The following is a 57,671-nucleotide window of genomic DNA, read 5'->3' as shown; positions in this document are numbered from 1 at the left end:
CACCACCGGGTAGCCAGCTATTCAGCAGCCTTTCTACATCACTGCGATAGAGACTATCGCCGGTTTCTTGTGCTAGCAAAACTCCCACACCAGCGGATTTGTTATCCCAGGAGAAGGTGGCATTGACGCCTGTGTAGGCTGCTTTTGCCTTGTTTAGATAGGTTGTGTCAGATTTGCCTGCTGCCTGCTGAGCTTCATGAATCCAGGCAGCTCCCCAGCTTAGTTCATCTTGATAGCCACTCCAGGAGTTGTAGAAGGATTTAGCATCAGTAATGGAGTCAGAGTATTTGCCTCGGTAAGTGTCAGCAAAGGTGTAGAGCTGAATGGCATTATCCAGCAGCTTATCGGCATAGGCGGCATCGGTCTTACGAAAAACGATGGAAGCCGATGCGAGCGCTGCTGCTGCTTCGCCTGCTAAGTCTGAGCCAGGGTTTTGCCGATCAATTTTGAAGGAGGGCCGCGCCATCGTCATTTTTTCTGGAGAGCCCCAGTAGGAGTGGTCTGCATTGCCATCGCCGACCTGCCCCCAAAATTCTTTCGTGCCGTTAGCATCGGTGACGTGGCATTTCAGCAGGTAGTCGGTGCCCCAACGAATGGCGCTGAGAGCGTCATCTAGCTGACCCGCACGGTTGTAGGCTTCGCGATACTCGCGCACCCCCCAGCTCAGCATCGTTAAAGATGAAGCCATCGGGAAATTGAACTTTACGTGGTCGCCTGCATCGTAATAGCCACCGGTCAGATCTCGGCCTACGTCTGATCCATCTTTCATTGCAGAATCGCCGCGCCACTGAATGCGGTTGTTGCCGGGCAGGTCGCCAGAGCGCTGGGCTTCGTAGAACAGGAAGGACTTTTGCAGCGCTTCAGCGTAGTTGAATTTGCCGGTTGAAGGGGCAGTTGGGGTTCCGCTGGTTGAGGGAGCAGTCGGCGCTACATCGTCATCGAGAATGGTGCCCGTTCCCTGAGCAGTGACAATGCTGGCTTGGCTGGCATCAGAAAGCACAACTTTGAAGGTCTCGGTCGGTTCAACCAGGGTGTCATTGAGGATGGAGATGGCAATGTCTTTGCTGGTTTCACCAGGTGCAAAGGTGAGGGTGCCTTGCTTAGCTGTGAAGTCTTGACCTGCGATCGCACTGTCACTCTGCGTTGCATAGCCTACCGTCACCGATTGGCTGCTGGCCTTAGACAGGCTGACTTTGAACAGGGCTGAAGCAGTGCCATTAGCGCTGAGCGCACCTTCTGCCAAAGTGGCATTGCCGATGCTTAAACCAGGCAATACGGTTGCAGGCGTGGGTGTAGGTGCAGGCGTGGGTGCAGGTGCGGGTGCAGGCGTGGGTGTAGGCGCGGGTGCAGCAGTATCGTTATCAAGGATTGTGCCGATGCCTTGAGAGTCGAGAATTTTGGCCTGGCTGGCGTTGGAGAGCAAGACTTTGAAGGTTTGAGTCGGTTCAATCCGGGTGTCGTTGAGGATGGGAATAGCAATGTTTTTGCTGGTTTCACCAGGTGCAAAGGTGAGGGTGCCTTGCTTAGCTGTAAAGTCTTGACCTGCGATCGCACTGCCATTCTGCGTTGCATAGCCCACCGTCACCGATTGGCTGCTGGCCTTAGACAGGCTGACTTTGAACAGAGCCGAAGCAGCCCCGTTAGCGTTGAGCGCACCTTCTGCCAGGGTGGTATCGCTAATGATCAGATCCGGCAAAGCTGGGGCCAGAGTTGGTGTTGGCGTTGCTGTCGGTGCAGCGCCGCTGGTTAAGGAAACACCATTTAGCTGATAGTTGGTGGGTGCGGTAGCCCGAGTTCCGGCAGCTTTGGCACCTCGAAATCCAAAGGTAATGCTGCCACCTGCTGGAATAGCGGTGTTCCAGCTTAAGGGTTTAACGCTGTAGCGGCCATCGGGAAGCTTAGTGAGAACAGACGACCAATGCTGATCAATGCTGTAGGGTGCATTGAAATTTAAGGTCCAACCATTAATGGGGGTGGTGCCAGTATTGCGAATCGTCAGATCGGCGGTAAAACCTGTACCCCAGTCGCCAGTTACTGCAAAGCTAACGTTGGCAGGATTTTGCGTAGTCATGAATTGATGTCTCCAAGAGTGTTTTCGGCTATAAACCGGGTTAAACACAGCCCAAAGGCACAGTGCGTTGATGCGATCGCATTTCAAGATCGCTCGCAGCCTGTTTGCAAGAGTTAAAAACTAGGGCGTGCTAAACCCAGTCGGGGTAATTGCCCCAACCGATGAACAAAATTTGTCTACAAACCGTCTATAAGCTCAGGACACATGGGCCTAATGATTCACTGACGGCCCCAGTGCAAGTGACGGGCATCTATAAGGATCTCAGGAATGCTGTAGTTGACCAGATCTAGTTGACTGTCGGCTCGGCTTTCGTGTGCTCTTACGGGTGGTAGAAGCCCTGCCTGTCAGAATTAGGAGGGTAGATCAAAGGGTCAACTGGAGGTCTGCTAACTGCTCTAATCAGCAGCCAACAAGCCTAGAAAATACTTGGGGGCACAATACAAGAGAACTCGCTCAAATAGCTACTTTAGTCAGCAGCTAATCCATCCACGAACATGGGGGCTTTGGTTTCTCTGTTTAAACCAGTAGTCAGTATGCACATGGATAAAGGAAACTCACGCTTACGTTACGAACATCCTCAAGTCGCTGACTCAAGGGAGGAAAAAGGGGTCGTAAAATTTGGCATGGACTCAATTAAATGAATGCAATGAATCTGTCAGTAACTCCTCATGCATCAAGTATTCATCAAGTGCATGTGAATGGGATGGGTAGAAGCACTGAACTTTGATCGGAAAGTGTAGACCAGATTCGCATCTTGTAGAGCCATTTCACGTGTGCAGTAGCTGTCTGCCTATTGCCAGAAGGAACTCATCGTACTTATGAAACTCGCGGTGCTGACGACGTAGTATGCCTAGAGGCACGCTCAGGAACTCACACTCCTGCTCTATAGATGAAGCCGCAGTGAAGAAAGTTCCCGAAACCAAGAAATTATTTTTGAAGCCGTCTGCTTACGGCTCCAAGACTGCTATCCAGGTGACTGACTGAGCATGAGTTGCGGGGACAGAAAGATGCCGGGATGGGAGACAGGGAACTCTTGAGTTTACTTTCGGGGTCTCCTGAGTTCCGTACTTCTGCTGTGCAGCCTAAAAAGGCTCCCCAAGCAGCAACTACTAGAGTGACTGCTCGGGGAGCGGCTTGTTATATGAACTTGTTATGTACAAATCGTACAAAGTGCGATCGCACTTCTGCTTCCCCCCAAAGACTCTGCACACTCTGTCCCAAAGCAGAGATTATCGTGGCTGCAGATACAGAGCTCGCCTTTTTTGGGCCATTCTTGCTCTTTGGCACCAGATTTCCAGCTATTGGACCAAATAGATCAACGAATGGACAGAGATGCATAGACTTGGCCCATCCTTGGGTTAACTTTAATAAAGTGTCCCTATTTGTCTGGAGCTGCCCATGCTGCGCCTGGAGAATATCAGCAAAATCTATCCCACTGGGGAAGTGCTCAAGGATGTCAACTGGGAGGTTAAGCCAGGCGATCGCATTGGCCTAGTTGGCGTCAACGGTGCAGGCAAATCGACGCAGCTCAAGATTATTTCAGGAGAGATGGAGCCAACCGCTGGGGCCATCATCCGCCCAACCGATCTAAAGATTGCCTACTTATCTCAGGAATTTGAGGTCGATCCCGATCGCACAGTGCGAGAAGAGTTTTGGACGGTCTTCAGCGAAGCCAACGAGGTGCAGCAGAAGCTGCACTACCTTCCTCATCTCATGGAAGCTGCCGACCCCAAAGAGCTAGAGCGTCTCATCACTCAGTTAGACAAGCTTCAGCGTCGCTTTGAAGGCATGGGCGGCTATGGGTTAGAAGCCACCATTGAGAAAATCCTGCCAGAAATGGGATTTGTGTCGGAAGATGGCGATCGCAAAGTTGGCGAATTTAGCGGCGGCTGGCAAATGCGCATGGGTCTAGGCAAAATTTTGCTGCAAAAGCCCGATGTGCTGCTGCTAGACGAGCCAACCAACCACCTGGATCTAGAAACCATCGAGTGGCTAGAAGGCTACTTAAAAGGGCTAAACACGCCGATGGTGATTGTCTCCCACGACCGAGAGTTTCTAGATCGCCTCTGCACTCAGATTGTAGAAACCGAGCGAGGCGTCTCCAGCACCTATCTGGGCAACTACAGCACCTATTTAGAGCAAAAGGCCGAAACCAAAGCAGCTCAGCTCAGCGCCTTTGAACGGCAGCAGAAGGATCTTGCCAAACAACAGGCTTTTGTCGATCGATTTCGGGCCAGCGCCACCCGCAGCACCCAGGCCAAGAGCCGAGAGAAGCAGCTAGAGAAGATTGATCGGATTGAGGCTCCCGATGGCAGCATCAGAACCCTTCACTTTCGCTTTCCACCTGCTCCCCGCAGTGGCCGAGAAATCGTCCATATCGAAGATCTGACCCACACCTACGATGAAAAGATCCTCTTTCTAGGCGCAAATCTGCTGATCGAGCGAGGCGATCGCATTGCCTTCCTTGGTCCCAACGGTTCCGGCAAGTCCACCCTGCTGCGTTTGATTACTGGCCTAGAAGCTCCGACCGAAGGCGCAGTGAAAATGGGTCAGCATAACGTGATCCCCAGCTACTTTGAGCAGAACCAGGCGGAAGCGCTAGACCTCACCAAGACCGTTATAGACACCGTTCATGACGAAGTACCCGAGTGGACCAATGAGGAAGTCCGCACCATCTTGGGCCGCTTTCTCTTTAGTGGCGATACCGTCTTCAAGCAGGTTCAGGCCCTCAGCGGCGGCGAAAAAGCCCGCTTAGCTCTAGCCAAAATGCTGCTGCGTCCGGCCAATCTGCTAATTCTCGATGAGCCTACCAACCACCTCGACATTCCGGCCAAAGAAATGCTGGAAGAAGCATTACAGCACTACGACGGTACAGCTCTGCTGGTCTCTCACGACCGCTATTTTATCTCTCAAGTTGCCAACAAGATTGTCGAAATCCGCGATGGCGAACTAAGACTATTCAATGGAGACTACCACTACTACCTAGACAAGCTGGCTGAGGAACAAGAAGCTGCCCGACTAGCTGCCCTAGAGGCCGAAAAGGCCGCTAAAGCAGCGGCCAAGCGCCAGAAACAGCAGGAGAAGAAAAAAGCCTAAACCACTAACTGTCAATCTAGCTAAGGAGAAAAAAGTGTTATTGCACCTTAATCGCGTCTTATAAGTTTCATAGGCTTTGATAATCAATTCTGTATTTAGAGTTTGCCTGAGCCGAGTCTTCTAGATATAGCGTTTGATTTTAGTACGGCTGTTTGAGGAGAGACTTAAAGTTAGCTGGACCTGACATACTCTGATGAGTCATAGCTGTCAGTAAAAGCAGTTTATAAGGCTTCTGCTAGGGCTACTGAGCATTCAGCAGATCTCCAAAACTGGCTATAATCGCCGTTCTCCGCTGGGTTGGTCCCCTGCTTTCACAACAGAAGCGAGCGAGAGCGATGGCAACGAAATGGCCCCAATGAAAACTCGGGCATCGGCTCCATAAGGCCCCTCATGGTGTGCTATTTTTAGACAACTGCAAGCTTCCTTAAATTCAACTTCTACTTAAAAAGTTCCACTTTTCGTACTTTTTCTACCTTGCGATTGCTGCAACCTATAGCGGCGGGATCGCAGTAGAGGGTTATCTACCTGATAAAGTATTGGCCAACCTCCCGCTCTTACAGCTATTTTTTCTGACTCAACTGCAGATTAAAGCCCAGATAAGGCGTTGAGTATGCCTCTTTACAAGAAGCGCTGACGCTGAATACTGTGGTAACTAACTGCGTGCCTACCGGTCAAAAATGGCTCTGGCCCCTCCATTCGCCTTTCAGGCTGAATGGTATGATTTTTGAACACTAGACGACAATCACAAGGTTTCTTGACTCATGAATCAAGCGTCTGTACCACCGATGGTGCTAGTCATCCTCGACGGATGGGGATATCGGGAAGACGCCGATGGCAATGCTGTCACCGCTGCGAAGACTCCTGTGATGGACAGCCTATGGGCGACGTATCCGCATACATTAATTCGAACTTCGGGCAAAGATGTAGGGCTTCCTGATGGCCAAATGGGCAACTCAGAGGTCGGCCATCTCAATATTGGCGCAGGCCGAATCGTACCCCAAGAACTGGTACGCATCTCTGACGCGGTAGAAGAGGGCACCATTCAGGAAAATCCTGCCCTCCTAGAAGTCTGTCAAGCCGTTCGTTACGAGGGCAGCAAACTCCATCTAGTAGGTCTATGTTCAGAGGGTGGAGTTCACTCTCACCTATCTCATCTAATTGGCCTGCTTGACATGGCCAAAGCCCAAGACATCGAAACAGTTTGTATTCACGCCATTACCGATGGCCGAGATACTAAGCCCACCGAAGCCCACAAGACCCTCCAAAAACTTCAGGATCATCTTGACCAAACTGGCTTTGGCCGCATCGTCACCTTAAGCGGGCGATACTACGCGATGGATCGAGATCACCGATGGGATCGGGTGGAAAAGGTTTACCGCATCATGGTGGAAGACGGCCCTGGCACGGGCCAAACGGCAGCCGAAGCTCTGCTCGCTTCCTATGAAGCCGAGATCACCGACGAATTTTTCCTACCTATACGGCTAGCCTCTGGTGCCATTGAACCTGGCGATGGCGTCATTTTCTTCAACTTCCGGCCTGATCGAGCCCGTCAATTGACCCAGGCCTTTGTCGATGCCAAGTTCGACGGCTTTGAGCGACAGATGATCTCGCCTCTGACCTTTGTCACCATGACCCAATACGACTCGGATTTTCCAGTCAGGGTTGCTTTCGAGCCTCAAAACCTCAACAACATTTTGGGTGAGGTCATTGCCCAGCACAAACTCAAGCAGTTTCGTACAGCTGAAACTGAGAAATACGCTCATGTCACCTACTTCTTCAACGGCGGTTTAGAAGAGGCCCTGCCCGGAGAAGATCGTGAGCTGATCCCCAGCCCCATGGTGGCCACCTACGACCGGGCTCCCGCCATGTCAGCCAAAGCAGTTACAGACACGGCCATTAAAGCTTTTGAGAAAGGCATCTACTCTTTTGTTGTGATCAACTACGCCAATCCCGACATGGTTGGGCATACAGGCAAGATAGACGCCACCGTAACCGCCCTAGAAACAGTGGATACAGAGCTAGGCCGGCTCATAGCAGCTGCTACCAAAGCCGGAGGCACGCTCATCATCATCGCTGACCACGGCAACGCGGAGTATATGCGCGATGAGAACGGCAAGCCCTGGACAGCCCATACAACCAATCCAGTGCCCTTTATTCTGGTTGAGGGCGAAAAGCTAAAAGTTCCGGACTATGGCGGGGAAGTTTTGCTGCGTTCCGACGGTCGTTTGGCGGACATTGCACCCACTGTTCTCCAAATCCTGGGGCTGCCCCAGCCCCCCGAGATGACCGGGCGATCTATGCTCGCGCCCATAGAGCTAGACGTTCGCCCCAACCGCACGCCAATTCGGCTCTCTCTGTAGCTCCTAGGGCAGGCGTACTCTAAGCTATGATAGTGATCTTGAGCCGGGTCTCTTCCGGATCATCCATGTTTTATGAGCTGCTAATTCTTTAACGACTATGGCGCTGACAACAATCTTGCAGGTTATCTGGGTCACTTCGGCAGTCGGATTGACTGTGATGGTGCTTCTCCATAGTCCTAAGGGAGATGGCCTGGGCTCTCTAGGTGGGCAAGCTCAGCTTTTTACCAGTACTAAGAGTGCCGAAACCACCCTTAACCGCGTAACCTGGACTCTCACAGTATTATTTATGGGGTTAACAGTCATTTTGAGTGCAGGTTGGTTAGATGCTCCACCAGCAGGCTAAGCCGTTGTACCAGACTTAAATTAACTAGCTCTGAATTTCTATTCTCGAACGCTACGACAAAGGCCACCTCCGCTAACAGAGGTGGCCTTTGTCGTAGGTGCGATAGGAAGGAGCAACCCAAGTCAGCTTCTCGGGAATTACCAATCTCCCGACAACACCTCTATGGTTTCTCCATTGGTTGTTATCACAACTAAGGGCAGCGCATCAGAACTTTCTTGGCGATCGAACTGAATAAACTGAAGGCCGCTACCGCTAGGCTCAACCGTCAGAAGATAGCGGCCTTCTGACCACTGTAAGTCCACAGCTTGATGGTTGATCAGCCAAACTTCAGCTCGATCCCCATTGTTGATCTGCTCCGGCTGACTGCCGTCATAACAGCTCCAGATGTCGTCTAAAGCCGTCCATACTCCAGACAGGTAGATAGGCTCCGCTCGAGCGCTGAGACCATAGGTAGTAAAGGAGAAGACCTGATGGCTCCAAAAATCCTGCAGCAGGCTCTTTAAGGGTTCGCTGTCGATAGCGCTGCCATACCGAGGCATTTCCTGAAGCTGTTTGAGGTGAGTTGTCTCTGGGGATCGGTGCCAGCCTGGTAGGTCAGCACACACTTCAAACGCAGCATCAGGCTCTACTTGCGCTGCCGGAGACTGAGCCAGGCGAGCAGGTGAACTTGAGGCTTCTGGCGTGGAAAGGGTTGGAGGTTGGTAGGTAACCTCCCCAACTAACAGAGAACGTTGGGGGCAAGCTGTCAAACTGAGGGCGCTGACAGCGGTTAAGAGTCCGGATAAAAGAAGATGATACACAGGCTTACCCATGGGTCTTGCCGGGGAACATGAGGTCAGCAGATTAAATAACGGCACCAGTTGAACGGGCAACCTTTTGCCGAAGACGATTTAACAGGAACAAAATCTAACAGGAACGGAAGGGAAGACGAAGCTACCTAGTCAATTTCCTAGAAGCGCTACCCGCAGGTAGCTGACGGAATTTGAAGGACAGTAGCAACCGCCTCAAAATTGCCAGCGAGATTATTACGATAACGATGGGCAAGGCCCACCCTTTATGACATCTCGTAGCGGCATCTCATTGAGATAGGATCTCAGGTTGCGATCGCAATCAGCTTACCCATAGGCCTTACCTGTAGGCGGTAAGGAGCTATCCTTAACACTCACAGGATTTTGCCAAGGAAAATCTCGTTGAGGATAGCCTTCTCTTTCGAGAAGACAAATCATCCCTAAGAGTTCCTGCCAATCGATACAGCCTGAGACTAAAGCTGCACTTTCTGCAAAGCGAGCAAACCCTAGAAGAAATGAAAGGCTGCTCAGTACTTCTCGCTATAAACGCTACTGGCCATAGCCACTACATTCCGGGAATTACCAAGCGAATATCCAAAAGATACTCAAAATTGGAGAAAACCAAGGCTAGCTGCAGAAGAAGTTATACAGACAGCTAACGCAGGCCGAAATAGCGTTTTTAGGAAGAATTTTTAGACAGTCGATACCGCTCCAAAAGCTTACATATAGCTTAGCGTGTTAGTCCCAAAGAGACTCAGCCATTTTACGAGAATACGTCCCTTTGAATAAAATTTAATACCGTTTTCAACAAAACTAGGGCCTTTATTCGCTAGCTAAGCCCGAGCTGCTCCTGGCAAAATCAGCATCGCATCTCCAAATGAATAGAACCGATAGTCTTGCTCAATCGCCGTCTGATATAGCTTCAACAGTCGCTCTCGACCGATTAGCGCACTGACGAGCATCAAAAGACTTGATCCCGGCAGGTGAAAGTTCGTAATCAGCCCATCTAGGACTTGCCAGCGGTAGCCTGGATAAATGAAAAGGTTGGTTTTCCCCTGTAGGGGCATTAGCTGTCCTGTTTGAGCTGCGCCTTCCAAGGCTCGAGTTACCGTCGTCCCCACGGCAATAACGCGCCCCCCCTTGGCCTTTACCTGCTGAATTTTCTCCACAGTTTCAGGCGGTACATCTATCCACTCGCTGTGCATGGTGTGAGTGGTAATGTCCTGCACCTCCACCGGGCGAAAAGTGCCAACCCCAACATGGAGCGTAATAAAGACGTGGTCGATGCCCTGCGAAGTTAAGCGGGCCAGCAGTTCATCTGTAAAGTGTAGGCCGGCAGTCGGGGCAGCTACAGCTCCAGCCGCTTGAGCATAAACCGTTTGGTATTGATCTGGGGCCGCCTGGCTGTCAGTAATATAGGGCGGTAACGGCACTTGGCCCAGACGGTCAATCACGCTGTCGAGAGGCTCTCCTGAAGGCACCGTGAACTCCAAGATGCGGCCACTGGTTTCGGGATCGGTCTCAATCACTTGGGCAACTAGCTCAGGGGCATCCCAGCTTCCACCAAAGTAAATAGTGGCACCGGGCTTGAGCCGACGGCCAGGTCTCACCAGTGCTGACCACCGTTGAGGGGCTTGTTCCTCCAGCAGCAGAACCTCGACAGCACTGGATCCATTAGCTTTGTGGCCATAGAGCCGAGCCGGGATGACGCGAGTATTGTTGAGCACTAATAGATCTCCCGGGCGCAGCAGATCGGGCAGGTCGCGAAAGATGCGGTGCTGATAGGTAGTTGGAGAGTCTACCACCAGCAGCCGGGAGTGATCCCTGGGGGTTACCGGGTTCTGTGCTATTTTTTCGGGCGGCAGGTCGTATTCATACCCAGTTAGCGAGTAGTTGCTCTCGGGAAAATGCTGAGAAGCACTACCGGAGGGGGCTGGAGGGGAGCTATCCAATCGCTGAATGATAGCCGGGTTAGTATTCTCACGGTCGATTTCAGGATGATTTGATCCGCCCATTGCCACTTTTATCCTTAGAAATAGGGAGATACCCCCAGACCAGAACGGGGACTTCTCCCCTAACCAAATACTGTGTAAGCCAGGACAATAGAAACTGTAGCACCACCAGAAGTTAGATGATGGAATATACCTATTACCTCGCCAATGCCAGCCTGACCCTTCGGGTGGTCGAGCATCTTTTGGGTACGCCACGGCTTCCACTCGACTTCATGACGGTTATTCACCAAATCGATGGGTGGGTTCTGCGCATCAAGCTGCACGATGTTGTTGACTCCTACGACGCTGAAGATTTTAGAGCCTTTCTCAACGAACTAGGCATTTCCCATGATCCCGGCATCCGGGTGCGGATGGCTCTGTGGGGTCTAGAAACAGGTCAATCCCCGGTGGATGTTATGCGCCGCTACCAGGTTGCTATTGTCTCCCACGGTCGGCCCGACCGGGATGAAATCGAAGCCTTTCGCCGCCAGTTTGTCATGGGCTTGGGCTATTGCCCAGAAACCCTGGCTTAGGTAACTTCAGCAGGAGATCTGAGGCAGGGGATCGATCGCTTTGAGCCGACCTGAAGCTCGGGCCACCTGATAGGAAATACACCTAAAAAAGTAGAAAACAAGGACAGGCTTGAGCCTGTCCTTTTCCATTTGAGAACTCCGCCTAAGAAATTCTAGGAATCTGTTGGGTGCGCTTAGATGCTGAGGAGAGCCCAACAGCCTAGACTCCCTCAGCATTAATACCTAGGACAGGTTGCCCGGATAAGAAGGGGTGTCTCCATTGCTAACAATGGCCTTCATTCCTTCAAGAGCTGCTGGAATGCTGCGGGGATCCATGAACATTACTTTGCTGCTGTCGCTGCTGCCGATCTTTAGCCCCATCTCCAGATAGCCCTGGGCAACCAGAAACTGCAGCGCTTGGGCGGCGGTGGGATCGCTATGGAGGGCCTTGCTGATGACCTGCATTGCTTCTGAGGTGGCCTGCGCCCGCAAGACTTGCTCCTGTCGAACTGCCTGAGCCTTCATGACAATCGCCTTTTGTTCGGCTTCGGCATCTAAGATCAGGGATTTCTGCCGGGCTTCGGCAGCTAGAATCTGCGACTCGGCCTGACCACGAGCGGAGTTGACAGTGGCTTCTCGCTCTCCTTCGGAGGTCAAAACTGCTGCCCGCTTGCGCCGTTCAGCCGCCATCTGCAGTTCCATAGACTCCTGGACTGCTTTGGAGGGGACAATGTCACGCAGCTCCACACGGGTGACTTTGACCCCCCAGGGATCGGTGGAAATGTCTAGTTCTCGCAGGAGAAGTTCGTTGATTTCAGAGCGAGCGGTAAAAGTTTCGTCTAGCTCTAGCTTGCCCATTTCAGCGCGAACTTGGGTAAGCACCAGATTGACCATCGCCGACTGCAGATTCTCAACCTTGTAGTAGGCCTTCTCCAAGTCCACAATGCGCCAGTAGACGACCGCATCAACACTGATCGAGACGTTGTCTCGGGTGATGCACTGCTGCGGCGGAATATCTAGCACCCGCTCCCGCACGGTCTGCTTGGAGACCACGCGATCAATAAAGGGAACGGTAAAGTTGAGGCCGGGGGTGAGCTTTTTGCCGTTGTATTTGCCCAAGGTTTCTACCAGGGCCTCGTCACTCTGGTTGACAATTTTGACGGAGTTGGCGGCAACTGAGCCACCGAGCACAAGCACAACCAGCAGACCAAACAAATCTCCCATTGATTTACTCCTGTCTAACGGGGAGGGAAAAGGTAGCGTTGGCACCTAGACACAGCCGGCAACCGATGGACCGCCGTCAGGACTGAATTATGTTTTCGGGCATGATGAACAGGGTGTTGCCGCGCCGCCGGACGACCATGACCATCTGATTGGGCGCGATCGCAACCGTCTCATCTTCACAGCGGGCCTGCCAAGAATTGCCCTCATACAACACTCGCCCCACCTCCCCTGGCGGGATCTCTGTCAGGGTGCGAGCTTCAGTCGCATCTGCCAGAATGTAGGGCGTCCGTTTGGGCACGAAATACCGCAGCGAAAAGATAAAAATCAGGGAAAACACCATCCAGATCCCAACCTGGAGACTAAACTGAGGCACCAGCGGACTCAGCAACGCCACGATAAAGGCACTGATGCCCAGGGTGGATTCTACAAAGGCGGTGGGGATTAGGAGCTCCATCAGGCAGAGCGCGGTGCCCACAATAAGCCAAAACAGGGCGGGGGTGATAGGAAGCATGACGGATGCGATCGCGCATTTAGAGAGGAACTACACAGGCTGGATCGGCAATTCCGTAGGAAGCAGAGGCTCTGTAGGGAGGATGCCCCACGGGGATACCGATATCCACTACGATTAATCTATCTTCAGGGTGAGGGAGACAAGCCCTGATCCTGATTGTCTTAAGGCAACACCAGGGGTTTGAAGGTAACTATGAATCGTCCCGAACGCTTACCCTCCCGGTACAAGCCCTACCTGTGGGTGTTGGGCGAAGGGATCGAGACGCTTCCCGTTAATGAACTGGTTGGCCAGCGCTTCCGGGTCATCGCTCCCCACATCTGGCTAGACACCCAGCCGGAGCTGCGTCCGCCTGCGCCCGACACGCTGCCGCCCCGAGCGATACCCTATCTCAAAGCCCATCCTTACCGGCTACACGTTCCGGGCGTATACGGCATTTTAGAAGGCTCCGGCATTGCGCCTATCGTTCTGCTAGACAACAGCCCCATCCATCCCCAGTCGGGTGAGCTGCTGCCATCTCTAGAGACCGCTTGGGCCGAGGCCAGTCCCGTGCGGCAGATTCACTGGCTCTGGCAAATTTGGGAGCTGTGGCCAGTCTTGTCAGAGTTAGGCGTCGCCAACAGCTTGCTGAAAAGAGACAACGTGCGGATCGAGGGTTGGCGAGTTCGGCTGCAGGAGTTAGTCAGCCATCAGCCGCAGCCGGAGTCGATCGCGGCCTTGGCTGAGGTTTGGCAGCCCCTAGCCCAATCGGCCCATCCTACTATGGTAGAACCGCTAACCGATTTTGTAGGAAGCCTGCACAGCCAAAGCCGCGAGGGCAGCGACAACACTTGGCTAGAGCAGGCTACCGCGCGTTTAAATCAGCTCCTTCTGGCCCAAGCCGCCCAAGTATCGGTACGGGTTTCTCTGGCTGGAGCCACCAGCGCCGGGCCTACCCAACCCCGCAATGAAGACACCTGTTTCCCTGACGGCGTGTACCAGCCCGCTATAGACAGTGGGGCTCCCTGCTTGGGCATTGTCTGCGATGGGGTGGGGGGCCATGCTGGCGGTGAAGTCGCTAGTCAGCTCGCGGTGCAGTCTCTACAGCTACAGCTGCGGGCCTTACTGACCGAAGCTCAGGAAGAATCTCAGGTGCTGCCGCCCACGATAATCAAGCAGCAGATTGAAGCCGTCATTCGCATCGTCAATGACGTGATTAACCATCAAAACGACAACCAGAGTCGGGCTGAGCGACAGCGCATGGGTACGACTCTGGCAATGGCGGTGGTGGTGCCCCAGCGCATTGAAACCGAGCAGGGCTGGATGCGGGTAGATGAACTTTATATTGCCCACGTAGGCGATAGCCGGGCCTACTGGATTACCCCCGACTACTGTCATTTGCTGACAGTCGACCACGATATTGCCGGACGCGAGGTGATTGCCGGACGGCAGCTGTGGTCAATTGCCCAAGAGCGCCCCGATGCCGGTGCCCTAACTCAAGCCGTGGGTACGCGCAGCACAGATTATCTGCATCCATTTGTTCAGCGGTTTATTGTCGATGAAACTGGGGTTTTGCTCCTGTGCTCTGATGGGTTGAGCGACTACCACCGGGTTGAGGATGCCTGGGCCAACTACATTGGCCTAATTGTCAAAGACATTGTTTCGCTAGAGTCTGCCGTGGCCTCTTGGATTGAGCTGGCGAACCAGAAGAATGGGCATGACAATGCCGCTGTGGTGCTGATGCACTTTAAGGCCACGACCAAAACTCCAGTTGCCCTATCAACCGAAGTTATGGATCGGCCTGAGGGGCCTCAAACCGAGCTGACGGCAGCCTCCCGCGCCCTCCTTTATGGCGAAACCCCCGCCGACTCGGACGACGGCGCTGCAGCAGATCGAGCAGGCGCTCTAAAACCTCGCTCTATTGCCTGGTGGGTCTGGTTGCTGGCTGCAGTGATAGTCGTGGGCGGGGCGTTTAGTCTGCTGACCCTGCTGCGTCCCCCGGCAGACCCAAACCCTGGCCCAGTGCCAAGCCAAAACGAGCCTTAGGAAACCTAAACGGGGTTAAGCCGGGCCACAGACCTGATTACGGCCTGCGTGTTTGGCCTGGTAAAGGTGTTCATCAGCAACTCGGATGAGGGCTTGAGGATTGCCCTGCTCAGTTGGCACCAGTGTGGCTACGCCCAGGCTCAGCGTCACCCGCTGATGCACAGAACTGTGGTGAGGAATGCTCAAATCCTGAAGCCGTTGGCGGATTTTTTCAGCGACCTGCAGAGCCCCCTCCAAATCAGTCTCTGGCAGCACTAGGGCAAACTCTTCGCCGCCGTAGCGAGCGGCTAGATCAGCAGCTCGACAAGCTGAGTCTTTTAAGATCCCAGACACCTGCTGCAGACACTGATCGCCTCTGGGGTGACCGTAGGTATCATTGAACAGCTTGAAGCAGTCTACGTCACACAGAATGAGGGACAGGGGAGCCTGAATTCGCTTTAGCCGCTGCCACTCCTGCCGCAGGTGCTCGTCAAACCGGGTTCGATTGGCTAGCCCGGTCAGGCCATCTTGAGTAGAGAGCTGCTGCAGATTGTGGTTGGCGGCTTCTAGCTGTTTATATAGCTGACCCTGGTGAATTGCGATCGCAGCCTGAGAGGCCACCTGGCTAAGCAGCTCTAGCTCTTGCTGTGACCAGTGGCGTGGTTCCTGACAGTGGTGGGCGATTAGCAGACCCCAGAGCTGATCCTGGTAGGCAATGGGAACTACCAGGTTGGCCTTCACCTCGTAGCTGACCAATAGGTTGAGATGGCACTCGGCCAGGCCCGCCTCCTGAATGTTGTCAATGGCCCGCACCCGGCCTTGACGATAGTACTTGACATAGCGATCTCGAAAACAGGGCTCGTCGATAGTTTCTCCCACAATCGACAGGCAGTTGGGCGCAACCGATTCTTTCACTACCTGCCCTGTCCAGTCATCATTAAACTGGAACAGGATGACTCGATCGGTTTTCAGCAGGTAACGAACCTCGTTGACAGTGATTGAGAGAATATCGTTGATATCGAGGGACTGCCGGATCTTCTCGGTAATGGTGCGAACCAGCCGTTCTCGCTTTAGCTGCTGCTCCATCTCCCCCTTGAGCTGCTCATACTCCAAAATTTTGGCAGCAAGTTCTGAGGAAGATGCATTGACAATCTTTTGATCGAGTCTTTGGGCAGGCAAGGGGGCACTGGCTAACAGTTGAGGCAGCCGCCCACCCTGGGCCATCGAAGTACCTCTACTGCTCTCGTGAACAGCCGTCTTCTCAGGTGCAGATAGCGCCTCGGAGGAAGCCAGAAAATAGGAGGATGGCTCAACACTGCTTTGAGCAAACTGGTCAATTAACCATTGAAAAATCGCGCTGCTAGGCTGCGGATGGCAGACATGGTAGCCCTGAATGCGATCGCACCCCAATCTACGCAAAAAGTCCATCTGATCATTCGTCTCCACCCCCTCCGCCAACACCTTCAGATTCAGCCCGTGACCCAGCGCCACAATCGTTTTCACAATGGCTGCATCGCTCTCATCACTGGTCGCATTGAAAACGAAGGATTTATCAATCTTCAGGGTATCGACCGGAAAATGCTTAAGCGTGCTCAAGGAGGAATAGCCCATGCCAAAGTCATCTAGGGAAATGTGAATACCCAGATCCCTCAAGGCATTCAGGAGGCTAACCGTATGAGCCATATCTCCAGCTGCCGTTTCCTCAGTGATTTCTAGCTCCAGCTCCCCCGGATTAATTCGAGCTTCCTGCAGCACCTGGCGGATAAACGGCACCAGACTATCTGAGGCAAACTGACTAGCAGAAAGATTAACCGCAATGCGAACCGGCGGTAGACCAGCCAATCGCCAGAGCCGGTACTGCTCACAGGCCGTTTGCAGCACCCATTCGCCAATCGGCTTGATCAGCCCGGTCTCTTCTGCAATCGGAATAAACTGCCCCGGCGACACTAGCCCCAACTGTGGATGCTGCCAGCGAATCAGCACTTCTAGCCCCACCACACGCTGCGTCTTCAGATCCCACTGAGGCTGGTAGTAGAGCACAAACTCCTGCCGATCAAGCGCCTTATAGAGATCATTGGCGATCCCCTGGTGCAGCAGACTGCCAGCTCCCATCGCTGGAGAGTAAATTTGATACGTGTTGCGGCCCAGATACTTAGCCTGATACATCGCAATTTCAGCGTGCTGAATCAGCGTATCGACCGAATCACCGTCATAGGGGGCCACAGCAATCCCCAGGCTGCCCGTTAAGTAAATCTCCTCGCCCTGGAGGGGAAATGGGGTTTTTAAGCACTCTACTAGCGCTTGGCTGAGTCGGTTTACATCCGCTGTGCCCTGCACGTGGGGAAACAGTAGGGCAAAGCCATCTCCATGCCAGCGAGCCAGAAAAACGGGCAGATTCCCTAGAGGGCTAGGAGCCAGAGTCTGTAAAGATTGCTGCAGGCGTTCGGCTACATTTTGCAAGAGATAGTTGCCAAAGGTATGGCCATACGCTTCATTAATGCCTTTGAAGCGATCTAGATCAAAAATACCGACCGCTAAAATATCTCCTTCTCGCAGGCAATGCAGCAGCGCCAGACCAAGCTGCTTGGTAAACAACAGCCAGTTGGGTAGCTGAGTCAAGACATCATGAGAAGAACGATGGTGGACTACCCGGCTAACCCAGTGCTGCATCAGGCCCATATAGAGGTACAGCCCCACCGCCTGAGCTAGTCGCAGGTCTGCTGGCGTCCAGGGAGTCACCTGCCGGTAATGCTCTAGCCAGGCAGCAAAGGATTCTCTGGGGCGCTCGTTGCGAGGGTCGTGGCTTTTTTGTCCGGCCCAGGAAACTTCTACAGTTTGCGCCTGTCGGAACAGCGTTAAATACCCCACCGCCTGATCCCGAGCATTGAGGGGAACCACCATGACTAACTCAATACCCGGTTCCTCAAAGGCAGTGCTCAAAATCTTGCACTCATCCTGCTGCCAATCCGTCAGAACATGAGGCAGCGGCAGGTAACCTGGCTCCTCACTGTCCGGCTCTGTCTCGATTGAATAATGAGTGGGCTCTGTTTCGAGTTCCTTAACAGGCTCTAAAGCAGCACAGAGAATGGGCCACAGGCTACTCTCTTCTAAGTTCTCAACCGCAGGCTGCACGCCGTAGGTAAATGTAGTTGATCCATCCTTTAAAACATTGGGCAGCAGGTGTAGCCGAGACCCCTGCGCCGAAAAAGCTTCTGCTAGCTTCTCCAGAATTAGAACCCAGTTTTCGGCAGCCGGAACCTGTTGCCCCATTAGGTTAGTCAGGGTCTGCAGCAGCATCTCCTGCTGCGCTTGCTGCTGCACCTGCTGCACTAGATTGTGCTGAGAGAGCGCCACCGAAATTTGATCAACCCACAGCTGCACCGTCTGCAGTTCCTGCTCTGAGAAATGATGGGGATCGCTGTGGTGAGCCACACAGAGCCCCCACAGGTTGCCCTGATGTACGATCGGCACAGTGAGAGACGACAACACTCCCATCGAGAGCAAATACTGGACATGACAGGGATCAACCGGCGCATAGCGAATATCATCCGAACCCAGCTTGACCCGTGATTTTTGAACTCCAGAGGCAATTAGCGTCTTTTTTTTTGACAGCAGATCGACAATTACCCGCTGCCGAGCTTTTAGAAAAATTGCCCGGGCCTGAGGGGGCACATCACTGGCCGGGAAATGTAGCCCTAGCAAAGAGGGCAGCCGTTCATCGGCGCGGGCTTCCGCAATGACTTGTCCGCTATCGTCTGGTGAAAACTGATAAATTTTTATCCGGTCAACGTCGAGGAAACTTCTCACGTATTCGGTAATTCGCTGCAGGCTTGCTCGCAGATCTAGGCCATCTCTAAAACAGTCTGCAATCTGATGTAATAATTCATCCTGGTGCTGCACGTGCTTAAGCATAATAATTGTGCTCCTCTGCTGAGCGGGCAGCTAGCCTTATCAAAGGCAGAGCTACTCCAAAGCTTTCTCCCATAGATCCAGAGTGGGAACAACTGTAGTATTAATCACGCTTCTGAGATGAAACTTATAGAAGCGAGCGAGGGGTAGAAGAGAGAAGGCAGCGGGCAAGAGACAGGGGGCAGAAGGGGCAGATTCTCTGACTTCAGATCCCGATTGGGTCTTCAAACAACACTTCTTATTTATTTGCTAAGCAAGCAGGGCTAAAAATTCGATCTACCTGTATCTGGGTTTTGTGATTAAATATCTACCTACTAGTAGGTAGATATTGTAGGCATCGGGAAAGTATGCGTCTCAATAAGTCTTATTCGATCCTTGAGGTTGGCCAGCGGCTAACACAAACTCGCGGCTACAACGCTTTTAGCTATGCTGACATCTCGGAGCAGGTCAAAATCCGTAAAGCTTCGATTCACTACTACTTTCCCAGTAAGGCAGATTTGGGCCGCAAGCTAGTGATGCGTTATCGACGCGAGATGCGGCGGCAGCTCCAAGCGATTGAGCAGGCGACAGCGTCTCCGTGGGAGCGGCTATCTCAGGTGCTGCAGCTATATCGGCAGGGGCTAACAGCAGACGGGCTTTGCCTCTGTACTGTGCTGTCGGCAGAGTTTTTGACGCTGCCTGATGCAGTCCAGAGCCAGGTGCGAGAGTTTTATAGCGAACTGGAATCGTGGGTAGGACAAGTGATTAGCGCCGGACAGGCAACGGGCTGTTTTAGGGCAGACAGCTCACCGGAAATGATGGCCCAGAGCTGGCTCGCAAGTCTTCAGGGCACCCAGATGCGGTGCCGGCTGGCAGCCGATCGAATTGGGCAGTGGGATGCGATCGCACCTTACCTGCTGGGTCAGTTGACTGCTGCCTAATCTGCCCCACGGATGCACCGGGCGCTCCTGACGACAGATCCAGGGCTTATAGACGCGGCTTAAGCTGAAATATCCCAGCTCGAATCTGGGATCAACCCTAAAGCAACCGCACACTGGAGGATTCACCATGCCAGGTGGAAACGCAAGCCATAAAGGATCAGGAGATAAGCCCAACGTTAACGCGGCTGGAATTGTGGGAGAAGCATCTGATCCCTCAACCGCACCCCAGGAGGAACTGCCCGAGGTGATGATGAACAACGCTGCCCACCGCGCAGAGGAGGCCGAAGTCCATCCGCCTGCGCTGGAGCGCCCCCATGACAGCGGCAACTCGGAAGACTAAGTTCAGCAGCAGATTGAACCTCGGCGCTAGTAGGCTGTCTGGACAAACCATTCAGCCTAAGCTCAGAACTCCCTGTTAGGATCGGTTTTGGGCAATTATTGGCCCCTCTACTCTGTCCGGCACTGGGAACTATGCAAATTTACCTGGACTATAGCGCCACCACGCCACCGCGCCCGGAAGCGATCGCAACCATGCAGGCAGTCATGACTGAGCAGTGGGGCAATCCCTCTAGCCTGCATGAGTGGGGCAATCGCTCGGCTACGGTGCTAGAGCAGGCCCGCATGCAGGTCGCCGGACTGCTGCAGGCCCCACTGGACTCCATTGTGTTTACAGCGGGAGGCACCGAGGCCGACAATCTAGCAATCTGGGGAGTAGCCCATCGCTACTCCCACCCCCAACACCTGATTATTTCTAGCATTGAGCATTCGGCCATTGAGCAACCGGCCCAACGGCTGGAGCAAGCTGGCTGGCAAGTCACCCGGCTTCCGGTGGATGCTGCCGGACGGGTACATCCTACGGCCCTGCGCTCCGCCTTGCGGGACAATACAGTGCTGGTTTCCTGCATTTACGGCCAGAGCGAAATTGGCACTCTACAGCCAATTGAGGAGCTAGGCCAAATTGCCCGTGACCACGGAGCCCTATTTCATACCGATGCCGTGCAGGTAGCTGGGCGGCTGCCGATAGATGTACAGACGCTGCCCGTTGATCTGGTGTCTCTCTCTAGCCATAAGCTGTACGGGCCTCAGGGAGCGGGTGCCCTTTACGTTCGGCCTGGGGTGGAGCTGGTGCCACTGATTGGGGGAGGTGGCCAAGAGTTTAAGCTGCGCTCAGGTACCCAGGCAGTAGCCAGTATTGCCGGATTCGGCATTGCTGCCGAGCTAGCCGCCCATGAGCTGCCGACCGAGACGCTGCGGCTTATTCACCTACGGGACCGGCTCTTTGACCAACTAGCGGATGTTTGCGAACTGGCGATTACGGGCGATCGTCGTCAGCGCCTGCCCCACCACGTCAGCTTTTGCATCAGGGCTGCCGATGGGGAGCAAGTCAGCGGCAAAACCCTGGTACGGCAGATGAACCTGGCCGGGATCGGGATCAGTGCCGGATCGGCCTGCCACAGTGGTAAGCTAGCCCCTAGCCCTATTCTCAAAGCGATGGGCTATAGCGATCGCGCCGCTAAGTGCGGCATTCGCCTCACCCTCGGACGGCACACCACAGAAGCCGATATCGACTGGACGGCTGTGGTGCTGCGGCAGGTGTTGGCCCGGTCGCTGAACGAGTTGACCGTTTCGCAGGTGGGATAGTTAGGGTATGACCGGACTGCCAACAAGTTTAGAAGATGCGATCGCACAGGCCAAGGCAGCGACTCGCATCGCCTTTCAAGATGGCGTGCCGCGCCTACTGGTGGAGCTAGTCTACCCAGAGCTGAAGGCGATGCCGGTAGCCGAGGCCTACATCCCAGTCCTGCAGGAGCTGGGGCTGGCCTTTAAGGTTTACTTTCCCGATGCTGGTGCTGCTGCGCTAGCCCGCCGTGACTGGGACAACCCAGAATTTAGTGTGCGGGCTATTGGCGAACTCAAAGGGCAGATTGAGCCAGAAGACGAAGCCTTTTTGTTTGTGGATCCCTCTGCGGTGGAAGTCAACGCCGTAGAAGAAATGTGCACTCAGGCAGGCGGACGACCCGTGATTATGCTCAACCCGCGCCTAGAGGATGTTGCGATTATTGGCATTGGCTACGCCGGACGGCAGCTGCGGGAACGCTTCTTGAGCACGCTGGAACAGGTTTATTACCTGCGCCCCCTAGAAGGGGCAGTTTTGCTGCGGAGTTACCCCGGCCCCTGGCAGGTCTGGCGAGAAACGGCAGAGGGCCACGAATTGGTGGCTGAAATGCCCCAAAAGCCATCCGGTGAAGATCTAGACCGCATTCTGTTTGGAGAAGTCGCGCCTACCGAAGACGAAGCAGCTCCGGTCAAACGACGCAAAGGCGGATTTTTAGCAGAGCTGCAGAGCTTTCTTCGGGCCTTAAGTCAGTAGAGCAGCCTTTTTCTCGCTTCAACTTTTTCATTTCTACGGGGAAGATTTTTGCCAGACCTTAACCGTGTTGTCACTGCCGCCGGTGGTAATAACCTGTTGTGCGGGGCCTTCCACATAGCGGTAGATATCAGAGTCAAACCCGTGAAGCCGCTCTATGGGCTGCCTTGAATCCATATCCCAAACTACCAGGGTGCCGTCAGCGCTAGCAGTCACAAACGTCAAGCTGTTGGAGCTGACCACCACATCATTGACTGATCGATCGTGTGCGGTCACAGTATCGACCAAATCTCCGGTGGCAAGATCCCAGAAGCGAACTGTCTTATCCGCACTAGCGCTGATCAGAACTTGGTTGTCGGGGCTGGTCGCTAAGCTGTTGATAAAATTCTGGCTAGCCTGGAATTCTGTCTCCTCTTGAGTCTGAAGGTTCCAGGTCTCAAGGGCTGCCCCCCCGGCAATTAAAGACTCCCCATTGCGGTTAAACAGAAGCGTATTGACGAGCGGACCCTGCTCTCTCAACTGCTCAATCAGTTCTCCAGTTTCAGCATCCCACAGCTTCACCATGCCATCAGCACTGCCGCTAGCCAAGATTTTGCCGTCAGGGCTGATAGCTAGAGCGTTAATTGGGCTGTCGTGGGCCGATGGCAAAGTTTGCTTGAGCTGCCCTGAAGCAATATCCCAAATTAAGATGTCCTGATCAGCCCCTGCACTGTAGAGAGTCTGCTGATCGGTGCTGAGGGCTAGGGTATTGATAACGCTTTTATGTCCTTCCAAAATCCGCGCTGGCGTTTCCTGGTTTAGGTTCCAAATTAGAATTTTCCTGTCTACGCCGCCGCTAATCAGGGTGTTGCCATTGACCAACAGCAGTGCCTTGATTGGCCCTGTGTGTTCCCCCAAGGTCCGAGCTAGGGATACCGTTTGCACCGGAGCCGGTTGAGAAGCCGATGGAGTCGTATCGCGCGATCGCAACACCCCCGACCACACAGCAGGCACCCCAATCAGCAGGGCCAGAATAGCCACACCTGACCATATCCACCGCTTTTGCAGTGGTTGCTCAATCTGAGTAGTCGTCTGCGGCTGAGTTGCCTCAGGGGAGTTTCCCAGCGTCGTCGTCGGCCAAGAGGGCATTTCGGGTACCGTAACTGGCTCGACCATGATCGGCGGCGGCTGAGATTGGGCAGAGCGCACCGCCATGAGCCGCTGCAAGACTTCCTCAGTGGTCTGAGGCCGATCGATGGCTCTAGGCGCAATTAGATCATCAATTAAGTGAGCGAACCCTTGAGAAATCTGCGGCGCATAAATGCGCCAGTTCAGGGCATTGGTGCGAGAGTCATAAATAGTCGGGTCGCTGGGGTTTTTGGCTGTCAACAGATAGATCATCGTTCGCCCCAGCGCATAGAAATCAGACTGGGGTACGGCCTGTCCCTGCTCTTGCTCAGGCGGCGTGTATCCAGCGGAACTAACGGTGGTAATGCCGCTGGCTCCCAAATGGGCCAGGTAGGTTTCGGTCATTTCCCGTGCTGCGCCAAAGTCCACTAGCACCAGCTGGCCGCTGCCGCGCAGCATGATGTTCTCAGGCTTGATGTCGCGGTGAAAGTAGTTTTGCTGATGCACCAGATGCAGCACATCAGCTAGCTGCGTTAGCCACAGCAGGGCCTGCTGTTCGCCAATGGTATGGTTTCCCTGCTGCACCATCCACTGCTTTAGATTGGGGCCATCGATCTTTTCCATGACGATGCAGTGGAGCGGCTGATGGCTGCCCTTGGGGGCATAAACAAAGTAGCCATCTACATCTACCTGGGGCACACCGGGGTGGTTCAGCCGACTCAAGACCATCGCCTCACGCTGAAACAGTTCCAGCACTTTGGCGTTAAGGGTATGAGATTCTTTCAGAACTTTGAGGATTTTGGGGATGTTTCTTTCGTAGGCTTCGTAGACCTTACCAAAACCACTCTGGCTGCTGATCAGCCGCATCACTCGGTAGCGATCCTGCAACAAAAGATCTGAACCACAGCTCTGACAGTAGCGATTCAGGCTGTTTTCCGAATGATTGGGCTGGGGGCATTGCGGGTTGATACAAAGGCTCATTGCTAGCGGTAGAGTGCTTCCCTGTACTCAAGTGTTCCACGCTCCGGAGCCTATCTTGCCATTCGTAACAATGACTCTACTTGTGCAGGGCGCTGAACTCTAAGAGCAGCCATCTCAGCGACGGCCTAGATTGAGTCAGCAGCTAGCTTGCTTGAGGCGGCTGGGTCTGAGCTACCCCAATAGCAGCGACCATTACCAGCAAAACAGCAGCCGTCATCCGCAGTGTCAGCACTTCACCAAGCACCAGAAGGCTAATGAGGGATGCGATCGCAGGCTCTAAACTGAGCAGCACCCCAAAAAAGTTCAGCGGCATGCGACGCAGGGCAGAGAGTTCTAGGGAGTAGGGCAGAGCCGAAGACAGCATCGAGACGGCAAATCCTAAGAGCAATAGCTTGGGCTGCAGCAGGGTCAGCCCATCGGCGGCAGCGCCCAGGGGCAGCAGCACAACAGCCCCAATACCCATGGCCAGAGCCAGCCCATCGCCTCCCTGAAACACCTGCCCCACTCTAGCTGAGAAGAGTATGTATGCGCCCCAGCCCAGCCCAGCCAGCAGCGCTAACAGCACCCCCACCGGATCGAGCGTCGATCCTTCCACCGGAGCCAGCAGGGCAATGCCGGCTGCCGCAAAGCCAACCCAAACCATATCCAGGCGTTGCCGGGAATGAATCAACGCCACCGCCAAAGGCCCCGAAAATTCTAGGGCAACGGCAACCCCGGTAGGAATGCGAGCGATCGCATAGTAAAACATCGCATTCATCGCCGCCAGAGACAGCCCAAACAGCAGCAGCAGCCCATAGTCACGGGCAGCATGGCCACGCCAGCGGGGCCGCCACAGCAGCAGCAGCACCAAAGCCGCAAACCCTACCCGCAGACTCACCATGCCCATTGGACTTGCGATCGCAAATAGACCCTTGGCAATGGCCGCTCCCAACTGAGTCGAGGCGATAGAGGTCATCACCAAGACAATGGGCGACGGCGTCAACTGAGTCTTTGGAACCAACACAAAAGCCCCCTTCAAGCAAAAATTCCCTGGCTTTGACTGTATCCTCCGTTTTGCCAATCGCCCTAACCATAAGGCAGATAGATTTGCATGAATAAATTTGATAGATGGACTAGCTTGAATTGGTAATAAGGGTCATAAATCCGGTTGCAGGTAGGGAAATTGCACCCGACGCCCAGAGGTGGACTCTGTAATATTGGCAAATAAGATTGGCAAAAATAAGCTCCCTACCTTCCCCCTATGACAGCCCTACCTCAGCTAGCGCTCGCCCTGCCCGAGTTATCCCACCAGTTAACCGACGTTTTTTCGCAATTTCCCCATCAGGTCTCCCAACTTGTCCACGCCTTTGGAGATTGGTACGCCCAGGCAGGTCACGCTGTCGCCAGTGCGCTTTCCCAGTTTTCAACGGCGTTTACCAATGCTGTGGTGTGGCAGTCAGTGCTCTACTGGGTGCTGATTTTGGTCATGCTGGTGGGCGTGGCTGGGGCCTTTATCCCGGCACTACCAGGGATCACGCTGATCGTAGCTGCGATCACAGTTTGGGGTTTCGTTACGGGCTTTACAGGCCTTTGGCTGGCTTTGGGGGTTGCGATCGCAGCCCTGATTCTGGGTATTGTGGCCGATTATTTGGCGGGCATTATTGGGGCGCAGCGGGTCGGGGCCAGCAACTGGGGTCAGATTGGGGCTGTTGTAGGCATGCTGGTGGGGTTATTTGGGTTTTTGCCGGCCCTACCGATCGGTGGCCCCATCTTGGGGCTGGTCTTTGGTACGGTGCTGGGAGCTTTTATCGGCGAGTTTCTGTATCGGCGAGAACTGCCGTTCTCAAAGCGTACTCAGCAGTCTTTTAAGGTAGGCATTGCTATTGTGGTGGGCAACCTGGTGGGTAACCTGCTTCAGGGGCTGCTCGCTATTTTCACCATTGTTGTTTTTATCGTTACAACCTGGTCTCGCCTCTACGGGGGCTAGGGTTTCGGTAGTTGGAAGGGAAGAAGCAGGAGCGGGAGACACGGGGAGCAGAGAGCTTTGGTGCTTGTGTCTCCCTTTTTAATAGGTTTCTTGCGGTGGGGCATCTCCTGCCGATGGCGACTGTAGGCGTAGTTAGAAGGCGGCCGAGCAGCACATTTTCGGGAGTATCAAATTTCCTTTTTGAAAAGTTAAAGATGGCGTCGCTTCCTTAAGGTAAGTAGAGCTAAGGCTTAAACAGGGCGCTGAGCCCAAACAGTCATATTTGTAGGCTCATCATTTAATTCCAAAATTTACGCCAAACGTATTAGGTACTTATGTACCTCCGTCTTTCCACGGAGATTTCCTAGCTTTGCAGCTGTAACTATTTATCTCAATTTTATAAAACCCTCTGTAAGAGACTTTTGTTAGGGGTATTCGTTAAAGCCAACAGTGCACTTTTCGTGATCTTTCGGATCACAAAAAAAGCTAGTTTGTTTCCATGCAAGTCAAAGAGATTTAAGGGGGTTTCACCCCCCTGCTAAGAATTTTTACTGTTCGCTATGTTTAATTTGATCAAGCTTTTGGCGCTGGTTTCCAGGATCGTCAGAAACACGAGCAGATCGAAGGCGAAATAGCATAAAAGCTATCTCTAATTTCATCAAACTGCTGTTCTGGCACAAAAAGTTTGATTTTTTTGATTTAGGACTTCAATCATTAAATCCAACTTTTTAAGCCCTGCAGATAGCCCTGCATAAACCGCTCCGGCTTCTGTTTTCTGTCTCCCTGCTGCTAAACCTAAAGAACTTTTTCAGCCGCAGGTATCAAACCGCTCAACTGCTTCTCTCTCTTCCATCAGGTGTGGTCAAATGTCAAGGGATGCTCTAGTAGTCGGCGTTAATGCCTACCAAAAACTGCCAAGTCTCAATGCTCCTGCTCAAGATGCAGAAGCGATTGCTCGCTGTTTAGAAAGCCTGGGTGAGTTCCGGGTGTACCGGATGCCGGAAACGATCCAGGGTGGAAAACCTGCGATCGCAAAAAGCGCCGGAATCACAACGCGAATGCTAGAAGAGTCGCTGATCCGTCTCTTCAAACCGACCGGCAAGAACGTCCCTCAAACGGCTGTTTTCTACTACTCAGGCCACGGTCTTCAACGCAATGTGGGCATTCGCGAGGGCTATCTAGCCACCAGCGATGCCGACCCCAATTCCGGCAATTTTGGCGTATCTCTGTTCTGGCTGCGGCGACTGCTGCAGGAAAGCCCGGTGCGCCAGCGCATCCTCTGGCTAGACTGCTGCCATAGCGGTGAACTGCTGAACTTCCTAGAAGCCGATCCGGGTGCGAACGACGGTACCGACCGTCTGTTCATGGCCGCTTCTCGCGAGTACGAACCTGCCTACGAAGCCCTCGAAGGCTCGCACAGCGTCTTTACCAAAGCCCTGCTATCGGGGCTCAACCCCTACAAATCTAGAGGCGGTATCGTCAACGGCCACCACCTGACCGAAGTGGTCAGCAGCGAGCTGAAGGGCGAAATCCAGCAGCCCCTGTTTGAAAGCTCAGGCAGCGATATTGTCTTGACTCGCGCTTCGGGAACCCCTGCCGCCGTCCCCGCTGCTGCCACCACCACGCTAGATCGGCTAAAGCACCTAAGCTACAGCTTTTGCCCCTTTCGAGGTCTAAACCCCTTTGAAGAAGCCCATGCTGGACATTTCTTTGGCCGCGAGAAAATTACCAGCCAGCTTGCTCGCTACGTTGAGCGTTCATCGTTTTGTGCCGTGGTTGGAGCATCTGGCATCGGCAAAACATCTCTGCTAAAAGCGGGGCTCATTCCCCAACTGCGCCAGTCTCAATCAGCTTCAGGAGAAGTGGTTTGGGACATTCGCCAAATCACGCCTGACCTCAACCCTCTGCAGAGCCTAGCTGAAGCCTTCATTGAACCCAATGCTGAAGGTATCGAGCGGGCCGATCAGCTGCGTCGAGCAGAGAGCTTTTTGCAGGCAGGCGGGCCTGGCCTAGCCCAGCTAGTTCGAGCAACCCTCAACGACAGCCAGACCAACCACCCCTCCAAACGGCTGCTGCTAGTAATCGACCAGTTTGAGCGAGTCTTACCCGCTCAGGTGAGTCGGACTGAAGCTGACCCGGAGAAAAACAGCGCCGCGCGATCGCAGTTTATCCACTGCTTGAGCGAAGTTCTAAAAGACGGCAGCCTACCGCTCCATATCGTGATCGCGCTGCGCTCAGACCAGATCGAGAGCTTGCGCCCCTATCCTGATTTCTATGCCCGCGTCACTGAGCACTACTTGACCGTGTCGCCTATGGCCTATGAGCAGGTCAAAGCTGCCGTAGTCAAACCGCTGGAGAAAGTCGGCCTGCGCTACGATCCCAACTTGATCTATACACTCATGCTGGATGTGGTCAGTGCCCCCGGTGAACTGCCCCTGCTACAGCTAGCACTGCAGGAACTCTGGCGGCGGCGCGAAAAAGACCCCAGCGGCCAAGCCGCCCCCAAACTCACTCTAGAAGCTTACGCAGAGCTAGGGGGTGTCCGTAACCTGCTCAACCAGCGGGCTACCCAGTTCTTTGAGAGCCTAACAGAGGCGGAGCAAAAGGTCGCCCAGCGAATTTTCCTGAGCCTGTGTGAGCTGGGTGAAGGGACCGAAGACAGCCGCCGCCGAGCCTGTCTGAGCGAGCTCATGACAACCGCCTTTTCCGATGTGCTGGTCGTTCAAACTCTGTCTAAGCTGGTCGAGGCCCATCTGGTTGTCGTCAACCACGAAACCATTCCCTCAAGCAGCAACCTTGATGGCGTGGCTTTGCCAGAAGCGACCTGGACTACACCTAAGTTTCTGAAGCAGGACAGTTCCCGAGTTATTGCCAGCTTGCTCAAGCGCACCCAGGCCCCTGTCGCCGAAACCAGCAGGCCAGTGCCAACTCTAGACATTGTGCACGAGTCCCTAATTCGCTCCTGGCCCCTGCTCCGGCAATGGCTAGAGGAAAACCGCCACATCATTTGGCTACAGCGCCGCCTAGAAGCCGCCGCTACCGAGTGGCAGCAACACGGCTACCCAACCCACCCCGAATATCTGCTGACCGGCAGCCGCCTACGAGATGCCGATGAGTTTCAGAAAACTCAGGGACACTGGCTGTCGTCCCTAGCGCAGCAGTACCTCGTCACCAGCCAGCGAGAAGACCGTAAACGGCAGTGGAAGCGCCATGCCATGCAGTGCTTGATTCCGGCCTCAGTGGTCTTGGGCATGCTATCTGCCTACGGCCAATACAGAGTGGGCGAGTATCTGACAAACAGCGCTGCCGACACCCAAGCTAAAGCGGCTTTACAGGCTCAACCTGGCGACGGGGCCGCTCCCCTGGTTAAATCATCTGCCCTCGGTTCTCTACCTGGCTTTGCTGGCTCTAATCAAACAGGCTCAGGCGAAATAGCAAAAGCCCTAGCAGACTCGGCCTCAACGCCTACTCCTAAGGCTCTACGGTCATTTCTGACCGACCTCAGAGTTGCCCCCACGGCCCTTTTGGCTGCCGTCCAAACGCAGATCGCTCAGAGGTCTGCAATGGCTGCTACCGCCGCCCCCGGTTTTGCCCTAGCCCTCCCCTATATGGCTGCCAGCATTCCGGCGAACAGCTCGGCGTTGCCTGGAGGGACTGCGCTGCCACCATCAATGTCTCAGCCTGTCATCGTAGTCTGGTGCACTCAAACAGAAACAGCCCCAGTCTGCACGACGACGGTTCCTCAGTAGCACTGCAGTCGCAGCCCCAATTTTCAAGGCCGCGATCTATGCTGGTGGGCAGAGCGTTCGCTGAATTACCGGGCTATGCAAATCCTGTCTGTTACCCTGAAGAACTTCAAGACCCATCGCGATCGCTACTTTGAATTTCAGCCCGGCACCAACGCCATTTGTGGAGAAAACGGAGCAGGTAAAACTAGCCTCTTAGAAGCCATTGCTTGGGCTCTGTTTAACCACCAGGGTGACTATGCCAAGGAAGACTTAATCCGCAACGGCAGCAGCAGCGCCCAGGTAACCGTGGCCTTTATCTCCAGCCGCGATCAGCGCACCTACGAAGTGCAGCGCTGCACCCAGCGAGGCTACACCCTTTACGATCCCCAGCTCAACGAACGGTTGCCCTATACCCGTATTAAAGATGAAGTGCTGCCTTGGCTGCGGCAGCACTTGGGCGTTGGCCCCGGCACTGACTTGGCCCAGCTCTTTGCTCGCACCATTGGCGTGCCCCAGGGCACCTTTACCGCCGATTTTTTGCAAACTGCTGAAAACCGCAAAACCGTCTTCGACGCCATTCTCAAAGTAGAAGAGTATAAAGCGGCCTATAAACAGATGAATAGCCTGCGGCGCTATGCTGAGAATCAGGTTGAGTCCGTCAAACAAGAGATTGCTCAGTACGAAGAAGCCTTACAGGCGCTGCCTGACCTGCAGGCCAGACAGCAGGCAGTCGCGCAGGAAATTCAGGCGAATCAGGCTCAGCTGCAGGCTTTAGAACTGGCGCTAGCAGATCTGCAGGAACAGCGAGGCAGGCTGCAGGCCGAGGCCCAAAAGCTGCAGGCGCTCTCAAGTCAGCTGCAAACTCTGGGCAGCCAAATCGAGGGCAAAACCCAAGTCAGTGCTCGCCTGAGGCAGTCCTTGGAGCAGGCCAAGCAGGCCACAGCAATCTGTGAGGCCAACCAGGCGGCCTATGAGCAGTACCAAGCGGCCGAAGCTCAGCTACAGGCCCTGAGTAAACAGCAGCAGGCGCGGCAAACGCTACAGACACAGCTACGAGCAGTGCAGAAGCAGGCCGAGAAAAAGCAGGCCGTTCTGACCCGGCTGCAGGTGCAGCTAGAGTCTCTAGACAGCACGGCACAAGAACTCACCCGGCTGCAGCCCCTAGCCCAAGAACAGTCTCAGCTAGAGCAACAGCTCAGCGAAGTTCAGCAGCAGCTTCAGGCGCTTCACCCAATCAGCCTACAGCTGCAACATCTGCAGCAGCAGAGCCAGCAAAGCCAGCAGCAAGCCGCTACGCTAGAGACAGCGCTGGGTAGGCTGCAGCGCCTGAAGCCACTAGTCGAAGAAATTGCAGAACTAGAGCAGCAGTGCGATCGCATCCAGCAGCAGCTCAGCCGCTTAGAGGCCGCCCGCCAGTTTGAGCAAGAACTGCAGACCCTGGTCACCAACAGCCAAACCGACATTGGCCAGTACAAAACCCAGGCAGACGAAGCGCTGCAAACACTAGCTTCGCTGCAGGCTACTACTCCGGTGCTGTCTGCTACTGCTGTTACTGCCTTAAAAAGCGCCATTGAGTCAGGGGTTGCCCTCAACCACACTCTGGTGAGCCAGGTAGAAGAGATTTTGCAAGATTTGGCTAGCCAGACCGATGCCAGCACCCTCCGCCAGCGGCTGCAGGATTCCCGCAAAGCGGTGGAGCAGCGGTACCAGTACCGGGGTGAATTGGCTCAGCTGCCAGTCCAGCAGCAGCAGTTGGTCGTGCTCAAGACTCAACAGCAGCAGTGGCAGACAGAGCAACAAACCCTCCAGACCCGGCTACAGGCAGGTGCCCCGCTACAGGAAGAGCAGCGCACCCTGAACCAGACGTTAGCAGCCTTGGGCAATCCGAAAGGGCAGTGCCATCTGCTCGAAAAATCCCTTCAAGATCGTTCTCAGCTACAGACAACCTACAACCAACAGAGCGCTGACCAGCAAGCCTGGCACCAGCAGATAGCCGATCTAGAGACTCAGCTAGAAGCCTTTGCTGACTTGGATCTGCAGGTCGCCCAACAGCAGACCATTAAGCAGACCCATTGGACCGGCCACTCGCTCTATCTACAGAATCAGCAGGCCGCTGAGCAGCAGCCCCAACTTTTAGCAGAACTGACAGCCACCGAGCAGACCATTGAGAGCCTAGAGCAGCAGCGATCGCACCTGCAGCAAGACTACACTGCTCAGCAAGCCTTGTTTGATCCGGCGGCGCTAGCAGCAATTGAGGGCCAGTATGGGGAAATGCGATCGCAGGCCGATCGCCTCAGCGGCAGCCTGCCTCAGCAGCAAAAACTGCTGGCCGAGCTGGAGCAGCAGCTAGCAGCCCTACAAGAGACGACCCAAAAACGAAACCGGGCCGAGCAGGAGCGCTTGAGGCGCGATCGCATCAAGCGATTTGTGAATTTTGCCCGCAATGCTTACAAAGAAGCCGGTCCCCGCATCAGCGAGTGCTACGTCCAGAGCATTTCTCGGGAAGCTGACCGACTGTTTCGGGAGCTGCTAAATCGCCCCAACGTAGCCCTAGAGTGGACCCGCGATTATGAGATTCTGGTGCAGGAAGGCCCCGATCGCCGCCGCTTTATTAACCTATCGGGAGGTGAGCAGATGTGCGCCGCTCTGGCTGTGCGGTTAGCTCTCCTGAAGGTGCTGGCCGACATCGATATTGCTTTCTTTGACGAACCCACCACCAACATGGACCGCCCTCGCAGAGAAAGTCTGGCCGAGGCCATCTCCCGCATCAAATCCTTCCGTCAGCTCTTCGTTATCAGCCATGACGACACCTTTGAAAAGGTTACCGAAAACGTCATTTTGATAGAACGAGAGAGTTGAAGCGAGAGGGCCAAAAAAAACCCAGCAAAGTGCTGGGAGCTTGGATAACATTCAGCTGGATTACATTCGGCTCGAGAACCTGTTGCAAGCTTGAGGAGCAAGGAATCCTATTGCTCTGGGGTATCTGCAGAACGTACCCGTTTTGGCCTCAAGATTCACTCTTTTAAGAAGAGTAACAGTTCTATTACAATCTGTAAAGCAAAATTGACAGATTCCCCTACTGATGCGTGTCCACTTGCAAGGCCAATTCCCCTCTACCCTCTGCCTTCCCACCTTCTACCCTCTACCTTAATGACTCACCACCCCGACGCTTTGAAACATAACTAGAGACAAAAAGAAGTCAACGACAAATAGAGCTACCCAAGTAGTAACGACAGCGGAGGTAGCCGAACGGCCTACGCTGCGGCTGCAGGTTGTAGTCAACCCCCAGGTGCATCCCGCTAGCGCTATCATCGCGCCGAAGATGACCGATTTCAGGAGCACAGTCGTGAGATCGGTGAGGACTAGAAGCGATCGCACCGAGTCGAGAAATAGCGATGGGCTAACGTCGTAAAGCTGGTGCGCTACGGCAACGCCGCCGCCAATACCCATGACCAATCCCAGCACAGTTAGCACCGGCAGCATAGTACAGCAGGCAACAACTCTGGGCACCACCAGGTAATCTACCGGATCTGTTCTCAAGACTTTGAGAGCATCGATCTGGTCAGTAACCTTCATACAGCCGATCTCGGCAGCAAAGGCAGACCCGACCTGCCCAGCCAGAATAGCAGCAGTCAAAATTGGCGCTAGCTCACGGCAAAAGGCCAAGGCAAAGGCTCCGCCCAAGGCGTGCAGGCTGCCAAAGCGAACCAGTTCACGAGCCGTTTGAATCGTGAAAATCATGCCTGCAAACAGATTGGTCATCAGGACTGGCATAAGAGACTCGGGGCCAGCAGCAACCATCTGTTCTAGAGCGTGCTGACGGTTGATGCGTCCCTGCAAGATGCGCATGAGCACCTGACCTCCCAGAAACAGGGCCATCATGGCGTGGTAGGGAAAGGACTTTTGCGGCAGCGGCGCTGCGGGTGGACTGCTCGCAGCCATCCGTTGATAAAGCGGCTTTGAGGCAGCAGCAGGGCGCTTAGCCCAGTTCGATTTGTCGAAGACCTTGACCATAACAATCCAAACCTGGGCAGAAAGGGCACCTGCAAGATTGACGAAGCGGTGGGCGGAGACAGCCGTCAGGAGCGCGCTAAATCAACTGTTTTAACAGTCGATGGAGTCTCCCCTTCAGCGTTCCAAAAGGATGGCATGGTTTAACAGTCCTGACAATTGTTAACCCTGACAGCTTCCTACCTGATTTAGAATTACAGCCCTCAATGCAGCGCTTCAGCCCGGTTAGACAATCGATTAGAGAGTAGACAATCTGCAGTTTTAAACCCAGCTCAACATATTTCAGATTGTTAAGGGTGGGAACCTATGCTTTCGTCAATCGATATAGTACACTTGTACCAAAGACGGTCGTGTCACCTCTGCCTTCTTCCTAAAGTTCAAGGTTTCTGTACCCATGAGCAAACCTGAGATGGACCTGCAAGCAATTCGGGAGAAGCTGCTCTACCAACGGCAGCAATACGGCCCCTCTGCGGCGGAAGAAGCGCCTGTGGATTGGTCTTACTCCCGGCCTCAGCCCAGTATTCCGGCGACGCCCAGCCCAGCTACCCCTTCTCCACAACTGGTTAACGCGGTAGAAACCCTGCAGCAGCGCTCGACTCAGGGCACTGCAGGGCAACCTCCCCTAGCTCCGGATACGGCTGGCTGGAGCCCCGATCTGGTGGCTCAAATTAGCATTCACCAGCAGCGTCTGCAGGCCATTGTGGAGCAGATTAACGATCTCTCAGACCGCCAGGAACGAGCCATGCTGGAAATGAAGACTGTGGCTGAACGGCTGGACCTAGAGCAGCGCCGCCAGCAGCGCTATGAGGCCCAGACTGGCTTGGCCCAATCTCTTCCCTTAGTTGTTAGTTATGAAGAGGCCATTGTGGCTGCCGCCGAGCAGGACGACCAGGGCAATATCGTGTTGACTTATCGCACGGCGGATCTGCATCAGGCGGATCGCGAGGCCACTCGTCTGGCGCAAACCTTGCGCGATCGCAACCGGCCCCGCTTCAAGTCACCTCAGCCGTCTTTCAATGAGCCGGGTCTGTCTACTCTGCTGGCTGAACCGCTAGATGCTCTCAGCGGACTCTGGCAGTGGGCCTGCGATCTAGCTCCAGCCATCCTGAGTCAGAACAAGGCTCCGGCTTCACCTACCCGCCCGCAGCGATCCTCCTTCACCCTGCTAGATGGCGTTATTTGGTTTGGCGGTGGGGTGATTGGTCGGCTAGCCCTAAACCTGGTTCTAGCGGCGTACCCCGGTCTGTGGTCCCTGGCAGTCGCGGCCGTGACCGGTATGACTGCCTATGCGCTCTACCGGGCAACCTTAGCTCCCCGCCTAGAATTCGGCCTTGCTTACCGGGTCTTACTGGCCGTTAGCGGTCTGATTGTTGGGGGGAGACTTTTCTGATTTTGAAGCTTTCCTAGGGTTGCTAACAACCCTCACTCAACCTTAAGTCCAGCTTAAACACTGGCTCAAACACTTTGTTCAAACACTTTCTTGGAAGGAGAAAAGCGTATGGTATCTGTTCGTCACCCTGCTCCTAGCGCTCCCGGCGCTCCAGTCAAACCCCTCCTGGCAGGCGGTCTGATTTTTGCGGTGCTGGGACTGATGTTTGATTTTCAAGGGATGCGAAGCCTGATGACGCCAGCTCAAAAGGTTCATGCTGGAGAGTGCGAGGCCATTGTCCAAACCGAAGCCCAATTGAGCCGAGAACAGCTAGCCCAGCTGCTAATCATCCCAGAGCGAGACACGAAGGAGCGGGTACGGCAGATCGTTTCTGAACCTTACTGCAGGTTGCCTGAGCTGAACGTCAGATCGGGCGTGGTGGCTGAACGGGAAGCTTACCCGCTAGCCTTTGACCCGTCGACGCAGCTAGTCATTCTCTACGAAAACAACGAGTACGCCGGCTATCGATTCAGCTTCGAATAGGGTGCTATGAGGGTTCTACAGTGGCTCAAACCAGTCTTCTCCTATCTTCGCAGCCGCCAGCGCCGCTGGGTTCTGTCTCCCCAAGCGACTGGCCTGGGGCTACTTTGGGGTTTGGTAGTCACTGTTGGTGGCTGTCGCTCTGCCTCTGTTCCTGCCCCGCGCCAAGTCATGCTGCAGCAGTCTTGGGAGCTAGAGCCTGGAGATGTGGTTGGAGGTTACTTAGTAACGGCCAGTCTGGGAGACATTTCTATTTACCTCAAGGGCCATCGCCTGCGTGCCCCTTTTTCGGGGGACATTGAACCAGCGGCGGCGGGAGTTAACTGCATTTACTTCTCAACGCCCGAAATTCCGGCCTACCTGTTTCGCTTTTGTGGACTGCGCCGCCCCCACCTAGGGCCAATCACCCTCGGTGAGGTCATGGGTTCGGGGGAGTACGTTCACTTCGCCACCCTACGACGCCAGCCAGACGGCACCTGGGCGATTGTTGAACCCTCCAGCAATGTTTTAGAACGGGCTTTGCAGTCTCGCTGACGGCTAGCCTCTTTACTTCCCATCCCCTTTCTTCACGCCCTTAACCGCCTTTAACGTTATGAGACGGCCTCCTTTTTTGCTGGCAATCAGCGCCTTTCTGACCCTGCTCGGCCAATCGGTAGCCCGCGCCGAAGAGGTTGCCCTGACCTTTGATCTGCCGGAGGCTCGCCCAGCCCAGCCAGCCCCAGTCCCAATCGCTAGCCCAGAACTGACCCCAGCCATCGCCAGCAGCGTTGCGACCGATGGCATTTTGCCGCTACCAGTGCCGGCAGCGGCGACCAACCCACCTATTTCCGGTGCTGGGACCGGTTCCCTACCCAGCGGTACCTATGGGGGGGGAGATGCGATCGCATTAGCCGACCCAGCCAACTCCGCTGCCAGCTTATTGCCACCACCGCCGCCCCTGCCCGAAACCCTGACTGCATCTGTTCCCCCAGCTGCCCCAACTCCGCCTGCTGAGGCCGAGCCAGTTGCGCCTGCGGTTTCGGCCGCCCCTGAAGTCATCGCCCTAGATTTTGGCATTGGCCCTAGTGAAGCCGAACTGGCCATCGCCACAGCCAAGGCAGAACCTGCCAAACCCGACATCACTTCATCAAAGCAGCCCCTTTTACCTTTGTTTGAAGGGGGCTCTAACTCCCTTGTCGCTAGGACTGTGGGCAGCGCCGAAGGGACACGCACAGCTGAGGGCCAGCGCACCTCAGCCTATTTTGGCCACGTCGATCCGGGGAACGGCGTTTGGAACCTGGGCACCTTCTCGTACCAGCACGGGGCAACCACCCCTGAAGAGGCCGATGTGCGGCAGCTGCAGCGGCTCCAGGCCCAAACAGCAGTCATTCAGCAAAAAGCCCTAGATCAAGGGCTAGAGCTCTCCCTTCAGGAAACTCTTAACGGCATTGATCTAGCCAATCAGGCTCCCCTAGCAGCTTTAGGCCCAGGCAGCTACATCGATTGGTTAACTCAAGCCCGCAAGCTGGGCCTATCGGGCGATGAAGCCATCGTCTGGGCTAGGACTCGTGCCTTTTTAGACCCTGACACCCAGCGATGGAATGCCCCCGGTCTGGGCAATAACGTTTACAGCATTAGCCGAGACCAGGAACGGCGAATGCTTGCCATTGCCCGTGCTCTAGATAACTATCAGGCCCAAAATCCTGCCCTGCCCCAGGAAGCTTTAACCGCCACCGCAACTGCCGCAGATCCATCTGCTCCGGCTGCTCCCACAGTTTCACAGGAAACAGAGGAAACTGTGGATGAGATCTTTCATCTGGACCTAGAACCCGCCGCTCAGCCTCAGCCCACCGCCTCAGGGTGGAGCATTGCTCCGGGTCTAAACTCCGCTGGCGAGACTGCCCCTGCTGAGCCAGTGGTCCCAGCTCCAGCGATGTCTGAAGCGAACCTCACTCCAACACCTCATGCTGAATCTGCTGCTGAGGCCGCAAGAGAGGGAGCACAAACCCTCGAAGCCGAAACGCTGCCAGCGGGTGCTGCTCCCTTAAACGCATCAGAAACTCCCATGCCCTTGCAGGCCCCACCGGCGGCAGACATTGTTGGAGCGACTCCCGAGACAGTGGTTCACCCACCGGTATCACAGGCCCCCGACCCGACTCTCCAGAGCGCAGCCCCGCTCATGAACCTGGCCGATCTCTTGTTTCAAATCAACCTTTAAGCCAGTACCCCAAACCCGCTTGGCGAAGACATCAACAGGTTTTAAAATTCTAAGCTAAAGTGGTACTGAGTATGGTTTAATTAAAAGCCGTGCTCAGACTCAGCTGAACAGTGCCTGCTCCGATTCTTCGCCCCCGAGAAATCCCTGCCGCTGTTCGTCACTGTGAAGGCGCTTCACCTATCCCAAGCTCTGATACTTTAGTAACACTCACTTTAGTAAGTCTGCTAGAGCCTGAACTAGGGCCCGAACTAGGGTAAGTACCTTCGCTTAATGTTCCTACCGGCTCGGAGTGTAAGACCCATGCAAGACAAGGCTGTTGTCACTAAGCCTATTCGTTCTCTCGATGACGCTATTGAGCGGTGCCAAACCTTGGGCATGCGTCTCAGTCGCCAGCGTCGCTACATTTTAGAACTGCTCTGGCAGGAGCAGGAGCACCTGTCTGCCCGCGAGATCTACGATCGCCTCAATCGTCAGGGCCGAGAAATTGGGCATACCTCGGTCTACCAAAACCTGGAAGCGCTTTCTGAACAGGGGGTTATCGAGTGCCTTGAGCGCTCCGATGGTCGCCTTTACGGACACATCAGCGACTCCCATAGCCACGTCAATTGTCTGGACTCGCAGCGCATCATCGATATCACTGTTGAGCTTCCAGAAGATCTGATCAGGCAAGTTGAAGCTCAAACGGGCATTAAAATTACTGATTACCGCATCGACTTCTTCGGTGTCCAGACCGCTGCCGATGAGACGAAGTAGTTAGCTTCTAAATGGTTTCTCCATGAGCTATCTATAGGGGCACAGCAGTGTGCCCCTATAGATAGCTCATGTGTCTGTCTCTCATTTGAAGACGTCTCTAGTAAAGAGATATAGGACTGTTCCAAAAACCACCGCTGCGATCGCTAAGTCCATTGATTGTGCCTCCGCTACAGCTAAGCCCCGACAGCTGATTGCCCTGTCTATCCTAAGCTGCCCTAATTTGTAGGCTACATCAACGAATTTGTTCAAAGATTCCTCTAGTTGGAAGCCTTTTTGAGGATTTCGCTCACCAAAATGGGGGATTCTTTAATGATCCGGACTGCTGCTGGGGCTGTTTGTAGTCTATAGAATGAGCTTTTGGCAACTTTTCTGAGCGATGGCTGTCTTGCTTTAAGGGGACATTGATTAATTGTGTTTCGTAGCCAAAACTTAAAGCCTAGATCACCTGTTTCTTGGGTTAACTGCGATCTGTAGCTGAGATTGCGGTACACGTCTCTGTGAAGATCTCTATGAAAAACATTTGAGATGCGTGACCGCTAGATCTATCTCTCACTAAACAATATTTCTCACTAAACAAACTGAAGCATGAAGTTGAACCGTTTTTTTTCAGCAGGACTGTTGGGGGCGTGTCTAGCATCTGTTGCTTTACCCGCTCTGGCCCGACCTCAAATTGCTAGTGGCGATCGGCTTTTGAACACAGACCCTCAAGGGTGCCTGTCTCGGGCTGACCGCTTTATTGACAGCCTGGATGTGGAAACCGATAGCGGTGAGATTGACCGAACCGGCTATTTCGAGGACGGCACTTTCCGTATTCTCTGCTATGGCACAGGTGCAGAGAGCATGGTGATTGTATTTGCTACTCACACCGATTCGGTAGATGTGGCTACCAGTTTTGTGCAGCTAGCCCTAGAGGAGCTATCTCGCAACTAGAGCTGACGAAACCGCTGCCGATCCCTGGCGTCTCTAGAAATCGTGGCTGAGAATGGCGTCTCCGCGCCGATAAATCTCCTGGGCGTATTCGGTCCAGGTGCCCTGTCCCCAGTAGCGGAAGCAGCTGGTCTGCAGCAGCAGGCTGTGGATCAGGGCATTGGTGTAGCGGTACTGCCGCTCCAGCGGGTCGCTAGGGGAATGCTCGACCTGCTGCATGGTTTGGTGGAAGCGGGCACTCAGGCGTTCCATTGGCCCGAGCACGTTGGTGTAGCCAGTCACCCAGCTTCTGTCGCTGGTCCAAGAGCCCCCTTCCATATGAAAGGCGGGCTCTTGCCGCTGTAGAGCTGCGATCGCACTCTCCACAGTCTCGTTTGAGTTTGCTTCTAGATGCTGCCAGAGCCGGTGCTGCCCAATCGGCTGACACTGGGGCCAGTCGGCGGATTGACACCCGGCAGCAGCGAGCAGTTCCAAATACTCTGTCCCATTAAAGCCAACGGTGCCAACTCGACCACTGCCCTGCTGCCGCGTCTCATGCCAGGCCCGCTTAAAGGCGCTGGGAAACTCGTTCATCATGACACCGCCGTTTTCGCCGTCGCTGATTTGAGTGACCAGGGGCGGCACCGCCACATTACCTAGAGAAACCTGGCTTAAGGTCTTGGCTTCGGCAAAGGGCTGCATCTGGCCTACCAGCTTTGTGTCTGACCCCTGAGTTTTAATCAGGGCGGTCATTTCTAGTACCTCGCCTTGAGAATTGCGGGCAACCAGGCGGTGGGGCAGGTGAGGCGTTTTCAGCGGCTCTCCGGTTAGGGCTTCGACGGTGTGCTCCTGCACCAGCAGCCAGCGGTAGCCACACGCCTGCAGCGCCTCGATAAAGGCATACAGCACGTCGGGATGGTTGGGCAAATGCATTTCCGGCGGTGAGAACCCACGCACCCGTGCCAATGCCTCTAGACCGAAGAGGGCCGCAAACTGGTGCTGCCAGGCCCGGATGTGAAGCTTTAGATCAGGAATGGGGGTGGAAGGCACCACCGCATGCCCCCAAAAGGTACCCAACCACTCTACATAGGGCTGGTAAGTTGGCTCTGTGGTGATCCGCCGCAGCTTGCCCAAGATATCTTGCCGCCCCATCTGCTGCAAACCCCACAGCAGGGTGCCGGAATAGTCGAGCATGACCCTTGGGTTACAGCCCTGCTCTACCAACTCAGGGATGAAGTCGCCAATGCGGGCATAGCAGTAGGCAAAGGGACCGGCGTTGTGGTTGTCCCCTTCATAGGGGTGCTCAAACATGTACTGCAGATGGTTGATCAGTTCGCCCTTGGCTCCGGCAGGAATGGTCGGCTGGTGCATGTGCAGTGCGATCGCAAAGCCAGCCGAAATATCTTGCAGCCTGAGGTTAGTACGCGGGAGAAAAACAGCGTCATTGCGGCTCATCACCGCATCGATTTCAGCGTCCCATCCCGACAGTACAGGCAAATCTTTTTGCAAGATAGGAATGCCATCAGCTAGCGCAAGAGCCTCTGCAGGCATAACGTTCTCCCTAGACGCAAGATCCAAAAACTTAGGGCGTTTAGCCCTTCTCTTAGTCTCGCACCGAAGCCGTCACTTGAAACCTGCCTATAGGCAAGATAAATTTCCGTTAACCCCGCCAACTGTTTTACCCGGGAGAACTCAGCACAAACCTATCCCCAACCTTCCCAAACCCCTTTACCTTCTGCCTTCTGCCCTTTGCTTCAACCTAAACCAACTCCACCCCAAGCTCATCTTGCAACCAATTAATCACCTGCTGGCGCTCGCCCTCTGTTAAATAAAACTGGCCAGTGCGGCGCAAACGCTCGTTGATATCTTCTAGGTCTGCCAGGGTAAATAGGTCTGCCGTCACACCAATGCTGCAGAGAATGTCGTCTAATCCCTGCTGATCGAGATCGGCATAGCGATAGCGGGCAATTTGTTTGCCCAGCTTCTCAAAATTGTAGTGATCGGGGGCCAAACGCCGCTTCTTATCTTCTGGAATGGCTTCACCTGCCGCAATTTTGGCATAGTCGGTGTCCAGCAGATTAAGGCGGACAATTTTGGGGTCTTGACTTGCAGACAAACCGCATCCTCCCGTCGTTCTCATAGCCTATCAGAGGTAAATTTCTGATCAATTTACTGGTCCGACAGGGTGCCTAGGCATTCAGAGCATCCAGAATAGGCTAGTTTTCTAGCTCACCGTTGTTCTATACAGTATTTTTTAGCAACTTTTCTAGTAATGGTCCGGTCAACGGGCATGTCAGAGCTGTTTTTATGCCCATCAGTAGAGTGCTGACCCGCCCGCTGTCCTCCTTTCGATAACTTCCAATAAATCCTTTCAAGCAACCCTTTTAATAAATTTATGTGGAATCGATCTTTAGGGCTGATCCTGTTTACTGTTCTGCTATCAGGCGCAGGCGCGGGCGCAGGGACGCTGGGGAACTGGGTCCGGTGTGCCGCGCCAGCCTGGGCTTTTGATTTTCAGAGCTTTGGCACAAACGGCAGCTCTGGGCGCAGCGGCAGGGATGGCCAGGATGGGCGTGCAGGCACCAGTCAATCCGTGACAGCCGACGGCAGGCCCATCAACCTCAATTTGGCTGGCGACGACGGGTCAGACGGAGAGTCGGGCGAGCGCGGCGGTCAGCCTAGCTGTGGCTTTCAGCCTAGAGATGTGCGCTACAACCTGGAGGCGGCCAGCGGCGGCAGCGGCGGCAGTGGTGGGCGAGGTGGCAATGGCGGCGAGGGGGGCTCGCTCCTGGTTTACTATGCTGACCCAAACGCACTGCGGCAAATTTCGGTGGATGCACGCGGTGGACGAGCAGGTCGAGGGGGCACTGGCGGCCAAGGGGTGGCGGGGTGTTGGTGCGATCGCAACAACTGGTCCGTTCGCACCTGCACTGGCACACCGGGCACACCCGACTACAGCTGCAGCGACGAGTACTTTTCCTGCCGTCCGGGCCGCTCCGGCAGCAACGGCAGCTTTGGCCAAAATGGCCAAGATGGCTCGCCGGGGCAGCTGCGGATTGTCAACCAGCTTGAGCCCCTGCCACCAGAGGTGCCCTCACTAACGCGCCCCTTAGCAGATCTGGTCAGTCAACCGGTGCAGCTGTCTAAAAACCTCTGGGATGTGAGAACCGGAGCTGCCGCGCTGTTGGCTCCTGGCTCGGTTGTTAGGGACGAATACTTAGCCTACCGGGACCGGATCGAAGGCGCGGTGCAGGTTGATTGGCAGGCCCCGCGATCAATAGCGACGTTTGCCACCACAGGTGTAACCGCAGAAATTAGTGAGGCAGGAGAATTAGGACTAGCTTTCTCAGAAGAGGTCTGGATTGCCGCAGAACCCTTCCAAGCCGACAACGTGACCACCTTTACCGTGACAGCGGCAGTGCTGGCTAGTGACGCTACTCGGCTAGCCTGGGGCACCTCCCAAGGGACAGGCCGGGATTTGTCGCTGAGCGTAGTCGATTTGGGCCAGGAATCAGCCTACCTCAACACCCAGTTTTGGCTCACCCTCAGAACCAGCACCGACGATCCCCGTGACAGCCGCCGCCCCCGCTACACCGTACGCTACGACGACTGGGTACCCGAGGAACTGGTCACCCGCGAGGGCGATCGCTTTGTGGTCGACGTGGGCAGACTGCCCATCAGCCTGCAGGCACTTCGCAGCGGCACCCTGGCCCAAGTAGAGCTAAGAGCAGTCCGGTCGCTGGCAGACAATTCAGCGGAGCAGACCCTGTCCTGGCAAGGCAACCTGTAGCAGCCTGCCAAAACTAAAGGTGGCATTGACCTTGGGTTCAATATCGGCCAATAAGAATAGCCCTCAACCAGCATTCAACTCCCAAGGTCAGCCCCTTCTCCCAGGACTCTAACCTTGTACTCCTGCTCGGTCATCAGGTCAGCCGTGCTCTCAACTCGATCCAAGAAGACCTTGCCTTCCAGGTGATCGTATTCGTGCTGAAAAATGCGGGCGACAAAATCTGTCCAGACAACTCGCTTCACCGCACCGCATCGGTCTAAGTACTCGACTTCAATCTCCCGATAGCGCGGCACCAGTCCTCGCACGCCGGGGATGCTGAGGCAGCCCTCCCAGCCCTTAACCGTTTCCCCAGAGTGAGCAATGAGCCGGGGGTTGATTAAGGCAGTCGGCTCCATGACCGGGGCCTGGGGATACCGAGGATTGGGCCGAGAAGCCACAATCAGTAATCGCAAAGATTGCGCCACTTGAGGCGCAGCAATGCCAACTCCGTTGGCAGCCTGAACCGTCAACAAGAGGTCGTCAATCAGCTGCTGCACCTGGGTATCGGCAATTGCCTCAACGGGCTGAGCCAATTGCCTCAGGGTAGGATTGCCAAGCTGGATAATCGGGCGTTCGGTTGACATGGCGACTGGGCTGAGCGATTGTCCCCATCCTAGCGTTGAGTCTGGGCATGGAGCGAGGCGGGGCTGATGTTGACGGTAACTGACTGACCGCCTCGGTTGACCACCACCGGCATGGGCTGGCCAATCGTGCTCTCTTGCACAATCTGCTGCACGGCTTCGGCCGTGGTGACAGCGCGCCCACCCAATTGCTGGATCACGTCTCCAGGCCGGATTCCAGCTCTAGTGGCGGGAGAGTTGGGCAAAATCCCCAGCACAACAACACCCTGGCTGGCCTGCACCCGAATGTTGCTGCGGCGATCGCTGTTCAAAATGTTTCTGAGTTCTGGCGTTAGGGTACGCATTTGCAGACCGAGGTAAGGATGCTCTGCATAGCCTTTGGCAATCAGCTCATCGGCAATCTGGCGGGCGGTTTCGATGGGAATGGCAAATCCTAAACCTTGGGCTCCGCCAATGATGGCCGTGTTCATGCCGATCACTTCGCCGCGCTCATTGAGCAGAGGACCACCGGAGTTGCCGGGGTTGATGGCAGCATCGGTCTGAATGAAGTTAACTCGCTTGTCGGGCACCCGAATCTGGGCGCTGCTGCGCCCCGTAGCGCTGATAATGCCTGCGGTAACAGTATTGTCTAGGCCGAGTGGGTTGCCAATTGCGATCGCCCATTCCCCTGGTCTCAGGGTTTCGGAGTTGCCCAGGGAAACCGTTGGCAGGCCAGTTGCCTCGACTCGGATGACGGCCACATCGGTCACTGGATCCTCGCCTACGACCTCACCGCGAAACTCGCGGCCATCGCGTAGGGTGACGATGACCTGATCGGCTCCCTGTACCACGTGGGCATTGGTCAAAATGGTGCCACTGCCGCTGATGATAAAGCCCGAGCCGGTGCCCCGCTCAACCCGTGTGGAGGGCGGCCCGGCCATACCAAAGTCGCCAAAAAATTCTCGAAAGAAGGGGTCGTTGAAAATGTTGGGGGTTTGCCGTACCACGGTGCGGGCGGCATCAATTCGCACCACCGCAGGCCCAACCCGCTCAACGGCATCAGCAATAAAATTAGTCCCTTGACCCGTTAGCAGCCGCCCAGTACCTTGGCTCAGCAGAATGGGGGCTTCTAGGCTTGCTCTAGCAGGCGTGGGCTGAGCCGCTACGACAGCCCCAGTACTGGCCAACGCTAACATTGCGCCGGTCATCAGCTGCCGCCAGCGGTGCCTTCTCGGCATCGCAGAACGGGAACGGGATAGGGTGCGATCGCAGTGTGACATCTTTCAGCTCCTTCCTCCAACTGCACATCAAACTCAAGACAAATATCAAGATATGTCAGGAAACTGTAGCGAGATCTCTCAGGATCGAAGGGACTCTCTACTTACCCTGAAAATGTCCCATCAAAACACTGAATCCCTTACACAGCCGTAGGTGGGCAGCTTCGCTAAGACTGTCCATCCACCTCACGAGACATTTCCCTTTCTGTCTCCCTGACCTTAAGATGACTAAGGGAGTTCCAGCTCATTGGAGCTGTCGCAGAAGCAACATCTTGGCGGATGTGCTGACAGCTTGCGCTATGGCAGAGTCGGCTAGAGCGTTACCCTAAGCGAGCTACCGGAACAGAACAAGATCACTGACCCTCTGGATTGGGAGAAACACAGTTGTTATACGCTACATACGGTATCAATCCCTGATCTCCAGAGGTATATCTAGTACTCTAGTAAGTCCGGGGCATTCTGGAGACTAATATTAGCGCCAGTCCTCTGTCGGGATTTAGCTAAGGGCGCAAAGCGGGATTGTGGGGCTACTCATTTCGGAGGTTTGCTGTGGAGAAGGCTTTGGATGAGCTCTGGAAAGAGGTACTTGACCGATTACAGACACAGCTCAGCCGCCCAACCTTTGAAACCTGGATCAAGCCCGCTCGGGCTCAATCCCTCAACGAGCACGAGCTAGTCATTTCTACGCCCAACCCCTTCGCCCGCAACTGGTTGCAGAAGCACTATGTTGACACGATTGCCAATGTCGTCAACGAGATTTTAGGACAAACCATCACCATTCAGGTCATCGTTGGCAGCGATGCCAGCGATAGCAGCGACGGCGCTGGATCCGCTGCTGCCATTGACGTCACCTGGCCCAGCCCGGCCTCGCTACCGCGCCAGAGCGATACCTCTCCCCCCAAGCAGCTGCATCGCCGCTACAACGAACTCAATCCCAAAGCCGTTTTTTCCCGGTTTGTGGTGGGCTCAAATAACCGCATGGCCCATGCTGCTTCCCTGGCTGTAGCCGAATCGCCGGGCCGCGAATTTAATCCCCTCTTTCTCTGTGGCGGGGTCGGGTTGGGCAAAACCCACCTGATGCAGGCCATTGGACACTATCGACTAGAAATTGATGATTGCGCTCGAGTGTCTTATGTCTCTACCGAGCAATTCACGAACGATCTCATCACTGCTATCCGCAAAGACAGTATGCAGACTTTCCGGGAGCACTACCGGGAAGTCGATGTGCTGCTGGTAGACGACATTCAGTTCATTGAAGGCAAGGAATACACTCAAGAGGAGTTTTTCCACACCTTCAATACGCTTCACGAGGCCGGTAAACAGATTGTGCTGGCGTCTGATCGACCTCCTAAGCAAATCCCTCGCCTGCAGGAACGGCTGTGCTCTCGCTTTTCGATGGGCCTAATTGCTGATATTCAGTCGCCTGACTTTGAAACTCGCATGGCCATTCTTCAAAAGAAAGCGGAATACGAGAATGTGCGCATTCCCCGCGAAGCCATTGAATACATTGCTTCGGTCTACACCACCAATATTCGGGAATTGGAGGGGGCGCTGATTCGCTCTATTGCCTACACCTCTATCTCTGGTCTACCCATGACCGTAGAGAACCTAATGCCAGTCCTCAATCCCCCAGCGGAGAAATTTGATGCTTCGCCCAGCTCAGTGATTGGGGCTGTTTCAGAGGCGTTCAGCATTTCTGTTGAAGATCTAAAAAGCAGTTCCCGGCGGCGGGAGATCAGTTTAGCTCGTCAGGTTGGCATGTATTTGATGCGCCAGCTTACCGATCTGAGCTTGCCCAAAATTGGTGAAGAGTTTGGCGGCAAAGACCATACAACCGTGATGTATAGCTGTGACAAAATCGCCCAGGTGATCAAGCGAGATATTAGCCTGGCTCAGACCATTCGGCAGATTAGCGATCGCATTAACCTATCCAATCAGCCTCGCTAGCGCTGGGGCCCCCTCCCTCGAAACTGACAGAGAAAAAAAGACCGGTTCTAGGCCGGTCTTTTTTGGTTTATTCGCATCTGCTCAGCCTCAATAGAGTTGAGAGAGATTGCCAAAATATTAAATTTTCCTTAAGACGCCTTTCTAAAGCTGTGGAAAACCAAGGGAAAGCTGTGGAAAAGGAGGTCTAAGATTGGGGAGAAGTGAATAGGAATTGTGGAGACAGCATCAGCCTTTCTGAGGCCTGTGGAATAGTTATTTTCTTTTCCACAAGTTATCCACAGCAGGACCTAAGAAAAAATGGCTTAGTACCAACCGATCCCGGTCTTTTCCACAGATTCCACAGCCCCTATTACTACTACTACCTTTTAAATTTTTAAAAGACAGTAGAAAAGTCTTTTCTAACCAGAGAGGTATGAAGCAACGAGATAGATGTGCCCTCTCAAGGTGTTACATTGGCATCCAGAGTGAGAATCCTATCCAGTCTGAGCGCTATGAAGTTTGTCTGTGCCCAGAGCGAACTCAATACACAGTTGTCTCTCGTTAGCAAAGCGGTTCCGTCTCGTCCGAGCCGTCCTGTTTTGGGCAACGTGCTGATCAGCGCCGATAGTGGCACCCAGCGGGTATCTCTGGTTGGGTTTGACGAAGCGATGGGAATTCAAACCAGTTTTGAGGCTCAGGTTGAAGCCGATGGTACTTTAACCCTGCCCGCTAAGCTTCTAGGCGATATTGTCTCGCGCCTGCCGGGAGAAGACATCACAGTGGAGGAAGAGGCAGACGAGGCAGCGGTTACGCTCACCTCTTCTTCCGGCAAGTACCAGGTGCGGGGCCTGAGCGCAGAAGACTACCCTTCCCTGCCTAAAGTTGAAGATGGACAGGCGGCAGAAATCTCTGCCGAAGCGCTGCTAGAAGGTCTTCGAGGGGCTCTCTTTTCAACCAGCTCTGATGAGACTAAGCAGGTGCTCACGGGCGTTCATCTCACATCTGGGCCAGAGCTGCTGGAGTTTGCTGCTACCGATGGTCACCGGCTAGCCGTCGTTCAGGCTAAGGAAGAGGCCCCCGACAGCTCCGCTATGGCGATGAACATGAACGTAACGGTGCCCGCAAAGGCTCTCCGGGAGCTAGAGCGAATGCTGCAGGGCTACGGCAGCAACAACCCGGTTTCCCTCAAGTTTGACCAAACCCAAGTGCTGTTTGAGCTAGGCTTTCAACGCCTGACGACCCGATTGTTGGAAGGGCAATATCCCAACTATCGCCAGCTCATTCCCAAGCAGTTTATCCGTCAGATGACGCTCGATCGCCGCCAGTTTATTGCCTGTCTAGAGCGAATTGCGGTCTTGGCCGGACAGAAAAATGACATTGTTAAGCTGACTCTCGACAGCGCTCAACAAACTCTGGCTATCTCTGCAGAAGCTCAAGAAGTGGGCAGCGGGCGAGAGGTTATGCCTGCTCAAATCACAGGAGACGATCTGGAAATTGCTTTTAATGTTCGCTATCTGCTGGAGGGGCTTAAGACCTTCACCAGTAACGATGTGCAGTTTCAGTGCAACTCTGCTATCAGCCCCTCAGTGGTGATTCCGCTAGGTGAGCTTAAAATGACCTATCTGGTCATGCCTGTGCAGATTAAATCCTGATGGCTTCCTGATGGCTAGAAAGTTGCCTCTCTACAGCAACAGCTTTTCAGTTAAGCGACGCGCAGAGATTTAATGCCCCTGATGGTTTTTTGAATGAACTGAGGCCGCGAAGTGGGCAACAAGAACCACTCTATAGTCGGTGTAGCAAATAGGCTAGGCATAAAACCTGCGATCGCAAACCAACCCAAAAGAGCCAGCTTTCTGCCTGTGCTCAGACAGTCTTGCTGCCAAACCGCTCCAATGCCTTTGCGGGCGATTCCAGCGGAGGCATCTGAGGCGAAGGGGTGCTGCTCTGGATCGAGGCGAAGAGATGCCAGCCGATCAATCAGATGCATGTAATCCCGCAGTCCCAGATTCTCCTGGGTAGGATGACCCAGCGCTTTGGCCTGGTGCTGAATCCAGTAATAGCGATGAAGGTCGTGTTTCAAGGCCCAGCGCAGCCGTTTCACTAGCTTTTGAGGGTCTTCTGTAGATTGAGAATTAGACCAGGCGTTGCTGCTGTGCTGGCGGTAACACCCAAGCGGTTCTTCAATAGCCGCAACGCTTCCCCAAAATGGAACTGCCCCTACTAGGTAACCATCGGCAGCAATTCTAAAGTCAGTTTCTGGGATGGGCAAAACCTTGTCTAGTGCAGAACGGCTAAACGCATTGCCGCTAGTGACATTGCTGTGGTAGCGACCTCTTTTTAGAAGAATGGGCCAAACTGTACCCGTTGCTAGCTGAACGCCGGGTGAGGGGCAAAACCCGACTGCTTCCCCCTCTGTATTGACGACTGTAAGGCGGTAGTGAAGCTGGGCCGTCTCAGGCTGCCAGCGCGCCACAATGGTCTCTACAGCATTGGGTATCAAGTAATCGTCGGCATCCAAAAAGATTACGATCTCCCCAGCGCTGACGGAGAAACCGCTGTTCATTGCAGAGGCTTGTCCACCATTTGCCTTGAGAACGGGAATGATTTTTGCCCCGTAGCTTTCAATGATTTGGGGAGAGCCGTCTTGAGAGCCATCATCTACAACAATGACTTCGATGCGAGGATAGGTCTGATTTAAGCAGCTGTCTATCGCCTCAGCGAGGAAGGCTGCGTAGTTGTAGTTGTTGATGATTAGGCTGACCAAAGGCTGGGAGGGACCTACTAAATCGATAGCCTGTAATGACATCTTTTGAGTAGGGTTCATTTTGATACCAGGCTCTTGCAAGTTCTCTTCAGATATACAAGTTCCTTTAGGCATGGAAGCACCTCTGTCTGAAGGGGGATATATGGCTGAGCTTGGTAATCATCATGTAACAAAGGAGGGTAAGGGGTTAGTAGACGGCGATACGTTGCAGCCGAAGCTGAAAAGCGCCCGGAGTAAAGTGGGGATTGAGGGCTCCATCGTATTCAAACTTGCTCAGCATCAGCTGCAGCGAGCGGATTTGGCTTCGATCTAGTGGACGGGCCGTATCCACGGTTTTGGCCCGGAAGACGGGAATCAGCTGGCTAAACGGGATTTGGACCGTGATCCATTCATCGGCAACAGTATCGAAAGAATGGGTGTAGGCGATACTGTCCCAGGTGTCTTCGTCACGCACCAGAAATTTGTAGCGATTGCCGTCGCCCTTGAGATATAGCTGTAGGCCGGTGTGTTCTGTCAGGTCTAGGGGTGGATCGAAGTTGCGGGTACGAATCGAGGCAAAGCCGCCAGAGTTGGCAGTGGATACGTAGCCGCTAAATAGGGCGGCCTCTGCTTCCTGACGAATGCCGCTGGCGCTGACGCCGCCCATGACAACGTCGTCTAAAGCGCCCCAAAGCTGTGCAAGATCGGGGGTTGGCTGGCTAAAGTCAAACAAAACTCCGGCCTGAGGCTCGGGCGGCGCAGGGGACGAGGTCGATCCAAACATCTTGCGCAAGCAGCTAATGACAGGGATAGTGTCAAAAAAGTTGAGGGTTTGCAGGAATCGGCCTGCATCCCAGGTCGAACGAGGAGAAGAGGACATTTTTTAGCTAGGTAGTAACTTCCTCCCATTTTAGGGGGAGCATTTTAGAGCGACTGTCCTAAGCCAGCGGGCACCAGTAGACCATAGAGACTTACAGGCTATACACTCAACACCGGTTCAAAATCTTAATGGGAGCTTTATAGGAAACAGCCGTGGGAAAACTGTATTCAGAAATTACGCCTGAGCTGCGAGCCTGGGTAGAGCAGCAAAAGATCTTTTTTGTGGCAACTGCGCCCGCCTCAGCAGGCCACGTAAATTGCTCGCCCAAGGGGACAGACTCTCTGCGAGTGCTCGGTCCCCATGAGGTGGCTTACCTGGATTTAACAGGCAGTGGTGTGGAGACAATTGCCCATCTTCAGGAGAACGGGCGCATTGTGATTATGCTATGCGCTTTTGAAGGTGCCCCCAAGATTGTCCGATTTCATGGTTTGGGCCGGGTTTATTCCTTGGGAACGGCAAACTTTGACCGTTACCTTGAGCACTTTGAAGCGATTCCTGGGGCACGGGCCATTATTCACATTGAGGTCACGCGCATTAGCGATTCCTGCGGCAATGGGGTGCCTCTCTATAGCTTTGAAGGGGAGCGCCAGGTTATTGAGTCGTGGGCTGAGAAGAAGGGTGAGGCGGGATTGGAGCAATACCGGCAGCTGAAGAATAGCCGGAGTTTGGATCAGTTGCCGGGGCTGTAGTGGCAGGGGAGCGAGGGGGCAGGGAGTAGGGGGTGGATAGGTAAGGGGGTAGGAGGTTGGTAGGGAGGGTGGGGGAGATGGGGGGATAGACTTGGTTAGGTGATTTTGGCTGTGCTTGTTGTTTACTGGCTGGGAACGTTATGGAGTCGCTGCTGCACGTTGCGGTTGGAATTGGGCTCAGTACGGCTGCTGGGTTTCGGATCTTGGTGCCGTTTTTGGTGATGGGGGTGGCGTCTCATGCAGGCTACCTCAAGCTGGCTCCAGAGATGGCTTGGATGGGAAGTACGGCGGCGATTATTGGATTTGCGATCGCAACGCTCCTAGAAGTCCTGGTCTATTTCGTTCCCCTAGTCGCTAACGTGATGGATGCCGTTGAGCTGCCGCTAGCGACGATTGCGGGCACAATTTTGACGGCTGCAGTCACTTCAGATATCGATCCCTTTTTGCGCTGGAGTTTGGCCTTGGTGGCAGGGGGAACGGTGGCGGGTACGACTGAGGCGTTTATGGGTTTGACCCGACTGGCCTCAACGGTGGCAGCTGGGCCTATCGGTACTGTTGGGGTGTCTTTGGCTGAGCTGGTTAGCTCTACCCTGTTGTCGGTGCTGGCCATTTTGGTGCCGATTTTGGCTCTGGTAATTCTGGCGGTGCTGATCTACTTAATCTTTAGCCGCAGGCGTAAGCGTAAGCGCCGTCGCTGGGACGGTTGAGACTGCTTCTATCTTTTTGGTGATGTGGGTCTTGTCCAGCTTGCTTTAGCATCGGGAACGATGGCTCTGGGTTTAACCTAGATTCTGGAATGACCCCTGTTTATACATCAGAACCCCTGGCGGTATGAATCACCCCAATGGGTATCCCTCCCTTGAAAATTGGCCGCTCGTGTTAGCAGGCCCCCTGCTGCGCCGCACCGAACCGGATGCGGTGACGGTTTGGCTAGCGCTGAAAGCGGCTTGTCGGGTAACGCTGGCGGTTTTTGCAACTACAGAGCAGGGCGCGGAGCTGGGTGAGAAGCTGCTGCTGGGAGAGGGCTGCACCGTTGCCTGTGGTCAGCAGCTGCATGTGGTTGCGGTGACCGCTAGGCCAGTGGGCGCAGCCCTGCAAAGCGGTAAACTGTATGCCTACGATCTCCAGTTCCAGCCAATTCAGGCGAATTCACCTGCTGATCAGCCAATTTCGCTAGAACAGGCCACGACTTCTCCAGGTGACCAAACCCCTTCTATCAGCTACTTTGCTCACCAAAAGCCGACCTTTGCTCTACCGCCGCGACAGTTCAAAGACCTGCGGCTGGTCCACGCCTCCTGCCGCAAACCCCACGGCGACGGCTTCGATGCGCTGCCTATTCTAGATAGCCTGATCGAGGCCCATGCCCATCAGCCCCACCAGCGACCCCACCAGCTCTTTCTCACCGGCGACCAGATCTATGGAGATGATGTGGCTGAGCCGCTGCTGTGGGCGGCAACTCACCTGGGAGATGCCCTGCTGGGCTGGAAGGAAGACCTGCCGGTTAATTCGCCCTCGACTACTCGGCGCAAACAGTCGCAAACCCCACCGCACAAGCTGGTGCCGGGGCAGCGGGCTGCGATCGCAACCGATAAAGGCGGCTTTACAGCAGGCATGGATGGCAAGTCTGACAAGGTCAACAGCCATCTGTTGAGCTTGGGCGAGTTTTTTGCCACCTACCTGCTAGTGTGGTCTCCAATCTGCTGGCCTACCGCCTTTCCCCAGGGCGAAGTGATGATGGACAGCGCCAAAGCCAGCCGCAAGTGGAATCACGAGGTTGGCTTGCTGCGCCAGTTTGCCCACACGCTTTGGAAGGTTCGGCGGGCACTGGCTAACGTGCCGACCTATACCCTCTTCGACGATCACGATGTCAGCGACGACTGGAATCTCAACCAGTCTTGGTGCCTGCGGGTTCTAGGCCAGCCCTTGGGCCAGCGCACCGTGCAAAATGCCTTGACTGCCTGCGCCCTCTTTCAAAGCTGGGGCAATACTCCGTGGCAGTTTCAGGCAGACCAGACTGGCGCAAAGCTACTTCAAGCCGTCGAGGACTGGTCGGCCTCCCACGGCAGCGATGAGTTGGCCTATGGAGCCATTACCCAATACCTGGGCCTGCCGCCGACTGACCCCATCACCCATCTGCCTCAATTTGTCCAAGATGGCTCGATGTGGGTGCTGAAGCGCCATCCAAAGGCCCTGACCTGGTACTACACAGTGCAGAGTGAGTGCCATGAGGTAATTGCGCTCGATACCCGCACCTGGCGTGGCTTTCCGGTCGATGGAGACGTGCTTGCGCCCCCGATGATCCTCTCTCACCAGGCCTTGGAAGATCAGGTGGAAGGGCTGTTGCAACGCTCGAAAACTGACCCACAAAAGCCATCGCACCCTGCCCAGCCCCAACCTGCCGATCAGCGCATCACCCTGGTGATTTCGCCGACCAACCTATTTAGCCTCAAGGCGATTGACTGGGTGCAGGAATATCAGCTGAAGCGCGGCAAGGTCTTTTCTTCCGACGTGGGCGATGCCTGGAACATTCCTTCGGATGCACTGGCTGCCTTTCTGACCAGGCTGTTTGAGCAGCGACGGCAGTTGGTTGTGCTCTCAGGCGATATTCACTACAGCTTTGCCGTTCGCCTGTCATTCACCGAACAAAATGCCGGATCTGCCGACCCAGCTGTCATGATTCAGCTGACCTCCAGCCCCCTGAAAAACGAAGAAACCCTTACCCGCCTGATCCACACCCGCCTCAAGCAGTGGCTGCTGCCAGAGCGCACCCGCTACTGGTTGGGCTGGCATTATCCCCCCCACATGCAGGAGTGCTCTAAGCCACAGCTGCGTCAGCCCAGCCAGCGCAATAAACCAGACTGGGCCTGCGTGCTCGACTGGATACCGAGACAGCCTGCCCAAATTCCCACTTTTGGGTCAAACATTTCTTGGCTGCTCCACCCCGAGGAAAACGGGGAGCCTGGCTGGCTCAAGATTCTACCGTTCTGGGGTCGCCGCTGGTTCCAAGACGGGCGAGAGGTTGTGGGCCTGAACAACCTGTCTATGGTGCAGTTTGAGGCAGGGCATCCTCAAGAAGCCTGCAACGTGATTCAGAACGTTTACTGGTTTTCGACTAGAGCATCGGTGGAAATTGTGTGTAGCCGCTTTGCCAGTCCCTTGGCTCCGGTTGGAGACGAGGACGCGAGGAGGTAGGGGAGATGAGGAGGGCGGGGAGGTAAGAGAGCGGTAACACGAAGACAAGGGGCATAAGAATGCAGAGAATCTAAAGCCTGAACTTCCTGCATCTCCCCGTCCCCTTTACCCTTTACCTGGCACCTGGGTAATCGAAATATGCCCTGCCTGCTGCTGTACCTGCTCGATCCAGCGCCGAATGGCTGGGTAGCGGCTGAGGTCAAAGTTGCCTTCTGGGGCGACGTGGGTGTAGGCGAAGAGGGCGATGTCGGCTACGGTGTACCGCTCTGCGACTAAGAAGGGGTGATGGCCTAGGTGAACCTCCATGACGTCTAAGGCAGCGTAGCCCTGTTCTTGCTTGTAGGGCAGGGCAATCTTTTGGTAGTCGTTAAGGGATGGCAGGTGGTTGAGCCAGAAGCGGGGGGTAGCGATGTTGGGTTCGTGGCTGTATTGCTCAAAAAACATCCACTGCAGCACTTGCGATCGCGCCCACCGATCGCTCGGCAGGTAGTCGGTGCCTTCACTGAGGTACATCAAGATGGCGTTTGATTCGGCTAGGTACTGGTTGGGGGCCACTTCTAGCAGCGGAATTTTGCCGTTGGGGTTTTTGGTTAAATAGTCAGCGGTGCGGGTTTCACCTTCGACAATATCTAGCTCAACGTAGTCAAAGGGAATCTGGAGCTGGGTGAGCAGCAGCCGGACTTTGTAGCCATTGCCCGAGGGCAGGTAATCGTAGAGACGATACATAGTGCGAGAGAAATTCTACGGGTGAAGCTGCTTGGGTTTGAGAACAGAATCTAGCGTTAACTGCTGAAGCTGAAACTTCTAACAGTTGCCTCCAGTTTTAAAGCCACTCCGCAATCGGTATAGGGTAGGGACAGGGATGCGATCGCTAGCGCTCAATCCACATTTACCCAAATTTCTCTGCTACCCATCAAATTTTCCCAAAAATTCCCTATTCCCATCTACGCTTGACGCAATGGCCGACTCTGGCTAGTATGCAGATTAGCTACAAAACTTTTAAGTAATGTCCACCCAGCAGCTACTTCTCTCCACGCTGACCAGCCGCCTACTAGGGCTGGGGCTGCTGCTGCGCCTTGGGCGCAAATAATTTTTGAAATAAAGGCAGATTGCCCTGAATAGTCAAACGGTTTCCAGGCAGGACATCTAGATTCTGTTCTGCCTGTAGATGTTGAAACCGCTGCACTCTGGCTTTGAGGCTTGTAGACAGATTTTAAGTAGCCTCAAGTGCCCCCTAGGCGACTCTGTGGCGGGCGTGTTCACCTTACAGAGCCTGCCATCTCGCTCCTGCTTTCCTATAAGAATCGACTCTGGAGATTAGCAATGCTCTATCTTTCGCCCTTGGTTTGGAGACTGCGACTGTGGGTGGGGTGTCAGGTTTGGCTGCTGTGGCACCCTGGCAACCCCTTCGCACTCTTCGCCACGCCTATGTATCGAGATCGAAGTAAACCCCTTTCTGGACTTTTCAAATATGTTGACTAATCCTGCAGCCAAATACCGCGCCTTTGCGCCCGTTGACTTGGCTGATCGCACTTGGCCCAGTCGCAGCATTATGCAGCCTCCCGTCTGGTTGAGTACGGATCTGCGCGATGGCAACCAGGCTTTGATTGAGCCGATGTCGGTGGAGCGCAAACTGAGGATGTTTGAGTTGCTGGTGGCGATTGGCTTCAAGGAGATTGAGGTGGCTTTTCCGTCGGCGTCTCAGACGGATTTTGACTTTGTGCGGCAGCTGATTGAGCAGGACCGAGTGCCTGCAGATGTGTCTATTCAAGTGCTGACTCAGGCCCGCGAAGATTTGATTCGCCCCACCTTTGAGTCTTTGAGAGGAGCCAAGAAGGCAATTGTCCATGTTTACAACGCCACCTCGCCGGTCTTTCGCCGCACTGTGTTTAACCTGGATCGGCAGGGCACGATTGATTTGGCGGTGTCGGCAGCCCGGCTAATTGGCGATTTGGCGGCAGAGCAGCCAGAGACAGACTGGCGCTTTGAGTACTCGCCAGAAACCTTCACGGCGACGGAACTGGACTTTGCTAGAGATATTTGCAATGCGGTGCTGGACGTCTGGCAACCTACGCCCGATCGCACAGCCATCATTAACCTGCCTGCTACGGTAGAAGTTTCGACGCCGAATGGGTTTGCCGATCAGGTGGAGTGGATGCATCGACATTTGAGCTACCGCGACAGCGTGGTGCTGAGTGTGCATACCCATAACGATCGGGGATGTGCGATCGCAGCCGCCGAACTGGCGCAATTGGCTGGGGCTGACCGAGTTGAGGGCTGCCTGTTTGGCAATGGCGAGCGCACCGGCAATGTGGATTTGGTGACGCTGGCGTTGAACCTCTATACCCAGGGCATTCACCCCGGCCTAGATTTTGCCCAGATCAACGAAGTGGCCCGCACGGTGGAAGACTGCACCCAGCTGCCGATTCATCCCCGCCACCCCTACGTTGGCGATCTGGTCTTCACCGCCTTTTCGGGTTCTCACCAAGACGCGATTCGCAAGGGCTTTGCAGTGCAGCAGCCCGATGCACTGTGGGAGGTGCCCTACCTGCCCATCGATCCGGCGGATGTGGGCCGTTCCTATGAGTCGGTGGTGCGGGTCAACAGCCAGTCTGGCAAAGGTGGCATTACTTTCTTGCTAGAGCGTGACTACCACCTCAGCTTGCCCCGCCGTCTGCAGATTGAGTTTAGTCAGGTGGTGCAGCAGGCGATGGATGCCACCGGCAAGGAAATGACCTCTGCTGACCTGTGGCAGCTGTTTGAGCAGGAGTACTTGCAGGCGATCTATCCCTTTAAGTACGTGCTGCACCACTGGCGCGATGACGCCGATCAGCCCTCGATTATGGCCGCTGTTGAGCGCGAGGGGCAGCCGGTCACCATTGAAGGGGTTGGCAATGGCCCCATCGATGCCTTTGTCCACGCTTTGGGGCTGGGCATTCGGATT

41 protein-coding genes (2 of these 41 running past the window's edge) are annotated in these 57,671 nt (G+C 54.6%); 25 read left to right on the top strand and 16 right to left on the bottom strand.

Annotation, left to right across the window (positions count from 1 at the left end; translation table 11 throughout):
• Positions 1–2,071 carry the 5' portion of a glycoside hydrolase family 9 protein gene (locus H6G13_RS16745; protein ID WP_190484764.1) on the bottom strand. Its footprint begins 515 nt before the window's first position, so the window shows 2,071 of its 2,586 coding nt (coding positions 1–2,071); the start codon lies at positions 2,069–2,071; its stop codon lies off the left edge, out of view.
• A gap of 1,398 nt (positions 2,072–3,469) precedes the next feature.
• Here H6G13_RS16745 and H6G13_RS16740 point away from each other — a divergent pair.
• The 3 genes from H6G13_RS16740 to secG all read left to right on the top strand — a co-directional run bounded on the left by H6G13_RS16740 (position 3,470) and on the right by secG (position 7,870).
• Positions 3,470–5,167 (top strand): ABC-F family ATP-binding cassette domain-containing protein, encoded by a 1,698-nt coding sequence (locus H6G13_RS16740; protein WP_190484761.1) that lies wholly within the window; start codon positions 3,470–3,472, stop codon positions 5,165–5,167.
• A 761-nt stretch (positions 5,168–5,928) separates the two neighbouring features.
• Positions 5,929–7,527 (top strand): 2,3-bisphosphoglycerate-independent phosphoglycerate mutase, encoded by a 1,599-nt coding sequence (gene gpmI, locus H6G13_RS16735; protein WP_190484759.1) that lies wholly within the window; start codon positions 5,929–5,931, stop codon positions 7,525–7,527.
• A 97-nt stretch (positions 7,528–7,624) separates the two neighbouring features.
• Positions 7,625–7,870, top strand: a complete 246-nt coding sequence (gene secG / locus H6G13_RS16730; protein WP_190484757.1) for a preprotein translocase subunit SecG — start codon at positions 7,625–7,627, stop codon at positions 7,868–7,870.
• Between the two features lie 137 nt (positions 7,871–8,007).
• On the opposite strand, the gene H6G13_RS16725 is transcribed toward secG, so the two are convergent.
• Positions 8,008–8,682 carry a hypothetical protein gene (locus H6G13_RS16725; protein ID WP_190484755.1) on the bottom strand — a complete coding sequence of 225 codons (675 nt, stop codon included), beginning with the start codon at positions 8,680–8,682 and terminating at the stop codon, positions 8,008–8,010.
• Positions 8,683–9,491: 809 nt separating this feature from the next.
• Entirely contained in the window at positions 9,492–10,673 is a 1,182-nt protein-coding gene (queA, locus tag H6G13_RS16720) for a tRNA preQ1(34) S-adenosylmethionine ribosyltransferase-isomerase QueA (protein ID WP_190484753.1), read from the bottom strand.
• A gap of 119 nt (positions 10,674–10,792) precedes the next feature.
• On the opposite strand from queA, the gene H6G13_RS16715 reads away from it, so the two are divergent.
• The gene (locus H6G13_RS16715) at positions 10,793–11,182 is read left to right on the top strand and encodes a hypothetical protein (protein WP_190484751.1); all 390 of its coding nucleotides are present in this window, start codon (positions 10,793–10,795) and stop codon (positions 11,180–11,182) included.
• 222 nt (positions 11,183–11,404) lie between these two features.
• Here H6G13_RS16715 and H6G13_RS16710 read toward each other — a convergent pair whose 3' ends face one another.
• Together H6G13_RS16710 and H6G13_RS16705 are read right to left on the bottom strand one after the other, a co-directional pair.
• Positions 11,405–12,385 carry an SPFH domain-containing protein gene (locus H6G13_RS16710; protein WP_190484747.1) on the bottom strand — a complete coding sequence of 327 codons (981 nt, stop codon included), beginning with the start codon at positions 12,383–12,385 and terminating at the stop codon, positions 11,405–11,407.
• A 76-nt stretch (positions 12,386–12,461) separates the two neighbouring features.
• A complete protein-coding gene (locus tag H6G13_RS16705; RefSeq protein ID WP_190484745.1) occupies positions 12,462–12,896 on the bottom strand; it encodes an NfeD family protein in 435 nt (144 codons plus the stop codon).
• Positions 12,897–13,088: 192 nt separating this feature from the next.
• Between H6G13_RS16705 and H6G13_RS16700 the strand changes: the two genes are divergently transcribed.
• Positions 13,089–14,918 carry a protein phosphatase 2C domain-containing protein gene (locus H6G13_RS16700; protein WP_190484743.1) on the top strand — a complete coding sequence of 610 codons (1,830 nt, stop codon included), beginning with the start codon at positions 13,089–13,091 and terminating at the stop codon, positions 14,916–14,918.
• A gap of 15 nt (positions 14,919–14,933) precedes the next feature.
• Here H6G13_RS16700 and H6G13_RS16695 read toward each other — a convergent pair whose 3' ends face one another.
• Positions 14,934–18,809 carry a diguanylate cyclase gene (locus H6G13_RS16695; RefSeq protein WP_190484741.1) on the bottom strand — a complete coding sequence of 1,292 codons (3,876 nt, stop codon included), beginning with the start codon at positions 18,807–18,809 and terminating at the stop codon, positions 14,934–14,936.
• A gap of 344 nt (positions 18,810–19,153) precedes the next feature.
• On the opposite strand from H6G13_RS16695, the gene H6G13_RS16690 reads away from it, so the two are divergent.
• The 4 genes from H6G13_RS16690 (at position 19,154) to H6G13_RS16675 (ending at position 22,097) form a co-directional block, all read left to right on the top strand.
• Positions 19,154–19,726, top strand: a complete 573-nt coding sequence (locus H6G13_RS16690) for a TetR/AcrR family transcriptional regulator (protein WP_190484739.1) — start codon at positions 19,154–19,156, stop codon at positions 19,724–19,726.
• A gap of 127 nt (positions 19,727–19,853) precedes the next feature.
• Positions 19,854–20,066, top strand: a complete 213-nt coding sequence (locus H6G13_RS16685; protein ID WP_190484738.1) for a hypothetical protein — start codon at positions 19,854–19,856, stop codon at positions 20,064–20,066.
• Positions 20,067–20,197: 131 nt separating this feature from the next.
• Entirely contained in the window at positions 20,198–21,367 is a 1,170-nt protein-coding gene (locus H6G13_RS16680; RefSeq protein WP_190484736.1) for a cysteine desulfurase family protein, read from the top strand.
• A gap of 7 nt (positions 21,368–21,374) precedes the next feature.
• The gene (locus H6G13_RS16675) at positions 21,375–22,097 is read left to right on the top strand and encodes a DUF1995 family protein (protein WP_190484734.1); all 723 of its coding nucleotides are present in this window, start codon (positions 21,375–21,377) and stop codon (positions 22,095–22,097) included.
• A gap of 33 nt (positions 22,098–22,130) precedes the next feature.
• Here H6G13_RS16675 and H6G13_RS16670 read toward each other — a convergent pair whose 3' ends face one another.
• Both H6G13_RS16670 and H6G13_RS16665 read right to left on the bottom strand, forming a co-directional pair.
• Positions 22,131–24,092 (bottom strand): serine/threonine-protein kinase, encoded by a 1,962-nt coding sequence (locus tag H6G13_RS16670; RefSeq protein WP_190484731.1) that lies wholly within the window; start codon positions 24,090–24,092, stop codon positions 22,131–22,133.
• A gap of 232 nt (positions 24,093–24,324) precedes the next feature.
• Positions 24,325–25,185 carry an EamA family transporter gene (locus H6G13_RS16665; RefSeq protein ID WP_347277495.1) on the bottom strand — a complete coding sequence of 287 codons (861 nt, stop codon included), beginning with the start codon at positions 25,183–25,185 and terminating at the stop codon, positions 24,325–24,327.
• Between the two features lie 237 nt (positions 25,186–25,422).
• On the opposite strand from H6G13_RS16665, the gene H6G13_RS16660 reads away from it, so the two are divergent.
• From H6G13_RS16660 to H6G13_RS16650, 3 genes are all read left to right on the top strand, one after another.
• Complete coding sequence (locus H6G13_RS16660; protein WP_242028370.1) at positions 25,423–26,148, top strand: DUF456 family protein; 726 nt, start codon at positions 25,423–25,425, stop codon at positions 26,146–26,148.
• Positions 26,149–26,993: 845 nt separating this feature from the next.
• Positions 26,994–29,876: a caspase family protein gene (locus H6G13_RS16655; protein ID WP_190484729.1), complete on the top strand. Its 2,883-nt coding sequence runs from the start codon at positions 26,994–26,996 to the stop codon at positions 29,874–29,876.
• A gap of 75 nt (positions 29,877–29,951) precedes the next feature.
• Positions 29,952–32,714 (top strand): SMC family ATPase, encoded by a 2,763-nt coding sequence (locus H6G13_RS16650; RefSeq protein ID WP_190484726.1) that lies wholly within the window; start codon positions 29,952–29,954, stop codon positions 32,712–32,714.
• Between the two features lie 288 nt (positions 32,715–33,002).
• Here H6G13_RS16650 and H6G13_RS16645 read toward each other — a convergent pair whose 3' ends face one another.
• Positions 33,003–33,734 carry an MlaE family lipid ABC transporter permease subunit gene (locus tag H6G13_RS16645; protein ID WP_190484935.1) on the bottom strand — a complete coding sequence of 244 codons (732 nt, stop codon included), beginning with the start codon at positions 33,732–33,734 and terminating at the stop codon, positions 33,003–33,005.
• Positions 33,735–34,260: 526 nt separating this feature from the next.
• Between H6G13_RS16645 and H6G13_RS16640 the strand changes: the two genes are divergently transcribed.
• The 6 genes from H6G13_RS16640 (at position 34,261) to H6G13_RS16615 (ending at position 39,655) form a co-directional block, all read left to right on the top strand.
• On the top strand, positions 34,261–35,256 hold the full coding sequence (locus H6G13_RS16640) for a hypothetical protein (RefSeq protein WP_190484724.1): 996 nt from the start codon (positions 34,261–34,263) through the stop codon (positions 35,254–35,256).
• Positions 35,257–35,364: 108 nt separating this feature from the next.
• A complete protein-coding gene (locus H6G13_RS16635) occupies positions 35,365–35,778 on the top strand; it encodes a hypothetical protein (protein ID WP_190484722.1) in 414 nt (137 codons plus the stop codon).
• A 6-nt stretch (positions 35,779–35,784) separates the two neighbouring features.
• Positions 35,785–36,309, top strand: coding sequence for a hypothetical protein (locus tag H6G13_RS16630; RefSeq protein WP_242028369.1), 525 nt, complete (start codon positions 35,785–35,787; stop codon positions 36,307–36,309).
• Positions 36,310–36,367: 58 nt separating this feature from the next.
• Positions 36,368–37,972, top strand: coding sequence for a hypothetical protein (locus H6G13_RS16625; RefSeq protein ID WP_190484720.1), 1,605 nt, complete (start codon positions 36,368–36,370; stop codon positions 37,970–37,972).
• Between the two features lie 300 nt (positions 37,973–38,272).
• Positions 38,273–38,725, top strand: coding sequence for a Fur family transcriptional regulator (locus tag H6G13_RS16620; protein ID WP_190484718.1), 453 nt, complete (start codon positions 38,273–38,275; stop codon positions 38,723–38,725).
• A gap of 585 nt (positions 38,726–39,310) precedes the next feature.
• Positions 39,311–39,655, top strand: coding sequence for a hypothetical protein (locus tag H6G13_RS16615; RefSeq protein ID WP_190484716.1), 345 nt, complete (start codon positions 39,311–39,313; stop codon positions 39,653–39,655).
• Between the two features lie 33 nt (positions 39,656–39,688).
• Here the strand turns inward: H6G13_RS16615 and H6G13_RS16610 are convergent, their stop codons facing one another.
• Both H6G13_RS16610 and H6G13_RS16605 read right to left on the bottom strand, forming a co-directional pair.
• On the bottom strand, positions 39,689–41,182 hold the full coding sequence (locus H6G13_RS16610) for a glycosyl hydrolase family 57 (protein ID WP_190484714.1): 1,494 nt from the start codon (positions 41,180–41,182) through the stop codon (positions 39,689–39,691).
• A 208-nt stretch (positions 41,183–41,390) separates the two neighbouring features.
• Positions 41,391–41,747, bottom strand: coding sequence for a hypothetical protein (locus tag H6G13_RS16605; RefSeq protein ID WP_242028368.1), 357 nt, complete (start codon positions 41,745–41,747; stop codon positions 41,391–41,393).
• A gap of 279 nt (positions 41,748–42,026) precedes the next feature.
• On the opposite strand from H6G13_RS16605, the gene H6G13_RS16600 reads away from it, so the two are divergent.
• On the top strand, positions 42,027–43,421 hold the full coding sequence (locus H6G13_RS16600) for a collagen-like protein (protein WP_190484709.1): 1,395 nt from the start codon (positions 42,027–42,029) through the stop codon (positions 43,419–43,421).
• Between the two features lie 74 nt (positions 43,422–43,495).
• On the opposite strand, the gene def is transcribed toward H6G13_RS16600, so the two are convergent.
• Positions 43,496–44,044, bottom strand: coding sequence for a peptide deformylase (def, locus tag H6G13_RS16595; protein ID WP_190484708.1), 549 nt, complete (start codon positions 44,042–44,044; stop codon positions 43,496–43,498).
• 29 nt (positions 44,045–44,073) lie between these two features.
• Positions 44,074–45,300: an HhoA/HhoB/HtrA family serine endopeptidase gene (locus H6G13_RS16590; RefSeq protein ID WP_242028367.1), complete on the bottom strand. Its 1,227-nt coding sequence runs from the start codon at positions 45,298–45,300 to the stop codon at positions 44,074–44,076.
• Positions 45,301–45,846: 546 nt separating this feature from the next.
• Here H6G13_RS16590 and dnaA point away from each other — a divergent pair.
• Together dnaA and dnaN are read left to right on the top strand one after the other, a co-directional pair.
• Positions 45,847–47,244: a chromosomal replication initiator protein DnaA gene (gene dnaA, locus H6G13_RS16585; protein WP_190484706.1), complete on the top strand. Its 1,398-nt coding sequence runs from the start codon at positions 45,847–45,849 to the stop codon at positions 47,242–47,244.
• A 491-nt stretch (positions 47,245–47,735) separates the two neighbouring features.
• Positions 47,736–48,875, top strand: coding sequence for a DNA polymerase III subunit beta (gene dnaN / locus H6G13_RS16580; RefSeq protein WP_190484704.1), 1,140 nt, complete (start codon positions 47,736–47,738; stop codon positions 48,873–48,875).
• Positions 48,876–48,925: 50 nt separating this feature from the next.
• On the opposite strand, the gene H6G13_RS16575 is transcribed toward dnaN, so the two are convergent.
• Both H6G13_RS16575 and H6G13_RS16570 read right to left on the bottom strand, forming a co-directional pair.
• Positions 48,926–50,047 (bottom strand): glycosyltransferase, encoded by a 1,122-nt coding sequence (locus H6G13_RS16575; RefSeq protein ID WP_190484702.1) that lies wholly within the window; start codon positions 50,045–50,047, stop codon positions 48,926–48,928.
• 127 nt (positions 50,048–50,174) lie between these two features.
• Entirely contained in the window at positions 50,175–50,846 is a 672-nt protein-coding gene (locus tag H6G13_RS16570; RefSeq protein ID WP_190484700.1) for a CIA30 family protein, read from the bottom strand.
• A 152-nt stretch (positions 50,847–50,998) separates the two neighbouring features.
• Here H6G13_RS16570 and H6G13_RS16565 point away from each other — a divergent pair, with 152 nt between their 5' ends.
• The 3 genes from H6G13_RS16565 (at position 50,999) to H6G13_RS16555 (ending at position 54,727) form a co-directional block, all read left to right on the top strand.
• Entirely contained in the window at positions 50,999–51,535 is a 537-nt protein-coding gene (locus H6G13_RS16565) for a pyridoxamine 5'-phosphate oxidase family protein (RefSeq protein WP_190484697.1), read from the top strand.
• 140 nt (positions 51,536–51,675) lie between these two features.
• Positions 51,676–52,242: a DUF4126 domain-containing protein gene (locus H6G13_RS16560; protein WP_190484695.1), complete on the top strand. Its 567-nt coding sequence runs from the start codon at positions 51,676–51,678 to the stop codon at positions 52,240–52,242.
• Between the two features lie 124 nt (positions 52,243–52,366).
• Entirely contained in the window at positions 52,367–54,727 is a 2,361-nt protein-coding gene (locus H6G13_RS16555) for a PhoD-like phosphatase (protein WP_190484693.1), read from the top strand.
• A gap of 105 nt (positions 54,728–54,832) precedes the next feature.
• Here the strand turns inward: H6G13_RS16555 and H6G13_RS16550 are convergent, their stop codons facing one another.
• The gene (locus H6G13_RS16550) at positions 54,833–55,453 is read right to left on the bottom strand and encodes a glutathione S-transferase family protein (RefSeq protein WP_190484691.1); all 621 of its coding nucleotides are present in this window, start codon (positions 55,451–55,453) and stop codon (positions 54,833–54,835) included.
• Positions 55,454–56,198: 745 nt separating this feature from the next.
• Between H6G13_RS16550 and leuA the strand changes: the two genes are divergently transcribed.
• On the top strand, positions 56,199–57,671 hold the 5' portion of the coding sequence (gene leuA / locus H6G13_RS16545) for a 2-isopropylmalate synthase (protein ID WP_190484689.1). The gene runs 213 nt beyond the window's last position; the window shows 1,473 of its 1,686 coding nt (coding positions 1–1,473); it begins with the start codon at positions 56,199–56,201; the stop codon falls past the right edge of the window.

Source organism: Pseudanabaena sp. FACHB-2040 (assembly GCF_014696715.1).
Taxonomy (GTDB): domain Bacteria; phylum Cyanobacteriota; class Cyanobacteriia; order Phormidesmidales; family Phormidesmidaceae; genus JACVSF01.
The sequence above is the reverse complement of the archived record's forward strand: the minus strand, read 5'-3'. Positions and strand labels throughout refer to the sequence as shown.

Coding starts and splice junctions, on each gene's coding strand:
- H6G13_RS16740 (WP_190484761.1), top strand. CDS start 3,470: ATGCTGCGCCTGGAGAATATCAGCAAAATCTATCCCACTGGGGAAGTG.
- gpmI (WP_190484759.1), top strand. CDS start 5,929: ATGAATCAAGCGTCTGTACCACCGATGGTGCTAGTCATCCTCGACGGA.
- secG (WP_190484757.1), top strand. CDS start 7,625: ATGGCGCTGACAACAATCTTGCAGGTTATCTGGGTCACTTCGGCAGTC.
- H6G13_RS16725 (WP_190484755.1), bottom strand. CDS start 8,682: ATGGGTAAGCCTGTGTATCATCTTCTTTTATCCGGACTCTTAACCGCT.
- queA (WP_190484753.1), bottom strand. CDS start 10,673: ATGGGCGGATCAAATCATCCTGAAATCGACCGTGAGAATACTAACCCG.
- H6G13_RS16715 (WP_190484751.1), top strand. CDS start 10,793: ATGGAATATACCTATTACCTCGCCAATGCCAGCCTGACCCTTCGGGTG.
- H6G13_RS16710 (WP_190484747.1), bottom strand. CDS start 12,385: ATGGGAGATTTGTTTGGTCTGCTGGTTGTGCTTGTGCTCGGTGGCTCA.
- H6G13_RS16705 (WP_190484745.1), bottom strand. CDS start 12,896: ATGCTTCCTATCACCCCCGCCCTGTTTTGGCTTATTGTGGGCACCGCG.
- H6G13_RS16700 (WP_190484743.1), top strand. CDS start 13,089: ATGAATCGTCCCGAACGCTTACCCTCCCGGTACAAGCCCTACCTGTGG.
- H6G13_RS16695 (WP_190484741.1), bottom strand. CDS start 18,809: ATGCTTAAGCACGTGCAGCACCAGGATGAATTATTACATCAGATTGCA.
- H6G13_RS16690 (WP_190484739.1), top strand. CDS start 19,154: ATGCGTCTCAATAAGTCTTATTCGATCCTTGAGGTTGGCCAGCGGCTA.
- H6G13_RS16685 (WP_190484738.1), top strand. CDS start 19,854: ATGCCAGGTGGAAACGCAAGCCATAAAGGATCAGGAGATAAGCCCAAC.
- H6G13_RS16680 (WP_190484736.1), top strand. CDS start 20,198: ATGCAAATTTACCTGGACTATAGCGCCACCACGCCACCGCGCCCGGAA.
- H6G13_RS16675 (WP_190484734.1), top strand. CDS start 21,375: ATGACCGGACTGCCAACAAGTTTAGAAGATGCGATCGCACAGGCCAAG.
- H6G13_RS16660 (WP_242028370.1), top strand. CDS start 25,423: ATGACAGCCCTACCTCAGCTAGCGCTCGCCCTGCCCGAGTTATCCCAC.
- H6G13_RS16655 (WP_190484729.1), top strand. CDS start 26,994: ATGTCAAGGGATGCTCTAGTAGTCGGCGTTAATGCCTACCAAAAACTG.
- H6G13_RS16650 (WP_190484726.1), top strand. CDS start 29,952: ATGCAAATCCTGTCTGTTACCCTGAAGAACTTCAAGACCCATCGCGAT.
- H6G13_RS16645 (WP_190484935.1), bottom strand. CDS start 33,734: ATGGCCCTGTTTCTGGGAGGTCAGGTGCTCATGCGCATCTTGCAGGGA.
- H6G13_RS16640 (WP_190484724.1), top strand. CDS start 34,261: ATGAGCAAACCTGAGATGGACCTGCAAGCAATTCGGGAGAAGCTGCTC.
- H6G13_RS16635 (WP_190484722.1), top strand. CDS start 35,365: ATGGTATCTGTTCGTCACCCTGCTCCTAGCGCTCCCGGCGCTCCAGTC.
- H6G13_RS16630 (WP_242028369.1), top strand. CDS start 35,785: ATGAGGGTTCTACAGTGGCTCAAACCAGTCTTCTCCTATCTTCGCAGC.
- H6G13_RS16625 (WP_190484720.1), top strand. CDS start 36,368: ATGAGACGGCCTCCTTTTTTGCTGGCAATCAGCGCCTTTCTGACCCTG.
- H6G13_RS16620 (WP_190484718.1), top strand. CDS start 38,273: ATGCAAGACAAGGCTGTTGTCACTAAGCCTATTCGTTCTCTCGATGAC.
- H6G13_RS16615 (WP_190484716.1), top strand. CDS start 39,311: ATGAAGTTGAACCGTTTTTTTTCAGCAGGACTGTTGGGGGCGTGTCTA.
- H6G13_RS16610 (WP_190484714.1), bottom strand. CDS start 41,182: ATGCCTGCAGAGGCTCTTGCGCTAGCTGATGGCATTCCTATCTTGCAA.
- H6G13_RS16600 (WP_190484709.1), top strand. CDS start 42,027: ATGTGGAATCGATCTTTAGGGCTGATCCTGTTTACTGTTCTGCTATCA.
- def (WP_190484708.1), bottom strand. CDS start 44,044: ATGTCAACCGAACGCCCGATTATCCAGCTTGGCAATCCTACCCTGAGG.
- H6G13_RS16590 (WP_242028367.1), bottom strand. CDS start 45,300: ATGTCACACTGCGATCGCACCCTATCCCGTTCCCGTTCTGCGATGCCG.
- dnaN (WP_190484704.1), top strand. CDS start 47,736: ATGAAGTTTGTCTGTGCCCAGAGCGAACTCAATACACAGTTGTCTCTC.
- H6G13_RS16575 (WP_190484702.1), bottom strand. CDS start 50,047: ATGAACCCTACTCAAAAGATGTCATTACAGGCTATCGATTTAGTAGGT.
- H6G13_RS16570 (WP_190484700.1), bottom strand. CDS start 50,846: ATGTCCTCTTCTCCTCGTTCGACCTGGGATGCAGGCCGATTCCTGCAA.
- H6G13_RS16560 (WP_190484695.1), top strand. CDS start 51,676: ATGGAGTCGCTGCTGCACGTTGCGGTTGGAATTGGGCTCAGTACGGCT.
- H6G13_RS16555 (WP_190484693.1), top strand. CDS start 52,367: ATGAATCACCCCAATGGGTATCCCTCCCTTGAAAATTGGCCGCTCGTG.
- H6G13_RS16550 (WP_190484691.1), bottom strand. CDS start 55,453: ATGTATCGTCTCTACGATTACCTGCCCTCGGGCAATGGCTACAAAGTC.